The organism is Flavobacterium hankyongi (genome assembly GCF_036840915.1).
GTDB classification, from domain to species: Bacteria; Bacteroidota; Bacteroidia; order Flavobacteriales; family Flavobacteriaceae; genus Flavobacterium; species Flavobacterium hankyongi.
In genome coordinates this window covers 2,883,241-2,940,911 of record NZ_CP085725.1, presented here as the reverse complement: position 1 = coordinate 2,940,911, position 57,671 = coordinate 2,883,241, and the positions used below count along the sequence as shown (strand labels likewise).

General features: G+C 33.3%; 47 protein-coding genes, 1 tRNA gene and 1 pseudogene (2 of these 49 only partly in view). 15 read left to right on the top strand and 34 right to left on the bottom strand.

The annotated features are described in order from the left end of the window. Nucleotides 1-1,919 carry the 5' portion of a cation:proton antiporter gene (locus tag LJY17_RS13415; protein WP_264544325.1) on the bottom strand. The gene continues 355 nt to the left of window position 1, outside the view, so 1,919 of the gene's 2,274 nt are visible here — the first part of the coding sequence; it begins with the start codon at nucleotides 1,917-1,919; the stop codon falls past the left edge of the window. A 173-nt stretch (nucleotides 1,920-2,092) separates the two neighbouring features. Between LJY17_RS13415 and LJY17_RS13410 the strand changes: the two genes are divergently transcribed. From LJY17_RS13410 to LJY17_RS13395, 4 genes are all read left to right on the top strand, one after another. Beyond that, nucleotides 2,093-4,510 (top strand): efflux RND transporter permease subunit, encoded by a 2,418-nt coding sequence (locus LJY17_RS13410; protein ID WP_264544324.1) that lies wholly within the window; start codon nucleotides 2,093-2,095, stop codon nucleotides 4,508-4,510. Between the two features lie 56 nt (nucleotides 4,511-4,566). Continuing rightward, nucleotides 4,567-5,160 carry a hypothetical protein gene (locus tag LJY17_RS13405; protein WP_264544323.1) on the top strand — a complete coding sequence of 198 codons (594 nt, stop codon included), beginning with the start codon at nucleotides 4,567-4,569 and terminating at the stop codon, nucleotides 5,158-5,160. Further along, entirely contained in the window at nucleotides 5,147-5,695 is a 549-nt protein-coding gene (locus LJY17_RS13400; protein ID WP_264544322.1) for a hypothetical protein, read from the top strand. The genes LJY17_RS13405 and LJY17_RS13400 overlap by 14 nt, the downstream gene beginning before the upstream one ends. 338 nt (nucleotides 5,696-6,033) lie before the next feature. Further along, entirely contained in the window at nucleotides 6,034-6,315 is a 282-nt protein-coding gene (locus LJY17_RS13395) for a hypothetical protein (RefSeq protein ID WP_264544321.1), read from the top strand. A 79-nt stretch (nucleotides 6,316-6,394) separates the two neighbouring features. Here LJY17_RS13395 and LJY17_RS13390 read toward each other — a convergent pair whose 3' ends face one another. Next, nucleotides 6,395-6,997, bottom strand: coding sequence for a hypothetical protein (locus LJY17_RS13390; protein WP_264544320.1), 603 nt, complete (start codon nucleotides 6,995-6,997; stop codon nucleotides 6,395-6,397). Nucleotides 6,998-7,469: 472 nt separating this feature from the next. Between LJY17_RS13390 and asnS the strand changes: the two genes are divergently transcribed. The 3 genes from asnS to LJY17_RS13375 all read left to right on the top strand — a co-directional run bounded on the left by asnS (nucleotide 7,470) and on the right by LJY17_RS13375 (nucleotide 11,069). After that, the gene (gene asnS / locus LJY17_RS13385; protein ID WP_264544319.1) at nucleotides 7,470-8,918 is read left to right on the top strand and encodes an asparagine--tRNA ligase; all 1,449 of its coding nucleotides are present in this window, start codon (nucleotides 7,470-7,472) and stop codon (nucleotides 8,916-8,918) included. A 71-nt stretch (nucleotides 8,919-8,989) separates the two neighbouring features. After that, nucleotides 8,990-10,462: an RNA polymerase factor sigma-54 gene (rpoN, locus tag LJY17_RS13380; RefSeq protein WP_264544318.1), complete on the top strand. Its 1,473-nt coding sequence runs from the start codon at nucleotides 8,990-8,992 to the stop codon at nucleotides 10,460-10,462. Nucleotide 10,463: 1 nt separating this feature from the next. After that, the gene (locus LJY17_RS13375; protein ID WP_264544317.1) at nucleotides 10,464-11,069 is read left to right on the top strand and encodes a hypothetical protein; all 606 of its coding nucleotides are present in this window, start codon (nucleotides 10,464-10,466) and stop codon (nucleotides 11,067-11,069) included. Here the strand turns inward: LJY17_RS13375 and LJY17_RS13370 are convergent. The 9 genes from LJY17_RS13370 to LJY17_RS13330 form a co-directional block, all read right to left on the bottom strand. Next, on the bottom strand, nucleotides 11,064-11,753 hold the full coding sequence (locus LJY17_RS13370) for a porin family protein (RefSeq protein ID WP_264544316.1): 690 nt from the start codon (nucleotides 11,751-11,753) through the stop codon (nucleotides 11,064-11,066). The genes LJY17_RS13375 and LJY17_RS13370 overlap by 6 nt on opposite strands. A gap of 76 nt (nucleotides 11,754-11,829) precedes the next feature. Next, nucleotides 11,830-13,635, bottom strand: coding sequence for a cytochrome c oxidase subunit I (locus LJY17_RS13365; protein ID WP_264544315.1), 1,806 nt, complete (start codon nucleotides 13,633-13,635; stop codon nucleotides 11,830-11,832). Nucleotides 13,636-13,664: 29 nt separating this feature from the next. After that, nucleotides 13,665-14,843: a cytochrome c oxidase subunit II gene (locus LJY17_RS13360; protein ID WP_264544314.1), complete on the bottom strand. Its 1,179-nt coding sequence runs from the start codon at nucleotides 14,841-14,843 to the stop codon at nucleotides 13,665-13,667. 19 nt (nucleotides 14,844-14,862) lie between these two features. Further along, the gene (locus tag LJY17_RS13355; protein ID WP_264544313.1) at nucleotides 14,863-16,359 is read right to left on the bottom strand and encodes a quinol:cytochrome C oxidoreductase; all 1,497 of its coding nucleotides are present in this window, start codon (nucleotides 16,357-16,359) and stop codon (nucleotides 14,863-14,865) included. A 21-nt stretch (nucleotides 16,360-16,380) separates the two neighbouring features. Then, on the bottom strand, nucleotides 16,381-16,926 hold the full coding sequence (locus LJY17_RS13350; protein WP_264544312.1) for a c-type cytochrome: 546 nt from the start codon (nucleotides 16,924-16,926) through the stop codon (nucleotides 16,381-16,383). 8 nt (nucleotides 16,927-16,934) lie between these two features. Then, nucleotides 16,935-17,459 (bottom strand): DUF3341 domain-containing protein, encoded by a 525-nt coding sequence (locus tag LJY17_RS13345; protein WP_264544311.1) that lies wholly within the window; start codon nucleotides 17,457-17,459, stop codon nucleotides 16,935-16,937. A 6-nt stretch (nucleotides 17,460-17,465) separates the two neighbouring features. Further along, on the bottom strand, nucleotides 17,466-18,872 hold the full coding sequence (gene nrfD, locus LJY17_RS13340; RefSeq protein ID WP_264544310.1) for an NrfD/PsrC family molybdoenzyme membrane anchor subunit: 1,407 nt from the start codon (nucleotides 18,870-18,872) through the stop codon (nucleotides 17,466-17,468). Nucleotides 18,873-18,899: 27 nt separating this feature from the next. Continuing rightward, on the bottom strand, nucleotides 18,900-21,926 hold the full coding sequence (locus tag LJY17_RS13335; RefSeq protein WP_264544309.1) for a TAT-variant-translocated molybdopterin oxidoreductase: 3,027 nt from the start codon (nucleotides 21,924-21,926) through the stop codon (nucleotides 18,900-18,902). 33 nt (nucleotides 21,927-21,959) lie between these two features. Further along, on the bottom strand, nucleotides 21,960-23,297 hold the full coding sequence (locus LJY17_RS13330; protein WP_264544308.1) for a c-type cytochrome: 1,338 nt from the start codon (nucleotides 23,295-23,297) through the stop codon (nucleotides 21,960-21,962). A 217-nt stretch (nucleotides 23,298-23,514) separates the two neighbouring features. On the opposite strand from LJY17_RS13330, the gene LJY17_RS13325 reads away from it, so the two are divergent. After that, nucleotides 23,515-23,904: an SPOR domain-containing protein gene (locus LJY17_RS13325; RefSeq protein WP_264544307.1), complete on the top strand. Its 390-nt coding sequence runs from the start codon at nucleotides 23,515-23,517 to the stop codon at nucleotides 23,902-23,904. A gap of 80 nt (nucleotides 23,905-23,984) precedes the next feature. Next, entirely contained in the window at nucleotides 23,985-24,671 is a 687-nt protein-coding gene (locus LJY17_RS13320) for a hypothetical protein (RefSeq protein ID WP_264544306.1), read from the top strand. Between the two features lie 35 nt (nucleotides 24,672-24,706). On the opposite strand, the gene LJY17_RS13315 is transcribed toward LJY17_RS13320, so the two are convergent. The 7 genes and pseudogenes from LJY17_RS13315 to LJY17_RS13285 form a co-directional block, all read right to left on the bottom strand. Continuing rightward, complete coding sequence (locus tag LJY17_RS13315) at nucleotides 24,707-24,877, bottom strand: hypothetical protein (protein ID WP_264544305.1); 171 nt, start codon at nucleotides 24,875-24,877, stop codon at nucleotides 24,707-24,709. A 109-nt stretch (nucleotides 24,878-24,986) separates the two neighbouring features. Next, nucleotides 24,987-25,073: transfer RNA gene (locus LJY17_RS13310), tRNA-Ser, on the bottom strand. A 2-nt stretch (nucleotides 25,074-25,075) separates the two neighbouring features. Next, nucleotides 25,076-26,101: an asparaginase gene (locus LJY17_RS13305; RefSeq protein WP_264544304.1), complete on the bottom strand. Its 1,026-nt coding sequence runs from the start codon at nucleotides 26,099-26,101 to the stop codon at nucleotides 25,076-25,078. Further along, nucleotides 26,091-27,223, bottom strand: a pseudogene (locus LJY17_RS13300) (1-acyl-sn-glycerol-3-phosphate acyltransferase). Before LJY17_RS13300 ends, LJY17_RS13305 begins: the two are co-directional and overlap by 11 nt. Before the next feature lie 60 nt (nucleotides 27,224-27,283). Then, nucleotides 27,284-28,051 (bottom strand): TatD family hydrolase, encoded by a 768-nt coding sequence (locus LJY17_RS13295; RefSeq protein ID WP_264544303.1) that lies wholly within the window; start codon nucleotides 28,049-28,051, stop codon nucleotides 27,284-27,286. 105 nt (nucleotides 28,052-28,156) lie between these two features. After that, nucleotides 28,157-30,208 carry an insulinase family protein gene (locus LJY17_RS13290; protein ID WP_264544302.1) on the bottom strand — a complete coding sequence of 684 codons (2,052 nt, stop codon included), beginning with the start codon at nucleotides 30,206-30,208 and terminating at the stop codon, nucleotides 28,157-28,159. 4 nt (nucleotides 30,209-30,212) lie between these two features. Beyond that, nucleotides 30,213-31,538: a M16 family metallopeptidase gene (locus tag LJY17_RS13285; protein ID WP_264544301.1), complete on the bottom strand. Its 1,326-nt coding sequence runs from the start codon at nucleotides 31,536-31,538 to the stop codon at nucleotides 30,213-30,215. A 182-nt stretch (nucleotides 31,539-31,720) separates the two neighbouring features. On the opposite strand from LJY17_RS13285, the gene rplU reads away from it, so the two are divergent. From rplU to LJY17_RS13270, 3 genes are all read left to right on the top strand, one after another. Continuing rightward, complete coding sequence (gene rplU, locus LJY17_RS13280; RefSeq protein ID WP_264544300.1) at nucleotides 31,721-32,149, top strand: 50S ribosomal protein L21; 429 nt, start codon at nucleotides 31,721-31,723, stop codon at nucleotides 32,147-32,149. 25 nt (nucleotides 32,150-32,174) lie between these two features. Beyond that, on the top strand, nucleotides 32,175-32,435 hold the full coding sequence (rpmA, locus tag LJY17_RS13275; protein WP_073308627.1) for a 50S ribosomal protein L27: 261 nt from the start codon (nucleotides 32,175-32,177) through the stop codon (nucleotides 32,433-32,435). Nucleotides 32,436-32,515: 80 nt separating this feature from the next. Next, nucleotides 32,516-32,968: a 6-pyruvoyl trahydropterin synthase family protein gene (locus tag LJY17_RS13270; RefSeq protein WP_264544299.1), complete on the top strand. Its 453-nt coding sequence runs from the start codon at nucleotides 32,516-32,518 to the stop codon at nucleotides 32,966-32,968. Nucleotides 32,969-33,019: 51 nt separating this feature from the next. On the opposite strand, the gene LJY17_RS13265 is transcribed toward LJY17_RS13270, so the two are convergent. The 14 genes from LJY17_RS13265 to LJY17_RS13200 all read right to left on the bottom strand — a co-directional run bounded on the left by LJY17_RS13265 (nucleotide 33,020) and on the right by LJY17_RS13200 (nucleotide 45,940). Next, on the bottom strand, nucleotides 33,020-34,393 hold the full coding sequence (locus LJY17_RS13265) for an NADH-quinone oxidoreductase subunit N (RefSeq protein WP_264544298.1): 1,374 nt from the start codon (nucleotides 34,391-34,393) through the stop codon (nucleotides 33,020-33,022). A gap of 37 nt (nucleotides 34,394-34,430) precedes the next feature. Next, the gene (locus LJY17_RS13260) at nucleotides 34,431-35,870 is read right to left on the bottom strand and encodes a complex I subunit 4 family protein (RefSeq protein WP_264544297.1); all 1,440 of its coding nucleotides are present in this window, start codon (nucleotides 35,868-35,870) and stop codon (nucleotides 34,431-34,433) included. Between the two features lie 12 nt (nucleotides 35,871-35,882). Then, nucleotides 35,883-37,769, bottom strand: coding sequence for an NADH-quinone oxidoreductase subunit L (nuoL, locus tag LJY17_RS13255; protein WP_264544296.1), 1,887 nt, complete (start codon nucleotides 37,767-37,769; stop codon nucleotides 35,883-35,885). A gap of 6 nt (nucleotides 37,770-37,775) precedes the next feature. Further along, nucleotides 37,776-38,096 carry an NADH-quinone oxidoreductase subunit NuoK gene (nuoK, locus tag LJY17_RS13250; RefSeq protein ID WP_073308617.1) on the bottom strand — a complete coding sequence of 107 codons (321 nt, stop codon included), beginning with the start codon at nucleotides 38,094-38,096 and terminating at the stop codon, nucleotides 37,776-37,778. A gap of 1 nt (nucleotide 38,097) precedes the next feature. Beyond that, nucleotides 38,098-38,607: an NADH-quinone oxidoreductase subunit J gene (locus LJY17_RS13245; protein WP_264544295.1), complete on the bottom strand. Its 510-nt coding sequence runs from the start codon at nucleotides 38,605-38,607 to the stop codon at nucleotides 38,098-38,100. 2 nt (nucleotides 38,608-38,609) lie between these two features. Continuing rightward, nucleotides 38,610-39,155, bottom strand: a complete 546-nt coding sequence (locus LJY17_RS13240) for a NuoI/complex I 23 kDa subunit family protein (protein ID WP_264544294.1) — start codon at nucleotides 39,153-39,155, stop codon at nucleotides 38,610-38,612. A gap of 6 nt (nucleotides 39,156-39,161) precedes the next feature. Beyond that, nucleotides 39,162-40,196, bottom strand: a complete 1,035-nt coding sequence (gene nuoH, locus LJY17_RS13235; protein WP_264544293.1) for an NADH-quinone oxidoreductase subunit NuoH — start codon at nucleotides 40,194-40,196, stop codon at nucleotides 39,162-39,164. Between the two features lie 2 nt (nucleotides 40,197-40,198). After that, nucleotides 40,199-41,224 (bottom strand): 2Fe-2S iron-sulfur cluster-binding protein, encoded by a 1,026-nt coding sequence (locus LJY17_RS13230; protein WP_264544292.1) that lies wholly within the window; start codon nucleotides 41,222-41,224, stop codon nucleotides 40,199-40,201. 72 nt (nucleotides 41,225-41,296) lie between these two features. Beyond that, nucleotides 41,297-42,664, bottom strand: a complete 1,368-nt coding sequence (nuoF, locus tag LJY17_RS13225; RefSeq protein ID WP_264544291.1) for an NADH-quinone oxidoreductase subunit NuoF — start codon at nucleotides 42,662-42,664, stop codon at nucleotides 41,297-41,299. Nucleotides 42,665-42,668: 4 nt separating this feature from the next. Then, a complete protein-coding gene (gene nuoE / locus LJY17_RS13220) occupies nucleotides 42,669-43,202 on the bottom strand; it encodes a complex I 24 kDa subunit family protein (protein WP_264544290.1) in 534 nt (177 codons plus the stop codon). 5 nt (nucleotides 43,203-43,207) lie between these two features. Then, the gene (locus tag LJY17_RS13215) at nucleotides 43,208-44,443 is read right to left on the bottom strand and encodes an NADH-quinone oxidoreductase subunit D (RefSeq protein WP_264544289.1); all 1,236 of its coding nucleotides are present in this window, start codon (nucleotides 44,441-44,443) and stop codon (nucleotides 43,208-43,210) included. Nucleotides 44,444-44,466: 23 nt separating this feature from the next. Further along, the gene (locus LJY17_RS13210; protein ID WP_264544288.1) at nucleotides 44,467-44,988 is read right to left on the bottom strand and encodes an NADH-quinone oxidoreductase subunit C; all 522 of its coding nucleotides are present in this window, start codon (nucleotides 44,986-44,988) and stop codon (nucleotides 44,467-44,469) included. A 4-nt stretch (nucleotides 44,989-44,992) separates the two neighbouring features. After that, nucleotides 44,993-45,541: an NADH-quinone oxidoreductase subunit B gene (locus tag LJY17_RS13205; RefSeq protein ID WP_073308599.1), complete on the bottom strand. Its 549-nt coding sequence runs from the start codon at nucleotides 45,539-45,541 to the stop codon at nucleotides 44,993-44,995. Between the two features lie 33 nt (nucleotides 45,542-45,574). After that, nucleotides 45,575-45,940: an NADH-quinone oxidoreductase subunit A gene (locus tag LJY17_RS13200; RefSeq protein ID WP_264544287.1), complete on the bottom strand. Its 366-nt coding sequence runs from the start codon at nucleotides 45,938-45,940 to the stop codon at nucleotides 45,575-45,577. A 297-nt stretch (nucleotides 45,941-46,237) separates the two neighbouring features. Here LJY17_RS13200 and LJY17_RS13195 point away from each other — a divergent pair, with 297 nt between their 5' ends. Together LJY17_RS13195 and pbpC are read left to right on the top strand one after the other, a co-directional pair. After that, nucleotides 46,238-51,946 (top strand): alpha-2-macroglobulin family protein, encoded by a 5,709-nt coding sequence (locus LJY17_RS13195; protein ID WP_264544286.1) that lies wholly within the window; start codon nucleotides 46,238-46,240, stop codon nucleotides 51,944-51,946. 134 nt (nucleotides 51,947-52,080) lie between these two features. Further along, the gene (gene pbpC, locus LJY17_RS13190; RefSeq protein ID WP_264544285.1) at nucleotides 52,081-54,456 is read left to right on the top strand and encodes a penicillin-binding protein 1C; all 2,376 of its coding nucleotides are present in this window, start codon (nucleotides 52,081-52,083) and stop codon (nucleotides 54,454-54,456) included. Nucleotides 54,457-54,492: 36 nt separating this feature from the next. Here pbpC and LJY17_RS13185 read toward each other — a convergent pair whose 3' ends face one another. Further along, nucleotides 54,493-56,037, bottom strand: coding sequence for an Rne/Rng family ribonuclease (locus LJY17_RS13185; protein ID WP_264544284.1), 1,545 nt, complete (start codon nucleotides 56,035-56,037; stop codon nucleotides 54,493-54,495). A 341-nt stretch (nucleotides 56,038-56,378) separates the two neighbouring features. Continuing rightward, complete coding sequence (locus LJY17_RS13180) at nucleotides 56,379-56,693, bottom strand: HU family DNA-binding protein (protein ID WP_264544848.1); 315 nt, start codon at nucleotides 56,691-56,693, stop codon at nucleotides 56,379-56,381. 108 nt (nucleotides 56,694-56,801) lie between these two features. Between LJY17_RS13180 and mutY the strand changes: the two genes are divergently transcribed. Next, on the top strand, nucleotides 56,802-57,671 hold the 5' portion of the coding sequence (gene mutY / locus LJY17_RS13175) for an A/G-specific adenine glycosylase (protein WP_264544283.1). It continues 162 nt past the right edge of the window; the window shows 870 of its 1,032 coding nt (coding positions 1-870); it begins with the start codon at nucleotides 56,802-56,804; the stop codon falls past the right edge of the window.

Here is a 57,671-nt window from a genome sequence, read left to right as displayed (position 1 = left end):
ATCCCAATTGGTAGTTTATTTTTAGCAATTATCTGACGTGTTCTTTCATCAAAAATCGAATTTTCAAACAACCCTTCTTTTCCAGTAATCTTGTCTAACAATCTATCCGGATTAATAATTCTCGTAGTAAAGCCAAGAACTTTTCCTAATAAGGTTCCTTCAAAAATCGATTTCCCAAGTCCAACGAGCAATAAGTCATAATCACCCTGCGAAGCAATATCGGCAATGTCATTTTCAATATCGACAGTAGCTTTAAAAATAGTACTTATCTCCTGCCCCATGTCTTTAGATTGCTCTAATATGGGTGTAAAGGTTTCCTTTTCGTATTCTTCAATGTTAAAACCGTGCATTTCGTCACTAACCGTTAAATGCATTGCGGTAATAGACGAAGTATCTTTTTGCTTTTTTGTAAGGTTATTGGCTAATCTAAGTAGCGACTTCCCTTTCTCTAAATTACCAAATGAGATAAGTATTTTAAATTTATTTACTGTTTTGGCTTCTTCAAGAACTGAAACTTCTTCTTTCGACTTAAACATATGATTTATTAAATCTAGAGCAGGTCCTGTCATAAACGTTGTAACCAGAGCCATGATTACCATCATAGTAAAAACTTCTGAAGTAAGAACACCTAAATCAAAACCTATATTTAAAACCACAAGCTCCATTAATCCTCTAGTATTCATTAATGCCCCAATCGTTAAACTCTCTTTCCAGTTTTGTCCAACGAATTTTGCAGCAATTGCGCTTCCAACAAATTTTCCAACAACAGCTACCAAAATTATAAATCCTGTGACTTTCAATAAATAAGGATCATTAATAAGTCCTATTTGAGTTCTTAATCCTGTAAATACAAAAAACAGAGGAAGTAAAAGTAAAACCGAAACATCTTCTACTTTTTCTATAAATATATTTCTGAATTTAGAAATATCAGGCATAATTGCACCCATCATAAAAGCGCCAAATAAAGCATGGATACCTATTACTTCAGTAGCATAAGACGAAATTATTAATGTTAGAAAAAAGATGGCAACAACTGGTTTACTGAGGTTTCCGTTATTTGAATACAAATCTCCTACACGTTTTAAAAATGGTTTTACTAAAAACAACATTGTTAAAACATAAAGTAATGCCAGACCAATAACATATAAAGAACTCACAAAAGAGCCCGCCTTTACAATAGCGATTACAGCTGCAAGCAAGCACCAAGCTGTAATATCATCGGCCGCAGCACATGTAATTACTATTGACCCTAAGCGTGTTTTATGCATTCCTCTTTCCTGAACTATTCGGGCTAAGACAGGAAAAGCAGTTATACTCATGGCAATTCCCATGAATAAGCTAAAAGATAAAAATTCAACTCCTTCTGGAGCAAATTTATTGTATATAAAATAGGCAAGACTTATACCTAATGCAAAAGGAAACACTATACTTGCATGACTAATAACTACAGCCTCATTGGCTTTGTTTTTAAGTACTTTTAAATCTAATTCCATTCCAATGACAAACATGAAAAGAATAAGACCTATTTGACTTAAAAACTGAAGATTACCTAGTGATTCTTTTGGAAATAAAACAAGTGAAAACTCTGGGAAGTACATACCCAAAAGAGAGGGTCCAAGAAAAATACCTGCGATTATTTCACCAATTACTGATGGTTGACCAATTTTCTTAAATATCCAACCAAAAAAGCGAGCCACAACAATAATGGTAATGATTTGTGCCAATAAAATAGCTAATGGATGCTGTAAATTATGAAATAAACCTTCTAAAAATTGATCCCATTGTGTGTGTTTTGAAATTGGACTAATAACATTACGACCAATTTCTAGACTTTTACCTTGACCAACAACCCAATACATTAATGAAATAAAACCTCCTGTAATCGTAAAATAAAAAATGGCGTTTTTTAGTTTTTTCATTGTCTTTCAAGTAAAATATATCGACAAATATGGTAAAATAACCCCTGATATAAAAGCGATAATTTAATTAATCACACAAATTTAATAGCTCATCTTTATAATAGTTAAAAGTTTCTACATAAAAACATCTAGTTTGCTCGTTTTGCTTAACTTTGCACCTCTTTTTATTTTCTATGAAAAAACTTTTAAGTATTGGTTTTTGGGAATTAATTGCCCGTTTAATTTTAAGAAACAGAATTGCAATTTTAATTGGCGTACTTTTAATCACCGTTTTATTTGCGTTACAGTGGAATAAAATTAAATTCACTCATACCGAAGCCAATTTAATTCCTGCTGATGACAAGGTAAATGTAGATTACAACAATTTCCTAGACAAATTTGGCGAAGAAGGAAATTTAATCATCATTGCCACAAAAGATAAAAAGTTATTTACTCCTCAGGCCTTTAAAGCTTGGGAAGAAATGATGACTAAAATTCAATCTGACAAAGAGGTTGATTTAGTTATTTCTATAGACAACTTAAAAAAGCTATCTAAAAACGATTCTATTGAATCATTCGAATTAAAAAATCTGGTAGATAATTCAAAAATAAATAACCCAAAATATCTTTTATCTCTTAGAGAAGATTTACTTAATAATTTACCATTCTATGAAGGTTTACTATTTAATAAAAAATCTGGAGCAATCAGATCTGCCATTTATCTAGACAAAAAAATTGTCAATACAAAAATCCGCAGAGACTATGTGTTATTCAAGTTAATACCAGAAATCGAAAAATTTGAAAACAAAACTGGAATAGATTTAAGAGCTTCTGGAATGCCATACATCAGAACTTTAAATGCAAAAACCATAATTGATGAAATTGGTTTATTTATTGGCGCTGCTTTATTGATAACTGGTCTGATTTTCTTCTTTTTCTTTAGATCATTTAGAGCTACTTTGATTTCATTAATTATTGTAATTATTGGGGTAATGTGGTCTTTTGGATTACTTGGTTTGTTAGGTTATGAAATAACTGTCCTTACAGCATTGGTACCAACACTTGTAATTGTAATAGGAATACCAAATTGTATATTCTTAATTAATAAATACCATCAAGAATACGCAAAGCATTCAAACAAAGCTAAAGCGTTACAACGTGTTATTACAAAAACAGGGACTGCGACTTTAATGACCAACATAACAACAGCTTTAGGATTTGCTACTTTTATAGCTACTAACAACACACTACTTGTTGAGTTTGGTGTTATTACATCCATCAATATTTTAGCGATTTATTTGCTTTGTTTGCTTATACTCCCAATCTTTTTTAGTTACACACCTGCTCCAATTCCAAGACATTTAGGACATTTAGAAAGAGAATACCTAACAGCATTTTTCAGATGGATAGTAAACACTGTAAAATACAATCGTGTTAGTGTTTATGGTGTTGCACTTTCGTTGTTAATAATTGGAATGATTGGAATCCACCGAATTAAAATTTCAGGAAGTATTATTGAAGACATGCCTAAAAAGACTGCGTTTTTTGATGATATCCGCTTTTTTGAAAAAGAATTCGATGGGGTAATGCCACTGGAAATAATGATTGACACCAAACGCAAAAAAGGTGTTATGAAGTTATCTACTCTAAAAAGAATGGAAGAACTTCAGGAAACAATTGGCGAAATTCCGGAACTTTCTAAACCGTTATCTGTAGTTAATTTAGTTAAATATTCGAAGCAAGCATATTATAACGGCAATCCAGAATATTACGAACTACCAACATCTCAAGAACAATCTTTCATACTTTCTTATGCTAAGAATGCTACTAAGAATTCGAAAGAAAATTTAATGAAGAGTTATGTAGATTCTACAGGTCAATATGCGCGAATTACAGCTTTTATTAAAGATGAAAATGGTGAAAAAATGGATGCCATCGAAGCCCAAATTAGAGCTAAAGCAGATAAACTTTTCCCACCTTCTAAATACGAAGTAATTATTACAGGAAAACCATCAGTATTTCAAAAAGGAACAAAATATTTGCTAGACAATTTACTCTCTTCATTGCTAATGGCATTTGGTTTAACAGCTGGTTTAGTAGCAATAATGTTCCGTTCAATTAAAATGGTATTGGTTTCTATTATACCTAATTTATTACCTCTATTAATGACTGCGGGTTTAATGGGATTCTTAGACATTCCTTTAAAACCATCAACAATATTAGTTTTCGGAATTGCTTTCGGAATGTCGGTCGACGATACTCTTCGTTTTCTAGCACAATACAGAATGGAATTATCTCGAAATGACTGGAAAATTAAAAAATCTGTCTTCGCAACGTTTGATGATGCTGGAATAAGCATGTTCTATACTTCAATTGTATTATTCTTTGGTTTTTCGGTGTTTATGTTATCAAGTTTTGGAGGAACAGTTGCCCTTGGAGGATTAGTTGCCCTGACACTAAGTTTCGGAATGCTTTCAAATTTAGTATTACTACCATCATTAGTTCTTTCTTTAAATAGAACACTAGCTAATGAACAAGAGTTTATCAAGCCAACAATCGATATTTTAGAACCTACTGATGAAGAAGTAGATGCTGTAGAGAAAAAAGATTAATCTTAAAATTACATTTTTGTATTATATTTCTTACTTTAGTAAAAATTTAATACACAATGAATAGTATCTTAATTACTGTAACTGGAATCGAAACTGGCGATATTTACTACTCTCGATCTTATCCAGATGACGATTATAATGATAACGGTAAGATTGAATTATACAGCACTCCTGTTTACAAAGTAACAATTGAAGGCACTTTAAATAGTTCAAAGAAAAAGGAATGGAAAGCATTACGTTTTATGCCTTTTTGGAACGACCCTTCTTCTCCATCATCTTCATACAAAACTAAAGGCTGGGTAAATTCTGGGCTAACAAGTGTGGCAAAAAAGAAAGTTCCAATGTATGATAAAAACTACGCTACTCACAATAGATTTTCTCCTTTTGGTGGTGCGTTTCAAATACAAGGAAACTTTTTAATCCATGCTGGACCATCAGACATAAGCGAATCTGGTTGGGGTGCCGCTGGTTGCGTAGAGATTATAGGTAGTTTCGATGATTTTAAAAAAGATATTGCAAACTTGGCTGGAATAAGTTCCAAAAACCTTCACGAAGCAATGAATGATTTAGTAAAAGCTGGTAAACTTTTTGTAGAAGTACAATATGCTTTACGCCCTAATTTAAAATCGAAATTCCATGCTGAATATTAAACACATTTCAAAAACCTTTCAGATAGCGATAGCATTATTTTTATTAATAATTAACAGCGCCAGTTGTCAAGATATAAAAAAGACAAATGATAATTATATTGTTATTGATAGACAAACCAATGTCATATCTACAGATATAAAAAAGACAAAATCAAAAACTCAAAAAGAAGACTTACACTTTTCTAAAGAATTAGCCTCTAAAATATCTGAAAATTTATTTGAAAAAATTGACAAGATTGTTATTAGCAATGAAAATAGACTTTCTCCAAAAAAAGATACACTTAACTACTTCATCTATGATTTCATACTCAAAGATGTAGCTGATATAAAAAAAACAGAAACAGAATCAATTTTTGGCTTAAAACATATTGGCATTTATGAAATGCCTATAACATGCAATACATTTTTAAACGGCGATAAAATATCATGTGTTTGCAGAAGACTTTACAAAAGTGATTTTCTAAAAGACGAAGAGTTCATTAATACAATTAAAGCAGATACAGATACACGATTAAAAGAATTCAATTCAAAATAAATCAAAGGTTTCTTTAGTTAAAGCTAGAAAGCTTTTTGTCGAGGTAAAATATGCTCTAAGACCAAATTTGAAAAATAATTTTTATTTGGAGAATTAATACCTTTCAATCATGAAAAATATCATCACAATTACTTTTCTCTTAATTTTCAACTACGGAAATTGCCAGACTAGCTCAAATTATGAAATATTAAACAGAACTGATTCTTGAAAAATTAAAACAAATAAAATACTAAAAAAACATTCTAGATCTGAACAGTATCATTTACGCTTTTCAAAATCAGTAGCAACAACAATTTTCAAAGATTTTTTTAAAAATATTGACAAAATAAACCATACATATGAACCCTCTTCCTTTAAAAAAAAAGGATACAATAAATTATGTAGTCTATGATTATATTCTAAAAAAGGAAATAGATATAAATCAATTAAAAAATAAATTAACTTTAGGAATAAAAGATATAAGTGGCTACAAAGCACCAACCACTTGCAATACTTTTTTAAATGGTGACAAAATAACTTGTATCTGTAGATTCAATTTGGAACCAGGGTATTTGAGTGATGAAGAATTTATCAACACTGTAAAAGAAAGTACTAAGATTAGAATTAAATCTGCAAAGTAAAAAAAGATTAAATAAATCTAAAAAATAAAAAAAGAGCACTTAAATAAGTGCTCTTTTTGGTATGATTTGAGGCAAGATTTTAATTAAAAAACGGAGCGTCTAATTTGTATTTAAAAGCACCATTGTTTAGAGCGTAAGATCCTTCATAAACAGATCCATTTCTACGTTGATACGTAAAATTAAAAGTACCTTTAATAGTTTTTGTAGAAAGATTAAACTCTGTAATTGTAATACTTCCAGAAGTCAACCTAGTTTTTGTTTCACCACCGATTTCTATTAAACGAGCAATACAATCTAAACCATTTATTCCTGTTGTCAAATCATCAGTTAAACTATATGTTCCTACAGCCCATTTTGATTCAGGAATTCTAATATCAATTAATATTGAAGAAGATTGTGGCAAATCTGAAAGAGTGATATCTGATCCCTGAAGCAATAAATAATTGTAATGTGTTGTTGGATTTACATGAAATATCTCAACTTCAGTTTGCAAAGAAGAAGTATTAATATAAGTCTGTGGCTTTAAGTTTGTATAAGAAATAGTATTTACATCACCAGACATAAATGTAGGTTCAACTACATTTTGGTTTTGAAGTCTTTCTGAAGAAGGATCAATTGAATCTACAGTACAAGAAGCAACAAGTAAAGAAATTGAGCTTAAAATCAGGGCTATTTTTTTCATTTTTAGGGCTTTATATTTTTTTGACAAAATTAAATTCAAAACCCAGATTCATCATTTTTTTATTGTTAAAAAAGTGTTAACTAATGAATAATTATCAAAAATACAATCTATTTCAATGTTCATGTTAACAAATATTTACTTTTATTTTATTTTTAATGAATTTTATTCATAAAAATCAATGTTTCGAATATGGTTTAAATAATTATTGATTTTACATATTATTTCTTAAATTTTTAAAGCATTTTTAAAAAAAACAAAATCAATCTACAGACATGTCTCTTTGTAGATATTTTTAGAAAAACACAACATATTTACAACTTAAAAAAGATTGATTAAGAATACATAACACTTCAACTTATGATACAATTTCCTGTCTTTTAGTTTTCAAGCAAAAGAACTATATTTGCAGTTAATTCTAATATCGGATTCTAACAAGAGCGCAATGTTATAGCGCAGCAATTCTAAATTTAAGATGAAACATACAAAAGTTAAAGACTTACTAAACAGCACGAAGACATTACAAGAAGTAACCGCAAAAGGATGGGTAAGAACTTTTAGAAATAATCAATTCATTGCGTTGAACGATGGTTCGACAATTCATAATATTCAGTGTGTAGTAGATTTTGAAAATACACCTGAAAGCACATTAAAAAGAATAACAACAAGTGCTGCTATTGTAGTAACTGGAGAATTAGTAGAAAGCCAAGGAGCAGGTCAGAAATATGAAATTCAGGTAAAAAAACTTGAAATTTTAGGAGATTCTGATGCAGAGAAATACCCAATTCAACTAAGAAATAAACCAAGTCTCGATTTCTTAAGAGAACAAGCTCACTTACGCGTACGTACAAATGCTTTTGGAGCAATTATGCGTGTTCGTTCGGTTTTATCATTTGCTGTTCATCAATATTTCCAACAAAAAGGGTTTGTATATGTTAACACACCAATCATTACAGGTTCAGATGCTGAAGGAGCTGGAGAAATGTTTCAAGTAAGCGCTTTACCATTTGATAATACACCAAGAACAGAAGAAGGAAAAGTAAATTATAAAGAAGATTTCTTTGGAAAACAAACCAACTTAACTGTTTCTGGACAATTAGAAGCCGAAACTTATGCAATGGCTCTAGGTCAAGTATATACTTTTGGACCAACCTTCCGTGCAGAAAACTCAAATACATCACGTCACTTGGCTGAATTCTGGATGATTGAACCAGAAGTAGCTTTCAACGATTTAGCTGACAATATGGACTTAGCTGAAGATTTCATCAAATATGTAATCAAATATGCGGTTGACAATTGTACTGATGATTTAAAATTCTTAGAAACTCGTTTAGCTGATGAAGAAAAACAAAAGCCACAAGCTGAGCGTAGCGAAATGTCTTTATTAGAAAAATTAAACTTTGTATTAGACAACAACTTTAAACGTGTTTCTTACACCGAAGCAATTGATATTTTAAAAGATTCAACTCCAAATAAAAAGAAAAAATTCCAATATCTTATAGAAGAATGGGGGGCAGACTTGCAAAGTGAACATGAACGCTTCTTAGTTGAAAAACATTTCAAATCTCCTGTTATCTTATTTGATTATCCCGCAAAAATCAAAGCATTCTATATGCGTTTGAATGACAATACAGAACCTGGAAAAGAAACAGTTCGAGCTATGGACATCCTATTCCCTGGTATTGGAGAAATCGTAGGTGGATCACAAAGAGAAGAGCGTCTAGATGTTTTAGTTGAAAAAATGAAAGCATTAGGTATCGATGAAGAAGAATTATGGTGGTATTTAGATACACGTCGTTTTGGAACTGCTGTGCACTCAGGCTTTGGTTTAGGTTTCGAACGCTTGGTATTATTCGTAACCGGTATGGGTAACATCCGTGATGTAATTCCATTCCCAAGAACACCACAAAATGCTGAATTCTAAAATAAGTTGATTAATGGATTTAGTTATTTGTAAGTTTATTTAATAACTAAATCCATAAACAAAACACGTAAATGCTTAAACAAAACTTACAATTTAAATTATCACAAAAACTTTCTCCTCAACAAATCCAGTTGATGAAACTTATTCAATTGCCAACACAGGCTTTTGAGCAACGTTTAATGGAAGAAATGAACGAAAATCCAGCATTGGAAGGTGGCAATTTAGAAGATGAGGATAAGTTTGAAAAAGATGAATTTGACAACAATGATGAATACGATGATTATGATGACAGTGACAGCATTGATGCCAATGAAATTAACATCGACGAATATTTAAGCAACGACGAAACGCCTGATTATAAAACACAAGCAAACAACTATAGTGATGATGACGAGGATAGAGATATTCCCTTTGTTGCCACTGTAAGCTTTCATCAGGACTTAATAAATCAACTTAACACTTTTGTTTTAAATGATGATCAACGCGATATTGCAGAATTTCTTGTAGGAAGTATAGATGATGACGGGTACTTAAGAAGAAGTATTCCCGACATTGTTGATGATATGGCTTTTACACAAGGTATTTATACTGATGAAGCAACAGTAAACAAAATTTTATGCATCATTATTCACGAGATGGAGCCTTCTGGTGTTGGCGCACGTGATTTACAAGAATGTTTACTGCTTCAGCTAAAACATAAAACACCAACAGAATCTGTTGATTTAGCAATTAAAATCATTGATGATCAATTTGATGCATTTACTAAAAAGCATTATGAAAAATTACTTCAAAAGTACAGTATTTCAAAAGATCAGCTAAAAAAAGCAATTGACGAAATAGAAAAATTAAATCCAAAACCTGGAGGATCTTTTACTGGAAATTCAAAAATAACCGAACATATTGTCCCTGATTTTGCCATAAAAATTATTGATGACGAATTAGAATTAACACTTAATGGACGTAATGCTCCTGAACTACATGTCTCTAAAGACTATCAGGACATGATGAAAACGTATAAAGATTCAAAGGATAAGTCAAATGCGCAACGTGATGCAGTTCAATTCATAAAGCAAAAGTTAGATTCTGCAAAATGGTTCATCGATGCAATTAAACAGCGTCAGGAAACTTTATTTATCACCATGAATGCTATTATGCATTTTCAACAAGAATATTTCCTTGACGGTGATGAAACCAAGCTAAAACCGATGATCTTAAAAGACATTGCCGATATGGTTGGATTAGACATATCAACAGTTTCACGTGTTGCTAATAGTAAATATGTTGATACTCCTTATGGAACCAAGCTATTAAAAGAATTCTTTAGTGAAGCTATGGTTAACGATCAAGGTGAAGAAGTTTCTACGATCGAGATAAAAAAGATTTTAGAACAAGTAATTGCCGAAGAAGACAAGCGAAAACCACTTCCTGATGATCAGTTAGCAGAAATACTTAAAGAACGTGGTTATCCGATTGCAAGGAGAACTGTTGCAAAATACAGAGAGCAATTAGACATTCCAGTAGCTAGAATGCGTAAAAAAATATAGTTTGAAAAAAGTATTGCCTTTTTTTTCATTTGCCTTTCACCCTATTTTTATATCGGTGTTTGCGGCTGCTTTTTACTTTTTCACTTCAGAAAAATATTTAGATTATGAGGCAGTTTATTTGTATTTGCTACAAGTATTAATCATAACGGTTTTTATTCCTCTAGCTTGTTTTTATTTACTTGTATCACTCAATAAAATAGATTCAATAATGGTAACGCAAGTTTCCCAGCGTAAAATTCCTTTGTTTCTCCAATCATTACTCTTAATAGTATTGATTACGAAAAGTATCACAAGAGAAGAATTACCTGAATTGTTTTATTTTTATTTAGGAAGTATTGTAAGTAGTTGTTTGGCATTAGTTTTGGCCTTTTTTCACAAAAAAGCTAGCTTACACATGCTTGGTATTTCATCCCTAACTGTGTTTTGTACATTTTGCTCCATTAGTTTTCAATACAAACCTGTTATGCTTCTAACAGTATTATTATTGCTTAACGGACTAATTGCTTCATCGAGATTATATATGAAAGCACACACACCAAAAGAACTAATTTTAGGCTATGTTATTGGGGTACTACCACAATTATTTTTATCTATCTTCTGGTTATAAAATATAAAACATCAAACCTAAGTTCAAAGAATTCATTTTAAGAGGTTCTTCATTGTTAAAAGACCCCTTTTTAAATATATTTTGAAGACCGTAATAACCGTAAAGATTCCAAGTATTAAATCCTGTTGTTAGATAAACTCCATAAGTTATCTTGTTGAAATCAGGATTATTATTTATTTTAAAGCTTTCATTTGTATCAATATATCTTGACTGATTAAGAAAGTTATAACTAAGCTTTATACCAGAATATATTCTCCAAAATTTGTGTGAATTAAAAGTTGATGTTCTCCAGCGTATTTCGATAGGTATATCAACTGAATATATTGCAAATTTATTTTTCTTATAATCAATGGCTCCATCAATTACCGAATAATATCGCTGTCCGTCTTTTTCAGAAATAAGCAGGTTTTGTTTATAGTTATTGTAAGCAAATCCTATACCTGGTGCAATAGCAAAAGTTCTAGATTTATTAACAGGAAAGTCTCTCAAAAAGCCAATCCCAAGACCAGCCGAAAATGAGTTTTGCGAAATGGGTTTTGGTGCATTTTGAATAGCGTTATATGTAGTAACAAAATAGAACTGATCTTCTCTATACAAAGAATCTACAGCTTCAAAATTAGGCGCATCCTGAGAAAATGCACTATAGAAATTTAAAAATATGATAATTAAAAAAAATCTTTTCATCTAAAAAATTATTGCATAAAGATAGCAAAAATAAAAAAGCCTCTCTTTCGAAAGGCTTTTAATATTTTTCACTTAATTAAGCGTGATGTAACTCTTCTTCACCTTCTTTCATTGGTGTAGTTTGAGGCACAAAGTCATCGTCGTGACCAGGCTTGCTATAATCATACGGCCATCTATGTACAGTTGGTAATTCACCAGGCCAGTTTCCATGAATATGCTCAACTGGAGCTGTCCACTCAAGTGTATTAGATTTCCAAGGGTTTTGTACTGATCTCTTACCATAGAAAATACTATAGAAGAAGTTAAACATAAACACTAATTGGAAAGCTGCGCCTACTAAAGCAAAAGTTGTAATTAATACGTTAACATCTGCTAAATCATCAAATAATGGGAAGTTTGAGTTTGTATAGTAACGACGTGGTAAACCAGCCATACCAATAAAGTGCATTGGATAGAAAACTCCATAAGCACAAACAGCAGTTACCCAAAAGTGAATGTATCCTAAATTCTTGTTCATCATTCTACCAAACATTCTTGGGAACCAATGATATACCCCTGCAAAGAAACCATATAACGCAGAGATACCCATTACTAAGTGGAAGTGAGCCACTACGAAGTATGTATCGTGAACATTAATATCTAAAGTTGAATCTCCTAAGATGATACCAGTTAAACCTCCAGAAATAAAAGTAGATACTAATCCTATAGAGAATAACATTGCAGGATTTAACTGTAAATTACCTTTCCAAAGTGTTGTAATATAGTTGAATGCTTTTACCGCAGAAGGGATTGCAATCAACAATGTAGTAAATGTAAATACAGATCCTAAGAATGGGTTCATACCAGAGATGAACATGTGGTGACCCCATACAATAGTTGATAAGAAAGCAATTGCTAAAATTGAAGCAATCATCGCTCTATAACCAAAGATTGGCTTACGAGAATTTGTTGCAATAATCTCAGAAGTAATACCTAAAGCTGGTAATAATACAATATATACTTCAGGGTGACCTAAGAACCAGAATAAGTGCTCAAATAATACTGGAGAACCTCCTTGGTAATGTAAAACTTCACCAGAAATAAAGATATCAGATAAGAAGAATGAAGTACCAAAACTTCTATCCATGATTAACATTAATGCTGCTGATAATAAAACCGGAAACGAAACGATACCAATAACAGCAGTAATAAAGAATGCCCAAACTGTAAGTGGCAATCTTGTCATTGACATCCCTTTAGTCCTTAAATTGATAACTGTTACCACATAGTTTAATGATCCCATTAATGAAGAAGCAATGAAAATAGCCATTGAAACTAGCCATAATGTCATACCAGTTCCTGATCCAGGAATAGCTTGTGGTAAAGCTGATAATGGAGGATAGATTGTCCAACCTGCTGAAGCTGGTCCTGACTCAACGAATAATGAACAAATCATTACTACTGAAGAAGTAAAGAACAACCAGTAAGAAATCATATTCAAAAAACCTGATGCCATATCACGAGCACCAATTTGCAATGGAATTAACAAGTTACTGAAAGTACCACTCAAACCAGCAGTTAATACAAAAAATACCATGATAGTACCGTGAATAGTAACTAAAGCTAAGTAAATATCATTACGCATAACTCCACCTGGAGCCATTTTTTCACCTAATAAGAATTTGAAAATACCAAAAGATTCTTCTGGCCAAGCAATCTGCATTCTAAAAAGTAATGACATCACTACACCAACAATTCCCATAATAATACCTGTAATCAAGTATTGTTTAGCAATCATTTTGTGATCAATACTAAAAATATATTTAGTGATGAATGTATCTTTATGGTGGTGTGCGTGATCGTGATCGTGTGCGTGATCGTGGTCATGTGCTGCTGCTCCCATAGTTTTTCTATATTAATTTAAAATTCTTATTATTTCTTTTCCTCTAATTTGTCTTCTGCTGTAGCTACAACTGTAGAATCAACTACTTTAGCTTGAGCCGGTGCAGCAACAGCTGATTTTTCTTCAGCTTTTTTTGCAGCTTGGTCTTCTTTTACAGCATTAACAATAGTCTTTTTGTCTTTTAACCATGTTTGAAAATCTTGAGGAGTATCAACAACGATTTTCATTTGCATATTGTAGTGAGATGCACCACAAATTTTGTTACAAAGCAGTAAATAGTCAAAAGTATAAGGATCTAGAGCTGTTTTACCCTCTGCTACTAATTGAGCAGTTTTTTTAGCTCTAATCTTATTGATATTAGAAACTTTTTCAACAATTTCAGGTTGTTGACGCATTTCGTCTGTTGTCATAGTTGGTCTGAAAGCAAATTCAGTAACCATACCTGGCACACAGTTCATTTGAGCTCTAAAATGAGGCATATAAGCTGAGTGTAAGATATCTTGAGAACGTAATTTAAATAAAATCTTTTTCCCTTTTGGTATATGTAATTCTGTTACAGAAATATCGTCTTGTGCATTTGGATCATTTACATCGATACCCATTGTGTTAACACCTTCAATTAAACGAACATTAGCCTTACCCAGAACATTATCTTTTCCAGAATAACGAGCTTCCCAACTAAACTGTTTAGCATATAATTCAACTACCATAACATCTTCGTCTTCATCAACAAACATAATATTTGTCCAAGTATATAATCCATAAAGTATTAAACCTGCTAAAACGATTACTGGAATAATAGTCCAAATAAACTCTAACTTATCATTATCTGCATAGTACAAAGCTTTTTTATCTTTTGCACCTCTGTATTTGAAGGCAAAGTAATGCAATAAAACTTGAGTAATTGCTTGTACGAAGAAAATGATAGCAAAAGAAATATACATTAAGTTATCATAATCAGGCCCATGCTCAGAAGCCGGTTTTCCTAATACTAAGTGTCCCCATTTAAACATACCATATATCATGAAGATATAAAGGAATGCAAGAAAACCAAACATTAAATATCCCTGTACATTATTATCATTATCAGTGGCAATTTGAGAATCATTTTTCTTATTGCCAATCTGAGTTAAGTCGAAAATTTTAGTCATTTGCCAAATAGCAATTGATAATAAGACTAAAACTATAATAACCAACAAACTTGTCATCTGTTTTCTTGTTTAAATATTAATAATGGAAATGCTTACTTTCTTCGATTAGCGGATTACCTTTTGCTAATAATGGCGCTTTTGTTAAAGCTGAAAATACAACATAGATAAATAATCCTGCAAAGAATGCTACTGAACCTAATTCAGCTACACCAATAAACCATTGATCTCCAACAGTTGCTGGGTAAATCATATTATGGAAATCTAAATAGTGACCAGATAAGATAATAATACCTGCCATTGTAATAATCCAAGGCACACGTTTAAAATCGGTGTTTATAAGGATTAATATTGGGAATACGAAGTTCATAATTACCATACCGAAGAAAGGTAAGTTATAGTGCTCGATTCTCATTTTAAAATAAGTAACCTCTTCTGGTATATTAGAATACCACATTAACATAAATTGAGAGAACCATAAATAAGTCCAAAATACTGAAATACCAAACATAAATTTTGCTAAATCATGGAAGTGACTATTATTAATAAACTCTAAATATCCTTGAGATTTTAAGTACAATGTAATTAATGCTATAGTAGTAATACCACTTACAAAGAAACTTGCAAAAACATACCATCCAAATAAAGTACTATACCAGTGAGGATCTACAGACATTACCCAATCCCAAGACATAATAGACTCAGATACCAAGAAAAAAGCTAAGAAACCAGCAGAGGCTTTAAAGTTCTTTTTATAATATGATAAATCATGAGTTTCATCTAAAGCAATTGAATTTTTTCTAGTGTAAGTTCTATAAAGAATCCAACCACCTAAGAAAACTGCTGCTCTAATTAAATAAAAAGGAACATTTAAGAATCCTGATTTACCTTGAATTAAGTGATCTTCAGCTGCAACAGCAGGATCCATCCAGATAAACAAGTGGTTCATTTGCACTCCTGAAAGCACTAACAATACAAATATTATAATTCCTCCAGGTACTAGGTAAGCCGTGATAGCCTCCATAACTCTAAATAATGCTGGTGACCAACCTGCTTGTGCAGCCCATTGGATAGCATAAAAAGCCAAAACTCCAAGAGATATTAAGAATATAAATAAAGCCCCTACATATAACGCTGCCCAAGGCTTATTTTGTAATTGATGAAAAACGTGCTCTACATGTTCTTTATGTTCAGCGTGAGCATCGTGCTCTGCAACATCATGACCTTTAGCTTCAGAAGTTTCATGAGCAGACTTCTCAACAGAAGCGTGAGCTTCTTCAACGTGAGTCACAACAGAGTCTAAACCTTGAGCTACAACTGCAGTAGAATCTTTACCTGCTTCAACAGCATGAGATTCTTCTGCATGAGCAACAGGAGCTACTTCATGATGTTCTTCCGTAGCTTCGTTAGTAGCTGCTGTTTCATGATGACCACCACCGTGAGAATCAGCCGCTAATATTTTTTCTACGTCTTCTGTATTTTTTGGTGCACTGAAAAAACCATAAGCAATACCTAATAATCCTAAGACCATTAAAGTAAGCGCTATAGTCTTTATTTTGCTTGAAAGTGTATACATAACTTAATCGCGTATTTATTATTATAATTCAGACTTAAGTTTCATTACATACTCAGCCACTTGCCATCTTTCTTTTTTAGACAATTGGTTAGCATGAGATCCCATTGCGTTTAGACCATACGTTTCTACGTGGAAAACACTTCCTACAGTAATCGCTCTATCTTTATAACTAGGTACACCTAAGAATTTTTCTCTTTGAACTAACTTACCTTTACCATCACCTTTTTCTCCGTGGCAAGAAATACAGTAAATATTAAATAATTCTTTACCTTTTTCCATATTCACTACTGAAGAATCTAATGGAGAAGTCATTACTTTTGATGCTTCATATCCAGCAGGTGTGTTTGGCAAATCATAGATTTCAAAACCTCTTTTAATAGTTCCTTCAGCTGGTAACTGACCTTCTTTACCATTTTTGAAAGCTGTAGACTCAGAATATGTTTCATAAGCTACCGATTCATACATGTTCGGGAAGAACTGGTAATTCGGTTTATTATCACTTTTGCATGAAAACAGCAATGAAGATAATCCCATTACAGCTGTTAGTGTATATACTACTCTTTTCATAATTCTGATTAATGCTTTTCAACTACTTTAACTTCAACAGCACCAGTGCTTTGTAAAAATGAAGTTAATTCGCTTTCATTATTATTAACTGCTACTTCCATTAAGAAGTGATCGTCTGTTGTACGAACATCAGGATTTTCAGCTTTTTTGAATGGCCACAACTTACTTCTCATATAAAAAGTAATTACCATTAAGTGAGCCGCAAAGAATACAGTTTCTTCAAACATTACTGGTACAAATGCTGGCATGTTTTGGATATAACTGAAACTTGGTTTACCACCAATATCCTGTGGCCAATCGCTAATCATGATATTATTTAATAACCATGTTGCAAAAGATAAACCTGTTAGACCATATAAGAAAGCACAAATTGCAATTCTTGTTGGTGCTAATCCCATTGCTTTATCTAAACCGTGCACTGGGAACGGTGTGTAAACTTCTTCGATATGGTGATGTGCTTTTCTAGTTGCTTTAACCGCATCCATTAAAACATCATCATCATTATATAGTGCATGTATTACTTTATTACTCATGACTTATTAGTGATTATCGTGATTATGACCGTTTTTTTCTCTTTCTCTCTTATAGTTATCACCAGAAGTTTTTAAGATAGTCTTAACCTCTGCTTGTGCAACTACTGGGAATGTTCTAGCATACAATAAGAACAATACAAAGAAGAATCCGATAGTACCTACAAAGATTCCTATATCAACAAATGTAGGTTGGAACATTGTCCATGAAGATGGTAAGTAATCACGGTGTAATGATGTTACGATGATTACGAAACGCTCAAACCACATTCCTATGTTTACAACAATTGAGATAATGAATGAGAACATGATACTTGTTCTTAATTTTTTAAACCACATAAACTGCGGAGAAAACACGTTACAAGTCATCATCGCCCAGTAAGACCACCAGTAAGGACCTGTTGCACGGTTTAAGAATGCATATTGCTCATACTCAACTCCTGAATACCAAGCTACAAATAACTCAGTAATATAAGCACATCCAACGATTGAACCTGTAATCATGATTACAATATTCATTAACTCAATATGCTGAATTGTAATATAATCTTCTAGATTAGAAACTTTTCTCATGATGATAAGTAATGTATTTACCATCGCGAATCCAGAGAAAATCGCACCAGCAACGAAGTAAGGAGGAAGGATTGTAGTATGCCATCCTGGAATTACTGAAGTTGCGAAGTCAAATGATACGATTGTGTGTACAGAAAGTACAAGTGGTGTTGCTAAACCAGCTAATACAAGAGAAACCTCTTCGAAACGTTGCCAGTCTTTTGCTCTACCTGTCCATCCAAAAGAAAGGATAGAATATACTCTTTTATTAAAAGGTGTTACTGCTCTATCACGAATCATTGCAAAGTCAGGTAATAAACCAGTCCACCAGAACACTAATGATACTGATAAATACGTAGAGATCGCAAATACGTCCCAAAGTAATGGTGAGTTAAAGTTAACCCATAATGAACCAAATTGGTTCGGGATTGGTAATACCCAGTATCCTAACCATGGACGACCCATGTGAATGATTGGGAATAAACCTGCTTGAACTACCGAGAAGATTGTCATTGCTTCTGCAGAACGGTTAATAGCCATTCTCCATTTTTGACGGAATAACAATAATACTGCAGAGATTAGGGTTCCTGCGTGACCGATACCTACCCACCAAACAAAGTTAGTGATATCCCAAGCCCAACCTACTGTTTTATTTAATCCCCATGTTCCAATACCTTCGGTAATTGTGTATAACATACAGCTAACTCCCCACAAAAAGCAAGCAAGTGCTATGTAAAATACAGTCCACCATTGTTTATTGGCTTTACCTTCAACTGGAGCAGCTACATCAATTGTTACATCGTGGTAGCTTTTATTTCCAAGTACTAAAGGTTTTCTAATGGGTGCTTCGTAATGAGACGACATAATCCTTTATCTTATTTCTTATTAATATTAATTTCTAACTTTTACGTGATATACAACATTTGGTTTTGTTCCAATATGCTCTAATAAATGGTAAGCTCTCTTATCTTCAGCTAATTTAGCCACTTGAGATTCTTTGTCATTTACATCACCAAATACCATAGCTCCAGAAGTACATGCATTTGAACATGCTGTTTGGAATTCACCATCTTTCACTAAACGACCTTCGTTTTTAGCTTTCAAGATAGTTGCTTGTGTCATTTGGATACACATTGAACATTTTTCCATAACCCCACGAGAACGAACATTCACATCAGGATTTATAACCATACGACCTAAATCATCGTTCATATGATAGTTAAATTCTTCGTTTTTGTTGTATAAGAACCAGTTGAAACGACGTACTTTATATGGACAGTTGTTTGCACAGTAACGAGTACCTACACAACGGTTATAAGCCATTTGGTTTTGACCTTGACGACCGTGAGAAGTAGCAGCAACCGGACAAACAGTCTCACATGGAGCATGGTTACAGTGCTGACACATTACTGGCTGGAATGCAATTTGTGGATTTTCAGATGGATCTTCCATACCTCTTAAAGTAGAGATAGAGTCCATTAAACCTGAACTAGCAGCTTTAGTTTTGTTATCACCTTCAAAAGTAGTTTCAGAAGAATAGTATCTATCGATACGTAACCAGTGCATATCACGGCTTCTTCTTACTTCAGATTTACCTACTACTGGTACATTGTTTTCTGCATGACAAGCGATAACACAAGCTCCACATCCAGTACAAGCATTCAAATCGATAGATAAGTTGAAGTGGTGACCTATTGATCTATCAAAAGATTCCCATAAGTCTACAGAAGTTGCTGCAACTTCTTTATGATCTAAAGATACAACTGGCATAATATTCCATTCTGCAGCATCTTTAGTATTGAAAACTTCTAATGAAGTTTCTTTAATGATGTCTCCACGACCCATTAATGTTTTCTGTAACTGAACACATGCAAATTCATGCTCTCCATCTTCTTTAGCGATAGAAACATTTTGCACATTGTTGAAGTTACTATATAAAGCGTAAGCGTTAACACCTACTTGCATTTCTTCTTTTAATGAAGCTTTACGACCATAACCTAAAGCTAAACCTACAGTTCCTTTAGCTTGACCTGGCTGAATCATTACTGGAACTTTTTCTAACTTCACTCCGTTTGCAGATAAAGTTACATAGCTACCATTAAGACCGCCGTTAGCAACATTCCAGTTTTCTAACCCCCACGCTTCAGCATCTGATTTAGAAACTGTTACATAGTTATCCCAAGAAGCTCTTGTAATTGGATCTGGGAACTCTTGTAACCAAGGATTATTTGCTTGCTGACCATCACCCATCCCTGTTTTAGTATACAATACTAATTCCGTTTGAGTTCCTTTAGCTTTAGCTAAAACACCGGCAGCAGCATTAAAATCTGCACCAACTCCAGAACCAGCAACTGCTTCTGAAATAGCTACACCATCATGTACTAATTGATTCCATGATTTAGCACCTGACCAAGAAGTGCGGATATAATCATAATATGTTTGAGCGTTCCCAGTCCATGATAATAATGCATCTTGGAATTGAACAGTATCAAACAATGGTCTGATTGTAGGTTGTGTTATAGCATATTGTCCTTTAACAATACTAACATCACCCCAAGATTCTAAATAATGTGGAGTTGCCACAGCAATTGAAGAAGCTAAAGCTGTTTCGTCTTCTTTCATAGTGAAAGTAGCAGCCAATTTAACTTTTTTCAATGCAGTTGCAAATTCAGCACCATTTGACAAAGTGTAAACTGGATTAACACCATTCATAATTAATGTATGAACAGCACCTGAATTCATATCAGCGATTAATTGCTTAACTTCTGAATTATTTCCTTTACGGATTTGACGAGTATTAACTGGATTGAAAGCCTCACTTGATAAAGCACGGTTGATTGCCAATACTAACAATTGAGCATTTTTATCATCAATACCAGAAACCAAAACACCTTTGCTTCCTGCAGCTTTTAACTGTTGAGCAGCCTTAGCCACTTCTGGGTTATTAGCAGCACTTACTGAAGCACCTGTGATTACATTATAAATTTGAACTAATGCTTGTTTTTGATTAGCAACAGTCATCGGCACACGCTTATCAGCAGCAGCACCAGACAAAGTCATGTTAGCTTCAAACTGAAAATGTTTAGACATTTTACCGTTTTGAGGAATACGTCCTTGAGCATAACCTGCATCAAATCCGCCTCCTTGCCAATCTCCTAAGAAATCTGCACCAACTGAAACAATTGTATTTGCTTTTGAAAAATCATAATCTGCTAAAGCTCTTTCTCCATAAACCATTTGGAAAGCATCCAAGGCATCTGAAGAAGATACTGCATCATATACAACATGCTTAGCATTAGGATTAGCAGCTAAAAATTGACCAATCAATCTATCTGTTGAAGGTGAAGCAGAAGTATTTGTTAACAAAACAACTTTTCCTCCTTTTGCTTTAGCATCAGCAACACTAGCTTTAATTTTAGCGTTAGCCTCATCCCAAGACGCATCTTTACCAGCAATTTTCGATGTTTTTAAACGTAAGTTATCGTATAATGATAAAACTGACGCATGAACACGAGCATTAGCATGGAAATTAGCTCCTTCAATCTTGTTATTTTCTATTTTAATAGGACGACCTTCACGAGTTTTTACTAAAATATTAGCAAAATCGAAACCATCCGAAAATGACGTAGCATAATAATCTGCTAAACCAGGAATGATTTCTTCAGGTTGAACTACATAAGGAATTGACTTATGCACTGGACCTTCACACGCAGCTAAAGTAGCTGCAGCTGTACTAAATCCAACGTACTTAAGAAAATCACGACGTGTTGTTGAAGAAGATGCAAGCGATGCTGCATCACCTAAAAACTCATCAGTTGGAATTTCTTCAACAAACTCGTTATTTCTAAGCGTCTCAACAATAGAGCTATTTTCGTTTAGCTCCTCAACACTTTTCCAGTATTTTTTGTTAGATGACATATTGTATATAAAAATTAGCTTCTTAATAAATAATTAGTAGTGACATTTACCACATTCAAGACCTCCCATTTGTGCAGCAGTTAATTTGTCTACACCATATTTTTTAGAAAGTTCAGCATGAATTTTGTCGTAGTAAGCATTTCCTTCTACCTTAACATTTGTTTCACGGTGACAATTAACACACCATCCCATTGTTAATGGAGAATGTTGTTTCATGATCTCGAAAGTCTGAACTGGACCGTGACAAGTTTGACACTCAACACCAGCAACTGAAACGTGCTGAGAGTGATTGAAGTAAACAAAATCTTGTAAATTATGGATTCTAACCCATTTTACAGGCTTTTGTTTTCCAGTATATTTCTGCGTGTTTTTATCCCATCCTACTGCATCATATAATTTTTGAATTTCAGCAGTATAGAATTCTTTAGTGTATTCAACATAAGTTGAATCTTTATCACCTTGGAATTCAGAAATGTTTTTATGACAATTCATACAAACATTTAATGAAGGGATACCAGCATTTTTACTCACACGAGCAGCTGAGTGACAGTATTTACAATCAATACCATTATCACCTGCGTGAATTTTATGAGAATAGTGAATAGGTTGAATAGGTGCATAATCTTGATCAACACCAACTTGCATTAAATATCCGTAGATAAAATAAGCACTTGTAAGCATTAACAAAATCACGGAAACCAACACTAAAAATTGATTTTTAGCAAACGCTCTCCATAAAGGCATCAAAGAAGGATTCCTTAAAGGAACATCAACACCATTTGCTTTTGAAATTTTACCTAAAGCATTGTTAACCATAAACAACATTCCAACTAAAACAGCCAAGATTCCCGCCAATAAACCTAAAATAAGGTTATTAGACAATCCTCCACCACTAGCTCCAGCTTCAGCAGTTTCTTTGCCAGTCGCAGGTTTTTCAGCCACAGGAGCAGGCTCAGATGTATACGCTAAAATATTATCAATATCAGCATCTGACAACTGAGGAAACGCAGTCATAGGAACTTTGTTGAACTCCCCGAAAATTTTAACCGCATCTGCATCTCCAGAAGCAATTAATCCTTTTGAATCTCTAATCCATTTACCCAACCATGCTCTATCACGACGTTCAGTCACACCTCGCAAGGCAGGACCTGTCATTTTTGCATCCAATTTGTGACAAGCAGCACAATTTGCATTAAACAAAGCTTTTCCAGCAGCAGCATCACCACTAGCAGCAGGCACTGCAGTAGCATCAGCAACAGGTGCCGTAGCAGCCGCATCTTGAGCAAAAGAACTAAAAGAAACAGATAATAATAACGAAAGACTTAACGTTACTACTTTAAAAATCGATTTATGGTTTCCCACTTTTTTCATATATTAAATGATTAACATCTAAGTTTGGCACAGTATTTTCGATACTTTTTCAGCAAAGAACACAATATGCCATTTAAAAACTCCGACAAAAATACGACTTATGAACTATTCTCAAAACCTTAAATATATCTTAATTATTAATTTATATTTATTCTAAATAATATTTTTTAACTGAATAAACACTTATAATGTACTTTTGCTTCAAATTATATTCGTTATGAAAACCTTAACAGTAAAGAACCTATTTTATATCAGCATTTTAGCAACTCTTCAATCGTTTAGTCTTTATGCACAAGATGAAAAAATTACAGTTACTCAAGACCAAAGATTCGAACAATTATTAAACGAAAAAAGAAAAATTAACAATTCAATTACTATTAATGATCGCTTTAAAATTCAAATTTTTACTGGAAATGCTGAATTGAGTAAAAAAACTTTATTGGATTTTAGAAAAACGAACAAGAAGACAGATGCGACTATCGTTTTCCATACTCCAATTTATAAAGTATGGGTAGGAAATTACAAAACACGCATAGAAGCTGAAAGAAAACTAGTTGACATTAAGAAAAGATATCCTAATGCTTTTTTAGTTAAACCCAACAAATAGAAAGTGGTTTTGGATTTTTAACAAAAAGTTATTCCTGTGACTTTTTAAAACTACTATATTTGATTTCCAAATTAATAAAAATGAAAACAAAAATATCATTAGGGTTATTGATCATATCGACTTCAGTTATTGTTTCATGCAAAAAAGAGCTTATACCTCAAGAAAGTTCTACTGCTGTTAGAGCAACTGAAACCCCTAATACTGCTAAAACAGCAAGCGCAACACCACTAAAGCAAAGTAATACACAAACATCTTCAAACAATAGTGCACAAAGCAATACAAGTGGAATAAACCCAGCTCATGGTCAACCAGGCCACAGGTGTGATGTTGCTGTTGGAGCTCCTTTAAACTCTAAACCAACACCTCAAACAACACAGGTAAATCCAACGGGACAACCTATACAAATTCAAAATCAAGCAGTAACAACTACTCAACCTGTTAAAACTCTAAAAGGAATGAATCCTCCACATGGACAACCAGGACATAGATGCGATATTGCCGTTGGAGCTCCTATAAATTCGAAACCCAACACAACCACAAGTAAAGATAACGGCTTAGGAATGACAGTTACGCCAGCAAATGTTTCAAAAGATGGTGCAATTACACCACAAAACAATAGCACACCATCCTTACTTTCAACAGGTAGTACCACTACAGCAGCTCCAGGCATGAATCCTGCTCATGGACAGCCAGGTCATCGATGTGATATCGCAGTAGGATCACCTCTATCACAAGAAAAGAAAACGGAAGAAAAAAAATCAGAATAAAAAAGAGAGCTTAAAAGCTCTCTTTTTTGTAAAGACTAATTTGTCATGTCTTTATCATTAATTTCAATTTCCTGAATTTTCTTGTAATCATTATTCAAATTATCCTCAAGCTCTTTTTTATCCTTTTCATTTCTAAGGTACAAGAAACGAATAAGTAAAAAACCTAGCAACACTGCAATTCCTATATAAAAATAATACGTTTTCATAACTAAACATTTTTGGTTAATTAAAGTTAAAAAAATATAAAAAAGCGAAGGTTATGAAATAGTTAAATATAAAAAGCCAAAACTTTCGTTTTGGCTTTACTTTTTTTTGCAGAGAGAAAGGGATTCGAACCCTCGATGCAGTTACCCACATACAAACTTTCCAGGCTTGCTCCTTCAACCACTCGGACACCTCTCTTTTTAATTCATTTCTCCTCTTAAAGAAGTCTCGAAAATCGTTTTAAAAACATTAGAAGCAACATTTTGCCCTAATAAATACATAAGCTTAGTAATAGCAGCTTCTGTAGTAATATCTTTTCCTGAAATAACACCAATTTCTTTTAGTTGAGAGCTAGTTTCATAATGTCCCATATTTACGCTGCCTCCAGAACATTGCGTCACATTTACAATTTGAATTCCTTTTTTAATGGCATCGGAAAGTAAATTTATAAACCAATCTTCTGTTGGAGCATTACCCGATCCATAAGTTTCTAAAACAATTCCTTTTAAATTATCTGCAGAAAGAATTGCTCTCATTACATTCTCATTGATACCAGGAAATATTTTAACCACTGCTACATTATCATCAAATTGCGTGTGAACCACAAGCTTTTTAACCGAAGGTTTAACCAACAGTTCTTCATTTACTTTCAGAAAAACCCCTGATTCTGCCAATGAAGGAAAATTAGGAGAAGCAAAAGCATTGAAATGTTCTGCACTTATTTTTGTACTTCTATTACCTCTATACAATTTGTATTCGAAATACAAACAAACTTCTGCTATAACAGATTTATCTTTTTCTTGTAAAGAAGCTACTTGAATGGCAGTAATTAAATTCTCCTTAGCATCTGTTCTTAAATCACCAATAGGCAACTGAGAACCTGTAAAAACAACAGGTTTAGATAAATTTTCAAGCATAAAGCTCAAAGCTGATGCTGAATATGACATTGTATCAGACCCATGAAGTACTACAAAACCATCATAGCTATCGTAATTATCTTTAATTATATTAGCCAACTTTACCCATTCACCAATGTTCATATTTGAAGAATCAATTGGTATTTCAAAGGAGATAGTAGCAATGTTACAATCCAACAATTTTAATTCTGGAATGTTTTTTAACAACTTACTAAAGTTAAATGCTTTAAGAACACCGGTATCAAAATCTTTGACCATCCCGATAGTTCCACCAGTATAAATTAAAAGAATATTAGGCTTAGATTGCATTATACTTCATTTTGTTAACTACAGGATTAGCATACATAGCTAAAAAACCCTCTTTCATTTGTTCATTTTTAGCATCTATTCGCATTTCTAACCTTCTTAAAAAATTGATTTTTCTTGCTCTGTATATCTGCCCGAAAATTTATTCGTTTCGTGCAAAACATCATACGCAATAAAGTTTGTAGGCCACAATTTGTAAAACTTCAAAATAGACTCATCAACAACTTGTGCTAAAGCTTGAACTTGTTTTGCAGTATTACTATTTTCCTGTTTAATTATATCTAGTTCATCTTCTAAAATATCGCCAACATGAATATGAATTCCTTTTTTCTGACCAATAATTCCACTAATTATGTTATTAAAATCTTCATTAGATCCTTTTACATAAGTTTCCTGATTAGCTTCGGCCATAAGCTGAGGCATCTTTAAAGCATCTGTAGGATCATATTCGTATGAAATAGAAATAGGAACAATTTTAATTTGTTTAAAATAATCGATAACATCTCTTTTTCCAGATGCCATAGCTAGCATTTTTAGCACTCCAGTATGCGTCGCATCATTACCATCCTTTGTTCTACCCTCTTTCTGTGCTATCCATACTGATCTATTTTCACGAAGTAATAACTGTTCAATATATTCAGACATCAAATGTGAACTTTGTAGCAATTCTCTTGGTGGTAATCCTCTTTGAACTATAAAATTTCTATTTAACCTAGAAAGCGAACGCAAGAAATCTTTTTTTACCAAGTTATCTCCAATTGCAGATGCTGTCATTACTAAACCATGATCAAACAAAGCAATATTAAGTAATGATGTGTCTAAAATAATATCTCTATGATTGGATATAAAGAGATATGAAGTATTAGGCTCTAATTTTTCAAAACCAGAAGTACTCAATCCATCAGAGCTTTTTTGTAAAACTTTTTGAATTGCTTCATAAATAAAGTTACATTGAAAATCTCTTATGGAATGTGTTTTTCTTAATTGATTTTGCCATACTTCTTCTTCAACATCTGGAAAAGTAAAATTCATCATCGCTTTCATAATAGGATGATTAACGGCATTTTGCAAAGCCTGATTTACTTCGGCATCATAATAAGGTCGAATGGCATCGAATTTTTGCATTTTGGTGGTTTTATACTTACAAATGAACAATTTTTTTTTGAAATTTAGGTTATGAAAACCTTATATTCCAAACACTTCTTTTGAGTTTTGTGTAGTAATCCTTGCGATTTCTTCTACAGGAAGACCATAAAGTTCGGATAGTTTTTGTGCAACTAGAGTTACATATCTGCTTTCATTTCGCTTTCCTCTATGTGGAGCTGGTGCTAAATAAGGCGCATCCGTCTCAAGAACAATATGCTTTAAATCAATTTGATTAATGAACTGATCTATTTTACCATTTTTAAAAGTAACAACCCCTCCTATTCCCAGTTTCATTCCATAAGAAATAGCTTTTTTCGCTTGTTCTAAATCCCCTGAAAAACAATGAAAAATCCCAAACAAATCATCAGACTTTTCCATCTCTAACACTTCAAAAATTTCGTCAAAAGCATCTCGGCAATGAATATTAATTGGCAACTTATACTTCTTAGCTAATTGAATTTGTCTTTGAAATGCAATCTTTTGTATTTCAAGTGTTGTTTTGTCCCAATACAAATCTATTCCTATTTCACCTACCGCAAAAAACTTTCTTTTTGAAAATTGATGCTCTACAAATAGAAGCTCTTCCTCATAATTCTCTTTCACATAACAAGGATGCAAACCCATCATTAAAAAAACATTATCAGGATATTGCTCTTCTAAATCAAACATTCGCTCTGCATAAGAAGAGTCAATTGCTGGAATAAAAAAACGAGTTACTCCTTTATCAATTGCATTTTGAATCATTTCGTTACGATCATCAGCAAATTGAGATGAGTATAAATGTGTATGTGTATCAGTTAAAATCATTGGTGAAATTTGAATTGCAAAGTTAATCAGAATTTGAAAAGAGCACATAAAAAAACCGCCATGTTTAATAAACACAGCGGCTTTTAGAAACTATTTTAATAATTTTTACTGAAAATCAGCATCAGTTACTCCTTCATTAACTTTAACCTCTGAAACAGTAAGCTCAATAGGCATTCCTGCTTCAAGAGTTATTTTAAAAGGATATTTCACACCTTTCACATCTTTATAGTCTGCATAATAAAGCATAGATTTTGCTACTTTTTCTCCTTGCTTTTGTTCTTTCTCAACAGCAATTTTTAATCCTGTTTTCATATCATAAAAGAATCTTGCCTTAGGAGTTTTAATAACATAAGCATCTACATCATTAATTTTTTCGATTCCTGTAAATGTGATTGCAGGATTATCTATAAAATACATTTCTGCGAAAGGATGTAATTGAGATTTCATCAATTTATAATCTTCACCTTCAATTACTTTTTTATTTCCTTGTTGCTCAATATAAGCAGTTTTATCATTTACTCTTTGTTTAACTAAAGTCATTCCCATTGCTGGTAAAGCCATATCTAATGCAAATCCGCCTTTTGTTGCCGCTTTTGTATTAAAATCTATCACTTGACCTTGAACACTTCCTTTAGCAAAAGTAGCCACAGTTTTTACTTCAGAAACTGCTTTAATTCCACCAATTGCATTGATATAGTTATCTACAATTGTTTGCACAGTAACTTTAGCATCGGCTTTTTTAGTTACAGGTTTTTCAACTGGATTTCCATACTTATCAAAGAAAAACATTGGAATTTTAGTTTTCTCTAATGCAGGAACTACTTCACTACCTTTTCCAACAACTACAATTCTTGCGTTGTCTGCCATGAAATATTTTTTAGCCGCAGCCATTACTTCATCAACAGTAACAGCATTTATGCTTTTAATGTAGTTTTCGTAGAAATCTGCCGGTAATTTTTGAGTTTCTGTTTGAAGCGCATAACGAGCTACAGTTTCTGGCTTTTCAATTTGCATCACAAAGTTTCCAATATATGCTGCTTTCACATCTTTAAGTACTTTATCAGTAACTTTCTCAGTTCTAATTCTCTTAACTTCTTTCATTAATTCAACCACTGCACTATCAGTAACTGCATTACGAACTTGAGCAGAAGCTGTAAATTTAGTAATATACTTATTCCCTTTTATTGTTGATCTTGCACCATAAGTCCATCCGTGTTTTTCACGAAGGTTCATATTTAAGTAACTATTAAAATCACCTCCAAAAATTTGGTTTGCTAATATTGCAGCAAAGAAATCTTTATCCATCATTTTTAAGCTAACTGTGTTCACAAATGAAATGTTAGATTGAACAGCATTTGGCATGTCAACAAAATTGATTTGTGTATACTGTACATTTTTAGGATCATTGTAACTCAAGTTAGGAGCTAATGCTTTATCCCAAGTTTCGAATGCTTTTTCAACTTTTGCTTTTACATCAGCAAACTTAACGTCACCAATAACAACTAAATATGCATTTTCAGGAACGAAATATGTGTTATAATGTTGAACTACATCGTTTAAAGAAACATTATTAATTGATTGCTCTGTTAAAAATTCTCCTGCTGGGTGATTTTTTCCGAAAGCCAAAACGTTCTCTACTCTCGAAGCAACATTTTGAACACTCTTTTCTCCAGATTTTAGCCCTTCGATAAGTTTAGCTTTTTCTTTATCTAATTCTGCTTGAGTGAAATTTGGTTCTAACGCTCCTTGAGCTAAAAGTTCCAAAACTCTTCCTGCGTATTTGGATAATCCTGAAGCATATCCTCCATTAGCAGAGAAGTTAATATTTGCTCCCATAAAATCTACCTCTTCATTAAATGCCTCTTTAGAGATAGTTTTAGTTCCGTTTCCTATTAATGCACCAGTCAAATCATCTACACCTTTTTTTGCCCCTTCGGCAAATGGTGCATTGTCTATACTTAAGTTAAAAGAAACTCTTGGTAATTTATGATTTTCAACCACCATCACTTTTAATCCATTTGGCAAAGTGAATTTTTGAGGTTTACCTACATTTACTGTTGGAGAAGGTCCTGGTTTTGGTTGCGGTCTGTCGTTTTGTGCTTGCATAGTTGTAAAAGTAAAAAACAAGCTTGAAAGTACTATAATTGAATTCTTCATGTTCTTAGTTTTGAGCTTTATCTTTAGCAGGGATATAATCTAAAATTAATCTTTGGTTTGAGTTTAGATATTTTTTTGCAACATCACGGATTTCCTCACGTGTGATTGAGCGGTACATATCAGCTTCTGTATTAATTAAGTTAACATCTCCATATAATAAGTAAAATGAAGCAAGATTTTCAGCAATCCCTTCAACATTAGCTACACTACTTACAAATTGATTTTCGTATTTGTTTTGTAATTTTTGGAAGTCTTTTTCAGAAATTAATTCTGTTTGAATTTTCACAATCTCTTCGTCAATTTCTTTCAACAATCCTTCTGTTGTATTAGCTCCCATTGGCAATCCATATAATATATAGGTACCATAATCTTCTTGCGAAAAACTTAAAGCACCAATTTGCAATGCCATTTTCTTGTCGTCAACAATTTTTTTGTACAACTTAGAACTTTTTCCATCACTTAAATAAGTTGAAATCATATCCAATACTCTAGCATCACGAGTTTTCATTGATGGTGTTCTATACGAAGCAACCAACATAGGGATTTGGATATTTGGATCTTGGTACGTAGCTTTGATTGTTTCAGTAATTGGATCTTCTGTAAAAGTTTCTCTTTTAATATCAGCTCCTTTTTTAATTGGTCCAAAATATTGATTAATCCATTTTGAAGCATTTGCAAATTCAAAATCACCTGCCACTACAAGCACCGCATTGTTTGGCACATAATACTTAGCATTAAAATCTTGAAATTCTTTTAAAGTTGCTGCATCTAAATGTTCCATAGAACCAATAGTTGCCCAACGATAAGGATGCTTTTTAAAAATATTCTTTTTAACTTCAGCTAAGATATTTCCATAAGGCTGGTTGTCTACACGAAGCCTTTTTTCTTCTTTAACCACTTCATTTTGAGTATCAACGCCAACTTGATTAATCACAGGATGCATTAATCTTTCAGATTCCATCCATAAACCAAGTTCTAAATTATTTGAAGGAAAAACTTCATAATAATATGTTCTATCATCAGTCGTATTGGCATTGTTTGTTCCTCCATTAGACGAAACCATTTTCATCCATTCTCCTCTACCAATATTTTTTGTTCCTTCAAACAACAAATGCTCAAAGAAATGGGCAAATCCAGTACGATTAGGATTTTCATCTTTTGCTCCAACATGATACATTACAGATGTAATTACCACTGGTGCCGATTTATCCTGATGCAAAATTACATGCAATCCGTTGTCAAGTGTGTACTCTTGAAACTCTACTTTTTGCGCTGTTGCTGTACCTCCTAAAAGAAATAGTGATCCTAACGCCATTAATGATCTTTTCATAAAAATTAATAAATAGTTTATTTTTTAGTCTATTACATTCTAAAAATGTTACATCAAAAATAACTTTTTTAATGCCTATTCCTTATAAATTTAACAAAAGTCTATTTTTTTAAAAGCTAACTTGTTGGTTTCATAAATAGTTGTATATTTGCACACTTAAATTTTAATTAAACATCATTGTTATGTACGCAATCGTAGAGATAGCAGGGCAACAATTTAAAGTAAGCAAAGACCAAAAAGTCTATGTTCACCGTTTAGCTAATGAAGAAGGATCAAAAGTTTCTTTTGACAAAGTTCTTTTATTAGACGATAACGGAAACGTAACTTTAGGCGCCCCAGCTATAGAAGGTGCTTCAGTAGAAGCTAAAGTGTTACAACACTTAAAAGGTGATAAAGTAATTGTTTTCAAAAAGAAAAGAAGAAAAGGTTACAAAAAGAGAAACGGTCATAGACAGTATCTTACACAAATTTTAGTTGAAGGAATTTCTGCAACAGGTGCAAAAAAAGCTGCTCCTAAAAAAGAAGCTGCCCCTAAAGCTGAAGTAGCTACAGAAGAAGCTGCTCCAAAAAAGAAAGCTACTAAAGCTAAAAAAGAAGATACTAACGAATAATATTAACTTATAAAACCAATACATCATGGCTCACAAGAAAGGTGTCGGTAGTTCGAAGAATGGTAGAGAATCAGAATCGAAACGTTTAGGCGTTAAGATTTTTGGTGGCCAAGCTGCAATGGCTGGTAATATCATCGTAAGACAAAGAGGTTCTAAACACAATCCAGGTGAAAATGTTTACATGGGTAAAGATCACACTTTACATGCTAAAGTTGACGGTGTAGTGAAATTCCAGAAAAAAGGTGAAAACAAATCTTTTGTTTCTGTAGTTCCATTTGAAGCTTAGTCTTTAAGAAACTTAAAGTATAAAGCGTTCGCATTGCGAGCGCTTTCTTTTTTTATACCTTTACAACAAGTATTTATATCATGAGTAAAATTCGAATTACAAAGCAATTTAATTTTGAAACCGGGCATGCTTTATTTGGTTATGACGGTAAATGCAAAAATGTTCACGGACATAGTTACAAACTTTCGGTTACAGTAATTGGCACACCAATAACCGATAGGAGCAATGTAAAATATGGCATGGTAATCGATTTTTCTGATTTAAAGAAAATAGTAAAAGAAGACATTGTAGACATTTTTGACCACGCAACCGTATTCAATGCAACAACCCCACACATAGAGCTTGCAAACGAGCTTAAAGATCGTGGACATCATGTTATTTTAGTAGACTACCAACCTACGAGTGAAAACATGGTAATTGATTTTGCAGCGAAAATAAAAAGTCGTCTACCAGAAACTGTTCAACTCCACTCTTTACGACTACAAGAAACAGAAACTTCATTTGCCGAATGGTATGCTGAGGATAATAGATAAAAAAAGCCAGTTGTTTAACAACTGGCTTTTTTTATCTATCTTGAAAGATTTTTACCCTAACAAATTATATACTGCACTTGGAAACAAACCTAAAGCAACATTGATAACTAATGCTAATATAGCAACAATTTGATACACATAAGGAACTTTAGGCAATTCATTAGTTGAACTTTCCTTTGTATACATCGCTAAAATTATTTTGAAATAGTATCCAACACTAATTATAGAACTCACAATTGCAACAACAACTAAAACTATCCAACCTGTTTGCATCACTTGGTTTAAAAGGAAGAATTTAGCAAAGAAACCTGATAGAATTGGAATTCCAGCCATTGATAACAATGAAGCTGTTAAAACCGCAGCTAAAACAGGATGAGATTTACCAAAACCGTTGAACAAATCAATAGTCTCATTATCTTTTCCTTTTGTAACATATAATACAACTGCAAAAAATGCAATTCCAGCTACTGCATAAGCAGCTGCGTAATATAACAATACTCCAGCAGAATTATTAAGTATTAATAACACCATCAGCATAAAACCTGCATGAGATATACCTGAGAAGGCGAACATTCTTTTTACATTATTTTGACGTAACGCCATAATGTTTCCTACGACCATTGAAGCAATCGAAACACAAACAATAATCATTTGAAATGAATACGTTTGAGCAGGAACCATCAAAACCACAATTTTATACAAAGCTGCCATAGCAACAATTTTTGCCAGCGTACTCATTGTAGCAGTTGTTAAAGCTGGAGAACCTTCATAAACATCTGGTGCCCAAAAATGGAAAGGCACAGTCGCTATTTTAAAGAGCATTCCAATCACCAAAAGTGTGATACCAATAAAATACCATTGAGGATAATTCATAGTATGTGTAATTTGGTACATAGTCATCAAATCGAAACTACCAGTTGCACCATATAACAAACATATTCCAAAAAGTATAATTCCAGAAGCAAATGAACCCATCAAAAAGTACTTCATACCTGCTTCATTACTTCTTAAATTTAAGCGATTACTAGCCGCTAATACATATAACGAAATTGATAAAACCTCTATTCCTAAGAAAAACATAGACATATTCCCAAAAGAAACCATCGCTACTGCACCAGCTAGTAAAAATACTTTTATTGCAACATAATCTGAAATTTTAGTAGCATGCTCTTTATAGAACTCATGACCTAAGGCGATTAAAAATATAGTCACCACAATAAATAAACTTGTAAATGCAACAGAAAACTTATCTACAAACATCATATTGTTATAGAATGCTCCTAAGTGATTATATGGTGAAATATTATATCCTAAAATAGCCAAAAGTCCAATTATAGTAACTGGCACAATTGCTTTTCTACCATTAAAAATTTCGGCAAGAAGACTTAAAATCCCTAATCCTGATATTGCTATTAATGTATTCATCTTATATTGTTTTGAAGTTTGAGTTTTCTCTTACTTCTTATAATTTATTAATTTTCGTTACTATTTCTTGTAAAGCTGGAGTAATCAAATCATTGATTGGTTTTGGATATAATCCAAAAAACAACAATACAGCTATTATAATTACAAAAACTACAGATTCCTGAACTGTTATCCCTTTGAAAACTTTATCAGTTTTTTCACCTAACATTACGTGTTGAAACATTTTAAGCATGTATACAGCTCCTAAAATGATTGTAGTACCTGCGATAATTGCGAACCAAATATTCACATTATACAAACTATACAACAAAGTAAATTCTCCAATAAAATTAAAAGTTGAAGGCAACGCTACTGATGCAAGCATCACAATCATGAACATTGAGGCAAACTTATTGTCTTGGATTCTAATTCCTCCCATTTCAGAAATTTCTTGTGTTTGTAAACGTCTTTCGATAATTTCAACAGCAAAGAACAAACCTACAACAACAAATCCGTGAGCTATCATTTGTAAAACTGCTCCTCTTAATCCATCTAGAGTTAAGGTATAAGCTCCTGCAGCAATTAAACCAACGTGTGCTAATGACGAATAAGCCAATAATTTTTTAAGGTTACGCTGTTTCAAAGCTACAATAGAACCATACACAACACCTATTACTGATAAAAGTATCAAAATATCCATATACGTTTTGGCAGCTAAAGGCGCAATTGGTAATTGCCAACGAATAACACTATATAATCCCATTTTAAGCATAATACCAGATAATAACATTGTACCAACTGAAGGTGACATTTGATAGGTATTTGCCTGCCAAGTATGGAAAGGAAAAATTGGAATTTTAATCGCATATGCCAAGAAGAAAGCAGTAAAAATCCAAAATTGTTCATTTTCAGTTAATCTAATCATGTACAAATCACCAATCATTAAACTACCTGCTCTATTGAACAAATAAATGAAAGCCATCAACATAAATAATGAACCTGCTAAAGTGTAAATAAAGAATTTCACGATAGCTCTTTTACGCTCATCTGCATCTCCATTGCCCCAAATTAAAGCAATGAAATAAATTGGAATTAAAGCTAACTCCCAAAAAATATAATATAAAAATGCATCGGCACTTAAAAATGTTCCCACCATTGCAAATGACATGAACAATACTAATGCATAAAAACTTTTACTGTTATTGTAATTGTTTCCAAATGATGAAAACAAAATGATAGACGTAAGCACAGTAGTTAATAATAACATAGCTAACGACAATCCATCAACTTTTAATGCTATATAAATATTTGGATTAGAAATCCAGCTAGTCATAAAACTAGTATCGATTCCTGCACTATGCTGATTCAGAATAAAAATTGAACCTGCAACAGACGCTAAACTAAAAATTATAGCTACTGTCTTTGCTAACTTATCGCCCGCAAGGTAAGTTGCAAAAGTTCCAAATAATAAAAGAATAAGTATAAATGATACGTTCATTATATGTAATTATTAAACTAAAAATAAATAAATCAAAATCGAAGAAACTCCTAAAACAAAAGCAAAAAGATATAATCCTACACTTCCATTTTGTATCGATTTTCCTTGCACTGCAACAGCATTGGCAATTTTTCCAAAAGCAAAAACAACTTCCGAGAAAAATACTTCAAAATAATTTCTAAAGAAATGTGACAACTTATAAATTGGATTTACAAATAAAGTCTCGTAAGCTTCGTCTACATAATATTTATTATATAACGTTTTTGCAATTCCTTTGATTTGAGAATCTTGAGGAGGCACTTCTCCCTTCTTAATGTATTTAGAGTATGCTAACCCAATTCCTAATAAAGCTCCTACAGTTGCAATTCCCATCAAACCATATTCTGTAGTACCTAAATGATGTGCAGCATGCTCGCTTTTGCTTAATAATGGTGCTAAATAATGATTTAACCAACTGTTTCCTGGCAAACTTATTAAACCTCCAACAGTAGCTAGAATAGCTAAAATTATTAATGGAATAGTTATTAAAGAAGGACTCTCATGTAAATGATGCTTTTGTTCTTCTGTACCTCTAAACTCTCCAAAGAAAGTCAAATACATTAATCTGAACATATAGAAAGCAGTCATTATTGAAGCTATTGATCCTACAACCCATAAAACAATATTTCCATGGAAAGCTGTCATTAAAATTTCATCCTTTGACCAGAAACCTGATAATGGAAAAATTCCAGAAATAGCCAATGTAGAAATCATCATTGTCCAAAACGTGATAGGCATTGCTTTACGTAAGCCACCCATATTTCTCATGTCTTGTTCGCCATGTAAACCATGAATTACTGAACCCGAACCTAAGAAAAGACAAGCTTTAAAGAAGGCGTGAGTTATAACGTGGAAAACAGCAACTTCATAGGCTCCTAAACCAAGGGCTAAAAACATTAGACCTAATTGAGAAACTGTTGAATATGCTAATACTTTTTTAATATCGTTTTGAACTAATCCAATTGAAGCAGCTAAAATTGCAGTTCCAGCTCCAATCACAGCAATAATATCTTGAACATATGGTGCTAAATCGAAAACAAAATGCATTCTAGTTACCATAAAAATACCTGCAGTAACCATCGTAGCAGCGTGAATTAAAGCAGAAACCGGAGTAGGTCCCGCCATCGCGTCTGGTAACCAAGTGTATAAAGGAATTTGAGCCGATTTACCTGTTGCTCCAATGAATAAGCACAATGCCGCAATTCCAACTAAAGGATTTGATAAGATGTCACTATTACTTAATACAGTAGTTTTTAAAGTAGCATAATCAAGTGTGTTGAATAAGTATCCTAAAATGAATAATCCAATTAAAAGACCTAAATCTCCAACACGATTCATAATGAAAGCCTTCTTAGCAGCATCATTGTATTCTTGGTTTTTGTACCAAAATCCAATCAATAAATAAGAACATAATCCAACACCTTCCCAACCAATGAAAAGGATTAATAAATTACCACCCATAACCAAAATAATCATGAAGAATACGAAAAGGTTTAGGTAAGCAAAGAACTTATGCATGTTTTCATCATCGTGCATATAGCTAATCGAATACATATGAATTAGAGTCCCAATTCCTGTAACAAACATTAACCATAACACTGACAGTTGATCTAATAAAAAAGAGAAGTTTATATTGAATTTCTCTAATGAAATCCATTGAAACAAATTAATAACATCAATTGGTTTTCCTGTAGATTGAATTATAGAAAAGAAATAAGTAGTTGCAAAAAACGAAACTAAAACCGATAACGTTCCTACAGCTCCAACAACCCCTTTTCCTGCCTTCTTTCCTAAGAAAACATTAAAAATAAATGCACATAGTGGTGCTAACAATAATACTAAAGCTAAATTTTTCTCCATTAGTATTTATCCTTTTAAATTTTTTAAATTATCAATGTCGATTGAACTTAAGTTTCTAAAAATAGAAACCAAAATTGCCAAACCAACAGCTACTTCTGCAGCAGCTACAGCCATAGAGAAGAATACGAAAACCTGTCCTTGTGCATCTTGATGAAATGTTGAAAAAGCCACAAACAATAAGTTTACAGCATTTAACATAATTTCGATAGACATGAACATGATAATAGCATTTCTTCTATACAAAACTCCAAAAATCCCAATACAGAATAAAATTACAGATAGATAGATGTAATTTTCGATTCCTATTTGTTGTAATATATTTTGCATTTTACTGAATAGATTTTTCTTTTTTAGACAATAACACTGCTCCAATCATTGCTACAAGTAATAATACTGATGCAAATTCAAACGGAACCATATATTCGTTTAGCAATACTCTTCCTAGAACTTTTATCGATTGAAAGTCTTGACCTGTTTGCTTGTAATTATCAATAATTGGCATCGCTTTAATAAAAACAGCCAATAAAACAAAACAAACTAGTCCAAAGGAAACAGCAGCAGCTAATTTTGTGGCTAATTTTTTATGAGGTTCGTCTTCTTGATTGAGATTCATCAACATGATGGTGAATAAGAAGAGTACCATGATAGCTCCCGAATACACAATAATATGTACAAGTGCTAAAAACTGCGCATTAAACAACAAATAATGACCTGCCACTGTAAAGAAACAGATTACTAAGTAAATAGCACTATGAATTGGATTTTTACTAATGATAGTTAAAAACGCAGTCGCAATTGTAATTGCAGACAAAATATAGAATATAGTTAATAACGACATAGCTAGTTTACTGATTTAGAATTTGCAATAGCCATTTCAAGCGGCATAACTAATTTATCTTTCCCGAAGATGAAATCTTCTCTATCGTAATTTGCAGGAACTAATTCTTTAGAAACTGTTAGATAGATAGCGTCTTTTGGACAAGCTTCTTCACACAAACCACAAAAAATACAACGAAGCATATTGATTTCGTAAATCTCAGCATATTTTTCCTCACGGTATAAATGCTCTTCGCCTTTTTTACGCTCAGCAGCTTTCATTGTAATTGCTTCTGCAGGGCATGACAAAGCACACAATCCACAAGCCGTACAGTTTTCACGACCTTGCTCATCACGTTTTAACATGTGTCTCCCGCGATAAACAGGACTCATTTCACGTGTTTGCTCTGGGTAATGAATAGTTACTTTTTTTCTAAAAAAGTGTTTGATTGTAATCATCAAACCTTTTACAATAGCAACCAAATACAGGCTTTCCCAAAAAGTCATTTCTTTGTTAGAAACTTCTTTTTTTCTTCCTGATAAAGATATATTTTGAATAGACGTTGACATATTTTTTTATTTAAAAGCTAAAATGCAAACTCCAGTAATCATAATGTTTATAATAGCAAGCGGAATTAATATTCTCCACCCTAGATTCATTAATTGATCGTAACGGAATCTTGGTATTGTCCATCTTACCCACATATAGAAGAAAATGAAACAACATATTTTTACCAATAAAGCTATAATTCCAAGAACATTTGCTGCATTTACTCCAACATTTTCAGTCATCCATTGCATTCCAGGATAATTGTACCCTCCAAAGAATAAAATAGATAAAATTGCCGAAGAAATGAACATATTAGCATATTCTGCAAACAAATAGAATCCCATTTTCATTGAAGAATATTCTGTGTGATAACCTCCAATTAATTCCGATTCACACTCTGCTAAGTCGAAAGGTGTTCTGTTTGTTTCTGCGAAAGCACAAATTAAAAAGATTAAGAATGAAACTGGTTGGTATAATACATTCCATCTCCATTCTGATTGTTGCATTGAAATTTCTTTTAAGCTCAATGTTCCTGTCATCATCAATAAAGCGATGATTGATAATCCCATTGCAACTTCGTATGAAATCATTTGTGAAGATGCACGAACAGCTCCCATTAAAGAGAATTTATTGTTAGATGCCCATCCTCCAATCATAATTCCGTAAACTCCAACTGAGATAACTCCGAAAACATATAACAAAGCTACATCAATATCAGTAGCCTGCAATATAACTTCTTTTCCAAAAATCACTAATTTATCACCCCATGGCAATACAGCACTTGTCATTAATGCAGTACTCATAGCAATAGCTGGACCTACTATGAATAAAAATTTATTAGGAGTATTTGGAAAAAATTCTTCTTTTGAAAACAATTTAAGACCGTCTGCCAAAGGTTGTAGTAAACCTCCAAAACCAGCACGGTTAGGACCTACACGATCCTGAAGAAAAGCAGCAACTTTACGTTCTGCCCAAGTAGAATACATGGCAAAAATCATAGTTACTGCAAAAACCACTAAAATAATAATCCCTTTTTCTATAAAAAATGTACTGTCTAACATGCTTATATTTTTTTAGGATTAGAATCTAACGGAAAGTCTGGCATACTGATTTTTTTACGATCTTCTTCACGACCTAATAAAATATGTTCCTCTGTTTCAATAACAACTTGTTCGGTTTTACGAGTGTAATTGTTTTGATTGATAACAGAATCTTTTTCAAATTTACGAGGTCCTTCAATAACCCAGTCATTCACATCTTTTTTGTCAAAACGACAAGTATTACAAATGAATTCCTCTACTTCATGATACTCATCTTTACGACCTGTAACACGTTGAATTTCGTTACCAAACATCCAAACTGTAGCTTTTCCACAACATTTATCACAATCACGGTGAGCATTATATGGCTTGTTAAACCAAACTCTAGATTTGAAACGGAATGTTTTATCTGTTAAAGCTCCAACTGGACATACATCAATCATATTTCCAGAGAACTCATTATCGATAGCTTTAGAAATACATGTAGAAATATTAGCATGATCTCCACGATCCATAACACCGTGAACACGGTTGTCTGTTAATTGGTCTGCCACCTGAACACAACGCTGACATAAAATACAACGATTCATGTGCAATTGAATGTATGGACCAATATCTTCTGGTTCGAAAGTTCTTTTCTCTTCGATAAAACGAGTTTTTGATTTTCCATGTTCGAAACTTAAGTTTTGCAAATCACATTCCCCTGCCTGATCACAAACCGGACAATCTAATGGGTGATTGATTAACAAAAATTCTGTTACCGATTTTCGAGCTTCTTCCACTCTTTCAGAAGATTTACTGTTTACTTCCATTCCATCCATACAACCTGTCACACAAGAGGCAACAAGTTTAGGCATAGGACGAGGATCAGCATCGCTTCCTTTTGCAACTTCTACTAAACAGCAACGGCATTTACCACCGCTTCCTTTTAATTTTGAATAATAGCACATGGCTGGCGGAACTAGTTCTCCACCAATCATACGAGCAGCTTGCAGGATAGTTGTTCCTGGTTCCACTTCTATACTTTGACCGTCTATTGTTACTTTCATTTATTTTGGTCTTAATGTCGAAAGCCGAAAGAGATTAACTCCATTGACTTTGTGACTTTTAAACTTTTGACTTTATACAGTTTGTTTTGCTACTAAGTGTCTTACTTTTTCGAAAGGCTCAGCTACAAAATGCTCTCTATTTTTAATTTTTTCAGGGAAACGAATGTGGTACTCAAATTCTTCTTTAAAGTGACGAATAGCAGCGGCTACAGGCCAAGAAGCAGCATCACCTAAAGGACAAATTGTGTTTCCTTCAATTTTAGATTGAATACTCCATAATAATTCAATATCCTCTTCACGACCTTGACCATTTTCAATTCTCCAAAGAATTTTTTCTAACCAACCCGTTCCTTCACGACATGGTGTACATTGACCACAAGATTCATGGTGATAGAAACGTGAAAAGTTCCAAGTGTTTCTTACAATACAAGTAGTGTCATTATAAACTATAAATCCACCTGAACCTAACATTGATCCAGTTGCAAATCCACCATCAGATAATGACTCATATGTCATTAAACGATCTGTTCCTGCAGCAGTTTTATATATTAAATGTGCTGGTAAAATTGGCACCGATGAACCTCCAGGCACTAAAGCCTTTAATGGTCTATCATCAATCATACCTCCACAATACTCATCTGAATTAATAAATTCTTCAACCGAAACCCCTAATTCAATTTCATAAACTCCAGGATTTTTAATATGACCAGAAGCTGAAATTAATTTTGTTCCTGTTGAACGTTCAATACCTATTTTAGCATATTCTGCTCCTGTGTTCATTACAATCCAAGGCACAGCTGAAATAGACTCAACATTGTTTACCACCGTTGGATTTTGCCATAACCCTTTTACAGCTGGGAATGGCGGTTTTATACGAGGATTACCTCTTTTACCTTCTAATGATTCAATCAAAGCGGTTTCTTCCCCACAGATGTAAGCTCCACCTCCTATTTGAACATATAAATCCAAATCGTAACCAGAACCTAAGATATTTTTACCTAACCAACCAGCAGCTTTTGCTTCGGCAATGGCTCTTTCTAAAATTTTATACACCCACATGTATTCTCCACGAATGTAGATATACGATAGATTTGCTCCTAAAGCATATGAAGATGTAATCATACCCTCAATTAACAAGTGAGGAATGTATTCCATTAAATAACGGTCCTTGAAAGTTCCAGGTTCAGATTCGTCTGCATTACAAACCAAATGACGAGGATTACCTGATTTTTTATCAATAAAACTCCATTTCATTCCTACTGGGAAACCTGCCCCTCCACGACCTCTAATTCCAGATGTTTTTACCTCTTCAGTAACTTCATCTGGCGTCATTTGCTTTAAAGCTTTTTCCACTGAAGCATAACCACCATTTTGACGGTATACTTCATAGGTTTTGATACCCGGAATATTGATTTTATCTAATAATATTTTTCTTCCCATGGTATTATTTATCGTGTAAAGTTATTTTTCCAGCTTTACAATCTTCAACTAATTGATCGAACTTTTCTTTAGAAAGATTTTCATGGTAGAAATCGCCCAACTGTAACATTGGCGCATAACCACATGCTCCTAGACATTCTACACCACGTATTTCGAACATACCGTCAGCAGTAGTTTCACCAATTTTTACTCCTAGTTTATCACAAGCATAATCCATCAGATTTTCTACACCACGTGTAACACAACATGAAGTTTGGCAAAATTCAAACATATATTTTCCAATAGGTCTTCTGTTGAACATCGTGTAAAAAGAAACTACTTCGTAAACCTCAACTGGTTTAATGTGTAAAATTTCGGCAACTTTATCTTGCAATTCTATACTTAACCAGTTATCGTGAGCATCTTGTACTTCATGCAAAACCGGAAGTAGTGCTGATTTTCTTTTATCTTCGGGATAATGACTAATCAGTTCATTGATTCGAGCCATTAATGCTTCCGAAATATTTATGTTTTGTTTTATATTCGATATTTCTCCCATAATTATTAAGCGTCTAATTCGCCAGCAATTACATTAAGACTTGATAATATTACGATAGCATCTGATAATAATGCTCCTTTAATCATTTCTGGATATGCTTGATAGTAAATAAAGCATGGACGACGGAAATGTAATCTATATGGAGTTCTACTTCCATCGGTAATTAAGTAAAAACCTAATTCTCCGTTTCCACCTTCAACAGGATGATAAATTTCTGCCACTGGTACAGGCACTTCACCCATTACAATTTTAAAGTGGTAGATTAATGATTCCATGTTATTATAAACATCTTCTTTTGGAGGAAGATAATAATCAGGAACATCTGCATGGTAAGGACCTTCTGGTAATTTAGCCAATGCTTGACGGATAATACTTAAACTCTCCCAAACTTCTGCATTACGCACACAAAAACGATCGTAAGTATCTCCTGATTTTCCAACTGGAACTATAAATTCAAAATCTTCATAAGAAGAGTATGGTTGTGCGACACGAACATCATAATCAACTCCTGCAGCACGTAAATTTGGTCCTGTAAAACCATATTGCATTGCCCTCTCAGCAGATATAGGTCCAACATTTACCGTTCTATCAATAAAGATTCTGTTTCTTTCAAAAAGGTTTTCAAATTCTTTCCAAACTGGAGGGAATTCCTCAAGAAAAAGATTTAATTTTCTAAAAGCTTCGTCAGACCATTCTCTTTCGAAACCTCCAATTCTTCCCATGTTTGTCGTTAAACGAGCTCCACAAATTTCTTCATAAATCTCATAAATTTTTTCACGGAACTGGAATACATACAAAAAACCTGTATAAGCACCAGTATCTACCCCTAAAATCGAGTTACAAATAATATGGTCTGCTATACGAGCCAACTCCATAACAATAACTCTTAAATACTGAGCACGTTTTGGCACTTCAACATTTAAAAGTTTCTCTACTGTCATCCACCAAGCCATATTATTGATTGGTGACGAACAGTAGTTCATACGGTCTGTAAGCGGTGTGATTTGGTAAAAAGGTCTGTTTTCAGCAATTTTTTCGAAAGCTCTGTGAATGTAACCAATAGTAGGTTCTGCATCAAGGATACGCTCACCATCCATTAAAAGGATGTTTTGGAAAATCCCGTGAGTTGCCGGGTGTGTAGGCCCTAAGTTTAGGATAGAAAGCTCACTTCCGTCTTCATTACGTCTTTCGTTGATGACTTTTGCGTAGCGATGCTCTGGTGTTAATAATAGTTCTGACATTATTGAATCTGAAAAATTATATATTAACAGTTTGATGGAGTTCTTCCAAAAAACCTGTCGTCTTTATCTGTTCTTCCTGAATCTTCCATAGGGAATTCTTTTCTCATTGGAAATGAAACCATTTCGTCCATATTCAGGATTCTTTTTAATTGTGGATGACCAATAAAGTTGATTCCGTAAAAATCATACGTTTCACGTTCCATCCAATTGGCAGACAAGAAAATGTTTGAAATTGTTTTAATTTCAGGGTTTTCTCCGTTCAAAAAGGCTTTTATTCTGATACGCTTATTTTCTATCCAATTGTGCAAGTGATACACAACTGAAAACTGTTCGTTAACATCACTATCTGGATAGTGAATACCACAAACATCCGTTAGGAAGTGAAAATTAAGTGTTTCATCATTTTTAAGAAACAAAATCACTGCAGTAATTTTATCTGCAGCAACATCAAACGTAAACATATCTCCTTCTTGACGAAAATGCATTACGCTTTCTCCAAATGTTTCTGATAACTTATCTTGAATTTGAGTATTTTCTAAAGCCATGTTCTTATTTAATATTATAAGATGCTAATAGTTCTTGGTATTCTGGCGAACTACGACGACGAACCGATTCTGATTTTACCAATTCTTGTAAACGCATTACACCATCAACAATTTGTTCAGGTCTTGGAGGACAGCCAGGCACATAAACATCTACAGGAATTACTTTATCTATTCCTTGTAAAACAGAATATGTGTCAAATATACCACCAGAACATGCACAAGCCCCAACAGATATAACCCATCTTGGTTCAGACATTTGCTCATATACTTGACGTAATATGGGAGCCATTTTTTTCGAAATAGTACCCATAACCATTAACATATCTGCTTGTCTTGGCGAAAAACTTACTCTTTCTGAACCAAAACGTGCCAAATCATAGTGAGATGCCATAGTTGCCATGAACTCAATTCCGCAACATGATGTTGCAAAAGGAAGAGGCCACATTGAGTTAGCTCTCGCTAAACCAACCACATCACTTAATTTTGTTGCGAAAAACCCTTCTCCAGACAATCCTTCAGGAGCTTCCACCATATTTACTTTTGAATCGCTCATTGTAAAATTTATGAAAATACGTTCACAATATTATTATTCCCACTCAAGGGCTTTCTTCTTGATAATATAAAAGAAACCAACTAATAACAGCGACATAAAAATCACCATCTTAATCATTCCTTCTACTCCCAAATCTTTAAAATTTACCGCCCAAGGATATAAAAAAATAACCTCTACATCGAAAAGCACGAACAAAATTGCCACTAAGAAATACTTTACCGAAAAAGGAATACGGGCATTTCCCACCGACTCTATACCACACTCAAAATTTTTGTCTTTTGTTTGCGAATGTCTTTTAGGACCAAGCATTCCAGATATAATTATGGTCATAACCACAAATCCTACAGCTAGCCCCATTTGCATCAAAATAGGCAAATAATTAAATTGATTTGTTTGCATTATTATAAAATTTATCACTTACAAAGATACGTGGCTGGAATTAAATCGCAATTAAATTTGACAATTTAACCTAAAAAATGCTCCGTTAAGCAGTTATTTTTATTCTTTCTAAATAACTTTTATGAATTTGTAAAAATTAACAAACAAAATCTTATCCAATAACAAAAAGATTATACATTTGGTTAACAATGCAATTTTAAAATTTAACAACAAAATATTTATTAAAACTTGGCTCAATTATTGATATGATTTTAATAAAATTTTAACCAATCATTCACCTCTAATTTCTTCGAAAAAATGAAAATGAAAAATCTTGTTTGCCTAGTGCTTACAGTCCTTATTTTTCAAGCTTGCGGAAAAAAATCAGCCGCCGATTTCAATTCTGATTTTTCATTATTTAAAGGTATCATTACCAATTTCACAGGAGGGCTAGTCTCGGCAAAATCTGATATTAGGGTCGTCTTTGCATTCGATAAAAAAGAATGGAAAACCAATCAAGTCCTAGATTCAGATCTTTTCGACATTTCACCAAGTGTCGATGGTAAAGTTATTGCCTTATCAAGCAATACAATTGCATTTGTTCCCGAAAAAAAATTAGACCCAAACACTGAATATCAAGTCACACTGAAGTTGAAAGATATTATGGAGGTGAAAGAAGAATTGTCTGAATTTAATTTTACCGTAAAAACATTGAAACAAGATTTTGTTGTAAACACTGAAGACATCCAATCTTACAGCAAAGAATATCAATATCTTAATGGAACTTTAAAAACAGCCGATATCATCGACTTTGAAGATGCTCAAAAATTGATTTCAGCTGAACAAAAAGGTAATGATTTAAAAATAAAATTTATAAAAGGAGCCGACTCTGGAACAGAATTTAAATTTATCATAGACAGTATTCAACGTTTTGATGAAGAAAGCATTGTTGAAATAAATTATGACGGAAGTGATTTTGATATCGAGCAAGAAGGCAAGATTGAATACAATGTAACCGCTAAAAACGAGTTCAAAGTAGTTAAGGTTTCGAAAGAAGATGAAGAAAATAAAACCTTATTAATCAATTTTTCTGAACCATTACAAAAAGGTCAAGATTTTAAAGGGCTTGTAGGCATACAAAATGCCGACAATCTTAAATTTTCTACACAAGGAAATCTACTTAAAGTATACTTTGACAGTACACTAGCTCCAACTGTTGAAGAAGTAACTGAAATTACTCCAGCAGAAGAAGCTGTTGAATCTGCTTCAGTTGCAGAACCAGCAGAAGTAACTGCGCTAGTAGACAGCACTGCTGTGGCAGTTGATACCGCTGCAGCAATTGTTGAGTCTGAACCTGTAGAAATAGCTGCCGAATATGTTGAACCTGAAGAAGAAGCAACACCAGTTCAAACTATCACTGGAGAGGTTTTGGTAGAAATCTTTCAAGGTATTGAGAGCGAATATGGGAACAAAATGCAAAAGGATTATAAAACCACCTTTTCATTTGAACAAATTAAACCAAGCATTAAGTTTACTAAAAACGGAACTATTCTACCTAGCTCAAACAATTTAAAGCTAAACTTCCAAACTGTAAATCTAAGCGCAGTAGATGTAAAAGTATATAAAATTTACAAAAACAATATTTTACAGTTTTTACAATACAACGAATTAAACGGCGCTCAAAACCTCAAAAAGGTAGCACAACCTGTTGCAAAAACAACCATAAATCTAAAAGAGAACAAGCTAATTAAGTTTAGTGAATGGAATACTTTTGCTTTAGACCTTTCAAAAATCATTACTCCAGATCCGGGAGCGATTTACAGAGTCGAATTTTCATACAAGAAAAAATACTCATTGTACAAATGTGATTCATCAGATGCTGAAGAAGAAACTGAAGAGGAAGAAGTAGATGAAAACGATGTTAATTACAGTTACGACAATTACGATGATTATTACTATGACGATTACGAATGGAGAGAAAGTCAAGATCCTTGTTCGTCATCATACTTTTATAATGCAAAAATTGCAACCAATATTCTTGCGTCAGATTTAGGCGTTATTGCTAAAAGAGGCGAAAACAAATCGTATGTATTTGCTGTAACAAACATTGTAACTACTGAACCAGTTTCAAATGCAAAAGTTGAATTATACAGTTACCAACAACAAAAATTAGAAACACAATCTACAGACAGTAATGGATTAGCTAAATTCCAACTAAACAAGTTTGCTTATTTCGCAATTGTTAGTCAAGGAGATCAATCAACTTATGTGAAACTAGACGATGGAAATTCTTTGTCATTAAGTAATTTCGATGTATCGGGCGAAACACTTCAAAAAGGACTTAAAGGTTTCATTTATGGAGAACGTGGTGTTTGGCGCCCAGGCGACAATTTGTACCTTTCTTTTATCCTTAATGATGCTGCAAATAAAATTCCAGCTTCTCATCCAATAAAATTTAGATTAGCAGATCCAAATGGAAAAGTAGTTTATCAAACTGTTCAAAAATCAAACGAATTAAACCATTATAGCTTCACAGTACCAACAAATCCAGAAGACCCAACAGGAAATTGGGAAGCTATGGTAAGTGTTGGTGGAGCAAAATTCTATAAGAGCATAAAAATTGAAACTATCAAACCAAACCGTTTGAAAATTAAAAACACATTTCAACGCACTATGCTTTCTGGTTCACAACCAAACACAAGTTCATTACAAGTTAACTGGTTGCATGGTGCTGTTGCCAAAAATTTAAGAGCCGAAATGCAGGCTAAGTTTTCGCAGCAAACAACAACCTTCAAAGGATATGAAAAATATGTATTTGATGATTTAGTGCGCCAATTCAGTTCCGAAGAAATAAATGTGTTTTCAGGAAAAGTAGACGAAAACGGAAAAGCATCTGTAAAGATTGATCCTAAACTTTCAGGACAAGCACCAGGTATGCTTAAAGCGGCTTTTATGACAAAGGTCTATGAAGAAGGTGGTGATTTTAGTGCCGATGTTATGTCGACTACGTATTCACCATATAAAACATATGTAGGTTTAAAACTTCCAGCATTAACCAAATACGAAATGCTTGAAACAAGAGCTAACAACAAGTTTGACGTAATCACTGTTGATGAAAACGGTCGTCCAAAACCGGTTAAAAATCTTGAAGTAAAAGTATTTAAAGTAGAATGGCGCTGGTGGTGGGATGCATCAAATGATAATTTATCTAATTACAATTCATCTGACGCAACAACATCTTATAAGACTTTCAGAATTAATACTGATGCACAAGGAAAAGGAAGTTTTTCATTTGCACTTCGTGATGAAGAATGGGGACGCTATTTAATACGTATCACAGATCCTAATGACGGACATGCTACTGCGCAAACTGTAAATATAGACTGGCCAGCATGGTCAGGTAAAACAAGAAACACTGACGCTTCAACAGCAAACATGTTGGTTTTTTCTACAGATAAAAAAGAATATGCTGTGGGTGAAAAAGCTCAAATCTCTTTCCCTTCGAGTGAAGGTGGTAGAGCTTTAATTTCTATAGAAAACGGAGCAAAAGTAGTGGAAACTATTTGGGCTAAAACTAAAAAAGGAGAAACAAAAGTTGATATTCCTATTACAGGCGAAATGGCTCCAAATGTGTATTTCAACATTACATTATTACAACCTCATGCTAATACTAAAAATGATTCTCCAATAAGAATGTATGGTGTTGTTCCTATTGAAGTTGTAGATAAAAGTACAATTCTTGAGCCACAACTTAGCATGCCTGAAGTACTAAAACCAGAACAAACAGTAAATGTGAAAGTAAGTGAAAAATCAGGAAGAGCAATGACGTATACTATTGCTGTTGTTGATGACGGATTATTAGACTTAACAGGCTTTAAAACTCCAAATGCTTGGGAAAGTTTCTATGTTCGTGAAGCTCTTGGTGTAAAAACTTGGGATATTTACGATGATGTAATAGGTGCTTATGGCGGAAAAGTAAATCAAATATTCAGTATTGGTGGTGACCAGGATTTAGGTGGTGGAAAAGCCAAAAAAGCAAATCGTTTCAAACCAGTAGTGATTTATTTAGGCCCTTTCAAATTAGAAAAAGGAGACACTAAAACACATCAAATAAAGTTACCTAAATACATAGGTTCAGTGAGAACAATGGTAGTTGCAGCAAACGCATCATCAAGTGCTTATGGAAGTGTAGAAAAAACAACTCCAGTTCGCAGTCCATTGATGACATTAGCATCATTGCCTCGTAAAATTTCTCCATCCGAAAAAGTAACAATACCTGTTACCGTTTTTGCTATGGAAAATCATGTGAAAAATGTATTAGTACAACTAAAAACAAGTCCAGGATTAAGAGTAATAGGAAGTAGCACACAAAGTCTAACTTTTGCTAAACCAGACGAAAAAATGGCTTACTTCAATTTAGAGGTAGGAGCTAAAACCGGAATAGGAAAAGTAACTGTTGTGGCAACATCAGGAAGTGAAAAATCATCATATGATGTCGAAATTGACATGACCAATCCAAATCCTGTTACCAACACCTATACAGATATTGTATTAGAACCTAATAGTACTAAAAAGATTAACTGGAAAACATTTGGTGTAGCTGGAAGCAACAAAGCAAGAATAGAAATATCATCAATGCCAACAATTAATTTTAACGGAAGATTGCAATATTTGATTCAATATCCTCACGGATGTGTGGAGCAAACAACATCTTCTGTTTTTCCTCAATTGTTCATTAATGATATTGCAGATGTTGATGCAAGCCGTAAATCTCTAATTCAACAAAATATTGGAGCTGGCATTCAAAGATTAGGAGGCTTCCAACTTGCTAACGGTGGTTTATCATATTGGCAAGAAGACGGTACTGCAGATGATTGGGGAACATCTTATGCTGGTCATTTTATGATGGAAGCAGAGAAAAAAGGTTATTTATTACCCATCAATTTCAAATCAAAATGGATTTCTTATCAGCAAAAAGAAGCTAAAAAATGGCGATTCGAATCAAAATATGGTAATGATTTAGCACAAGCATACAGATTATACACCTTGGCTCTTGCTGGTTCACCAGACTTATCATCTATGAACAGATTACGCGAAACCAAAAACATTTCTAACGAAAGTAAATTACGATTGGCGGCAGCATATGCTCTTGCTGGTCAAAAACAAGCTGGAATGTCTTTATTATTGAAAAGTAGCATCGACGAATCTGATAATAGATACAACTACTATTATTATGGTTCAGGAGACAGAAACAGAGCGATGGTTCTAGAAACATTAATCTTATTAGGTCAAAAACAAAAAGCGTTTACCACAGCAAATAAATTAGCAAAAAGTATGTCTTCTGACATGTGGATGAGTACACAGACCACAGCATACTGTTTATATTCTATGTCAAAATTTGCACAATTTAATGGTGGTAAAGGCATCGATGTTCAATTTAGCAATGCAGGAAAAACATTTGCTGCAAAAACAAACAAATCATTACTTGAAAGAAACTTAGTAGTCCAAGCTGGAGCAAATGGAGTTTCCATTACAAATAACAGAAAGAATACTCTGTATGTTCGTGTACTGAATTCAGGTATTTTACCAGTTGGCAAAGAACAAGCTGTTGAAAATGATGTAAATGCTAAAATTGTCTTCAAAAACAGAAAAGGGCAAGTAATCAATGTTTCTAAAATAAACCAAGGAACCGAGTTTATTGCCGAAGTAACTGTGAGAAATCTTAAAAACGAGAGTGTACAAAACATTGCACTTTCGCAAATTCTTCCATCAGGATTTGAAATTGTAAATACTCGCTTTACAGATTTTGGAGATGCAACCAATAATGTAGCCGATTATATTGACATTCGTGACGACAGAACTAATTTTTATTTCCCATTAGGTTCTGGCGAGACAAAAACTTTCCGAATTTTGCTTAACGCTTCTTATTTGGGAACATATTATTTACCAGGCTTACAATGTGAGGCCATGTACGACAATACTTTTCTTGCAAGAACAAAAGGGCAATGGGTGCAAGTTGTAAAATAATATTTTGTAGCGAAACTTCAGGGAATATCAGCAATGGTATTTCCTGCTCTCGCTGCAATCTTTACAATTAAAATTGTAAAGGATTTACACTCCATCAGGGCTATTTAGTATACTTTTTCGAATTTTTGCCAACTGTGAAAGCAAAGCTTATATCTTTATTACATTCTCTTCGGCTTTGGATACAAAACAACAAGAAAAAATCTGTTGTAATTTTTGTATTGCTAGTTACCTATTATTTTTCATTGCCTCGAACGTTATTTAAAGAACCTTATTCTACCGTAATAGAAAGTAAAGAAGGTGAACTATTAGGTGCAAAAATTGCTCGTGATGGTCAATGGCGATTTCCCGCACAAGATAGTGTTCCGGATAAATTCAAAAAATGCATTGTCTATTTTGAAGACGAACATTTTAAATATCATCCTGGTTTTAATCCTGCTGCAATGTACAATGCCTTTAAACAAAACAGACAAGCAGGAAAAATTGTTCGAGGAGGAAGTACCTTAACACAACAAGTCATTCGTTTATCTAGAAAAGGGCAAAAAAGAACCTACTTTGAAAAAATAATCGAAATCATTCTGGCAACTCGTTTAGAATTTAGACATTCTAAAAACACTATTCTCGAATTGTATGCAGCGCATGCGCCTTTTGGCGGCAATGTTGTTGGACTCGAAATGGCTTCTTGGCGTTATTTTGGTGTACAATCACATCAGTTATCTTGGGCCGAAAGCGCAACTCTAGCTGTACTTCCAAATGCTCCAAGTTTAATTTATCCTGGTAAAAACCAAGAAAAGTTATTGAGAAAAAGAAACAACTTACTGCTTAAATTAAAAAATGAAAAGATTATTGACGAGCAAACATACGAGTTGGCTATAGAGGAACCGTTACCTCAAAAACCGTATGATTTACCTCAAATTGCACCACATCTTTTACAAAGAGTTGCAAAAAATCAAGAAGGAACAAGATTAAAAACAACAGTTAACATTGCTTTACAAAACAGGGTTAATCAAATTGCGAAATATTATTATAGTCAGTACAAACAAAACGAAATAAACAATTTAGCAATTATTGTCATAGATATTCAAAATAGAAATGTAATAAGCTATGTAGGTAACTCACCATCTGACGAAGATCATCAAAAAGACGTTGACATCATAGGAGCTCCAAGAAGTACAGGAAGTATATTAAAACCCCTGCTTTATGCTGCGATGATAGATGAAGGTGAAATTTTACCAAATACCTTAGTTCCTGATATTCCCACACAAATATCTGGTTACACACCTCAAAACTTCAATTTAACTTTTGACGGCGCAGTTCCCGCCCATAGAGCATTGGCTCGCTCATTAAACATTCCATCAGTATTAATGTTACAAAGCTATGGTGTAAACAAATTTTATGAAGAATTACAGAAATTCAAATTGAGAGATATTTCCAAGCAACCTGATCACTATGGTTTATCTTTAATATTAGGTGGTGCCGAAAGTAACCTTTGGGACTTATGCAGAACATACGCCGGAATGTCATCAACGGTAAATCACTTTAATTCATCTAACGGAAAATATAGAACAAAAGAGTTTTCTGAACTAAATTATGATAATTCATTTGTTCAGGATTTTGGATCTGAAAGTAATCAAAAAACCATTTTAGGAGCAGGAGCCATTTGGCAAACTTACAATGCTATGGAAGAAGTGAATCGTCCTGAGGGTGATGAAGCTTGGAAATTTTACGATAGTTCTCTTAAAATTGCTTGGAAAACAGGAACTAGTTTTGGTAACCGAGATGCTTGGGCTATCGGCACAAATTCAAGATATGTTGTTGGTGTTTGGGTAGGAAATGCTTCGGGGGAAGGCAGACCATCATTAACTGGGGTTTCGAGTGCAGCTCCAATATTATTCGATGTTTTTAATTTATTACCAAGAACACATTGGTTCAAACAACCTTCATTGGATTTAACACAAGTTGATGTTTGTAAACTAAGCGGTCATTTAGCACAAGACGATTGTCCTAAGATAAAACAATTTGTACCATTAAAAGGAAAATCAACATCAGTTTGTCCTTATCACAAAACCGTTCATTTAGACCCAACAGGTAAATTTAGAGTGAATAGTAGTTGTGCAAGTGTAGACAATATGATTACTAAAAAATGGTTTGTACTGCCTCCGGTTATGGAATGGTATTATAAAAACCAGCATATCGAATATTTACCACTCCCACCTTTTTTAGAGGGTTGCCAAGGTGCTCAACAAGGCGCAATGGATTTTATCTATCCTAAAGACAATAGAAAAATATATTTAACTAAAAATTTCAATAGTGTTATTCAGCCAGTAATCATAAAAGTAGCCCATTCTCAAAGAGAAAAAGAACTGTATTGGTATCTTGACAATAAATATGTAGGTTCTACAAAAACATTCCATGAAATGCCAATTAATACTTCAACAGGGTTTCATTACATAACAGTAGTAGATGAAACAGGTTTTGAAATTAGGAAAAAGATAGAAATTGTGAGTGAATAAAACAAAAAACGCCAACTAAAATTAGTTGGCGTTTTTTTAATCTTCAATAGAATTTCCGTTTTCATCTAAAAACTTATATTCTAAATACGTGTAAGCGTCACGAGGTATGATTTTCACCCATTTTTTATGTTCAAAAAACCATTTTGAACGTATTGATGGAAAACCTTTTGTAAGGTATGCAGCAATAAAAGGATGCACGTTTAAACGTACTTTCTTATGTTGCTTGATAATTCTTTCTAAGTCAGAAGCTATTTTTTCGATAATAAGAATAGGTGCATCTATTTCGCCCTTTTCATTATTAGGATCTTCTTCCTTCGTTTTAATATTCACCTCTGGTCTAACTCTTTGTCTGGTAATTTGTACCAATCCAAATTTACTAGGAGGCAATATTTTGTGTTTTGCTTTATCGTCACTCATTTCTTCTTTCAAGAAATCGTACAATACTTTGCGATTATCAGGGTTTTGCATGTCGATAAAATCAACTACAATAATTCCGCCCATATCACGAAGTCTTAATTGACGTGCTACTTCTGCAGCAGCAATCATATTTACTTCTAGAGCTGTTTCTTCCTGATTTGTTGCTTTATTTGATCTGTTGCCGCTATTAACATCTATGACATGCATAGCTTCGGTATGTTCTATAATAAGGTAAGCTCCTTTACTCATAGAAACTGTTTTCCCGAATGAAGTCTTTATTTGGCGCTCTATACTGTACTTTTCGAAAAGCGGTACATCTTTAGATTGATAGAGTTTAACGATTGACTCTTTACCTGGAGCAATTTCTTGTAAATACTCCGTAGTCTCGTTATAAAGTTCCTTATCATCTATTAAAATAGCACTGAAAGTGTCATTAAAAACATCTCTTAAAATAGAAGATGCTCTATTTAACTCACCTAGTACTTTTGAAGGATGATGTGCGGTAGGAATGCGCTTGCACATTGCTGTCCATTTGTCCAACAAGTTTTGCAAGTCTTTGTCAATTTCTGCGACTTTTTTGCCTTCGGCTACTGTGCGAACAATAACCCCAAATCCTTTTGGCTTGATAGATTGAACCAGACGTTTTAAGCGGTCTTTCTCTTCTCTAGAGTCAATTTTTTGCGAAATTGAAACTCGGTCAGAGAACGGAACCAATACAATATACCTTCCGGCAAGTGAAAGCTCTGAGCTTATTCTTGGACCTTTGGTAGAAATTGGTTCTTTAACCACTTGTACTAAGATTGATTGGTTTGCACTTAGCACATCTCCAATCGCTCCGTCTTTGTCAATTTCTGCTTCAAAAGGAAAAGTTTTAAGGGAGAAATCTTTTATTTTACCTGCGCTTACAAGTTTGATGAATTTCAACTGAGAAGCAAGATTAGGACCTAAATCATGATAATGTAAAAAGGCATCTTTTTCGAAACCTACATTTACAAAAGCAGCATTTAAACCGGCAACTGGTTTTCTGATTTTGGCGATAAAAATATCACCAACCTGAAAGTTACTTTTTTCTTCTTCTTTGTGTAATTCAATTAGTTTTCCATCTTTTAATAAGGCAAAATCTACAGCGTCAGAACTTGTTCGAATAATTAATTCTTTATTCATGTGTAAATTTTTATCCTGACACTAGTTTACAGTTTACAGTTTACAGTTTATTAAAAACTCATAACTCATAATTCATAACTGAACTGAAAGGATGGATTAAACATTTTTTACAGGAAAATACCCGTAGGATTTATGATTTAAAATGTGATTTTTAAAATATCTTCAAAAATCATAAATCTCAATTTCAATGAACGTTTAAAAAGAAAAAAGTAGTTTAAGAACTACTTTTTCTTTTTATGACGATTAGCTCTCGCTCTTTTTTTACGTTTGTGAGTAGCTACCTTATGTCTTTTTCTTTTTTTACCACTTGGCATAACTTTGTAGTTTTATAGATTAGTAAATTATTTTGCTTCGTTGTTTGTTTTAACCCCTTCTACGAAAACTTTAGCAGGCTTGAATGCTGGAATGTTGTGAGCAGGAATTTTGATTGTTGTGTTTTTAGAAATGTTTCTTCCAGTTTTTTCAGCTCTAGTTTTAACGATAAAACTTCCAAAACCTCTTAAGTAAACATTATCTCCTGTTTCCAATGAAGTTTTCACTTCATCCATAAAAGATTCAACTGTAGCTTGTACATCTCCTTTTTCCAACCCTAATTTGTCAGCAATTTTAGCTACGATATCTGCTTTTGTCATTGTATTATATAAATTTAAGTTTATGTAATTTTTTGAGTGTGCAAATATATAAATTAAAAAAACAATATTTCAACTATAACCGATTAAAATTTAATAACATAAAGATTTATTTTTGCAAACCAATTTATAACAATGAGTTTTAGTAAGACATTAATTACGTGGTATTTAGACAATAAACGGGATTTACCATGGCGGAAAACGAACGATCCTTATCTAATTTGGCTATCAGAAATTATGCTTCAGCAAACACGTGTAGCACAAGGTTTGCCTTATTTTTTAGCTTTTACAGAGGTTTTTCCGTCCGTTTTTGATTTGGCTAAAGCCGAAGAAGAAAAAGTACTAAAATTATGGCAAGGGTTAGGCTATTACTCGAGAGCAAGAAATTTACATACTACTGCAAAACATATTTCTGAAGAATTACACGGAAAATTCCCCAACAATTACAAAGATCTATTAAAATTAAAAGGAATTGGGGAGTATACAGCCGCTGCAATAGCTTCTTTTTCATTTCAAGAATGTGTTCCTGTGGTAGATGGAAACGTTTACAGAGTGTTGTCAAGATATTTTGATATCGAGACTGATATTGCTTCAAGCGGAGCGAAAAAAGAATTCACCCAATTAGCATCTGAATTGATTGACAGTAAAAATCCAGCCCTGTTTAACCAAGCTATAATGGAATTTGGCGCTTTACAATGTGTTCCTAAAAGTCCAAACTGCAATTTATGCCCACTAAATAATTCATGCTTGGCACTAGCAAAAAAGAAAGTCAATCAACTTCCAGTAAAACTTAAAAAGCAAAAAATCACAAACCGATTCTTTAATTATATTTTAGCAATAGACAATCGAAACCAAGCAATTGTCAACAAAAGAACTCAAAAAGGGATTTGGCATAACTTATATGAATTCCCTTTAATCGAAACTGAAGAAAAAGAGAAAGAAGAAATCATAGAACAAAAAATAAACTTACTTTTTGACGACATAAACTCTATAACCTTATTAAAG

Bases quoted from the DNA above. Each gene is read 5' to 3' on its own strand.
- LJY17_RS13410 (WP_264544324.1), top strand. From the start codon at position 2,093: ATGAAAAAACTTTTAAGTATTGGTTTTTGGGAATTAATTGCCCGTTTA.
- LJY17_RS13405 (WP_264544323.1), top strand. From the start codon at position 4,567: ATGAATAGTATCTTAATTACTGTAACTGGAATCGAAACTGGCGATATT.
- LJY17_RS13400 (WP_264544322.1), top strand. From the start codon at position 5,147: ATGCTGAATATTAAACACATTTCAAAAACCTTTCAGATAGCGATAGCA.
- LJY17_RS13395 (WP_264544321.1), top strand. From the start codon at position 6,034: ATGAACCCTCTTCCTTTAAAAAAAAAGGATACAATAAATTATGTAGTC.
- LJY17_RS13390 (WP_264544320.1), bottom strand. From the start codon at position 6,997: ATGAAAAAAATAGCCCTGATTTTAAGCTCAATTTCTTTACTTGTTGCT.
- asnS (WP_264544319.1), top strand. From the start codon at position 7,470: ATGAAACATACAAAAGTTAAAGACTTACTAAACAGCACGAAGACATTA.
- rpoN (WP_264544318.1), top strand. From the start codon at position 8,990: ATGCTTAAACAAAACTTACAATTTAAATTATCACAAAAACTTTCTCCT.
- LJY17_RS13370 (WP_264544316.1), bottom strand. From the start codon at position 11,753: ATGAAAAGATTTTTTTTAATTATCATATTTTTAAATTTCTATAGTGCA.
- LJY17_RS13365 (WP_264544315.1), bottom strand. From the start codon at position 13,635: ATGGGAGCAGCAGCACATGACCACGATCACGCACACGATCACGATCAC.
- LJY17_RS13360 (WP_264544314.1), bottom strand. From the start codon at position 14,843: ATGACAAGTTTGTTGGTTATTATAGTTTTAGTCTTATTATCAATTGCT.
- LJY17_RS13355 (WP_264544313.1), bottom strand. From the start codon at position 16,359: ATGTATACACTTTCAAGCAAAATAAAGACTATAGCGCTTACTTTAATG.
- LJY17_RS13350 (WP_264544312.1), bottom strand. From the start codon at position 16,926: ATGAAAAGAGTAGTATATACACTAACAGCTGTAATGGGATTATCTTCA.
- LJY17_RS13345 (WP_264544311.1), bottom strand. From the start codon at position 17,459: ATGAGTAATAAAGTAATACATGCACTATATAATGATGATGATGTTTTA.
- nrfD (WP_264544310.1), bottom strand. From the start codon at position 18,872: ATGTCGTCTCATTACGAAGCACCCATTAGAAAACCTTTAGTACTTGGA.
- LJY17_RS13335 (WP_264544309.1), bottom strand. From the start codon at position 21,926: ATGTCATCTAACAAAAAATACTGGAAAAGTGTTGAGGAGCTAAACGAA.
- LJY17_RS13330 (WP_264544308.1), bottom strand. From the start codon at position 23,297: ATGAAAAAAGTGGGAAACCATAAATCGATTTTTAAAGTAGTAACGTTA.
- LJY17_RS13325 (WP_264544307.1), top strand. From the start codon at position 23,515: ATGAAAACCTTAACAGTAAAGAACCTATTTTATATCAGCATTTTAGCA.
- LJY17_RS13320 (WP_264544306.1), top strand. From the start codon at position 23,985: ATGAAAACAAAAATATCATTAGGGTTATTGATCATATCGACTTCAGTT.
- LJY17_RS13315 (WP_264544305.1), bottom strand. From the start codon at position 24,877: ATGAAAACGTATTATTTTTATATAGGAATTGCAGTGTTGCTAGGTTTT.
- LJY17_RS13305 (WP_264544304.1), bottom strand. From the start codon at position 26,101: ATGCAATCTAAGCCTAATATTCTTTTAATTTATACTGGTGGAACTATC.
- LJY17_RS13295 (WP_264544303.1), bottom strand. From the start codon at position 28,051: ATGATTTTAACTGATACACATACACATTTATACTCATCTCAATTTGCT.
- LJY17_RS13290 (WP_264544302.1), bottom strand. From the start codon at position 30,208: ATGAAGAATTCAATTATAGTACTTTCAAGCTTGTTTTTTACTTTTACA.
- LJY17_RS13285 (WP_264544301.1), bottom strand. From the start codon at position 31,538: ATGAAAAGATCATTAATGGCGTTAGGATCACTATTTCTTTTAGGAGGT.
- rplU (WP_264544300.1), top strand. From the start codon at position 31,721: ATGTACGCAATCGTAGAGATAGCAGGGCAACAATTTAAAGTAAGCAAA.
- rpmA (WP_073308627.1), top strand. From the start codon at position 32,175: ATGGCTCACAAGAAAGGTGTCGGTAGTTCGAAGAATGGTAGAGAATCA.
- LJY17_RS13270 (WP_264544299.1), top strand. From the start codon at position 32,516: ATGAGTAAAATTCGAATTACAAAGCAATTTAATTTTGAAACCGGGCAT.
- LJY17_RS13265 (WP_264544298.1), bottom strand. From the start codon at position 34,393: ATGAATACATTAATAGCAATATCAGGATTAGGGATTTTAAGTCTTCTT.
- LJY17_RS13260 (WP_264544297.1), bottom strand. From the start codon at position 35,870: ATGAACGTATCATTTATACTTATTCTTTTATTATTTGGAACTTTTGCA.
- nuoL (WP_264544296.1), bottom strand. From the start codon at position 37,769: ATGGAGAAAAATTTAGCTTTAGTATTATTGTTAGCACCACTATGTGCA.
- nuoK (WP_073308617.1), bottom strand. From the start codon at position 38,096: ATGCAAAATATATTACAACAAATAGGAATCGAAAATTACATCTATCTA.
- LJY17_RS13245 (WP_264544295.1), bottom strand. From the start codon at position 38,607: ATGTCGTTATTAACTATATTCTATATTTTGTCTGCAATTACAATTGCG.
- LJY17_RS13240 (WP_264544294.1), bottom strand. From the start codon at position 39,155: ATGTCAACGTCTATTCAAAATATATCTTTATCAGGAAGAAAAAAAGAA.
- nuoH (WP_264544293.1), bottom strand. From the start codon at position 40,196: ATGTTAGACAGTACATTTTTTATAGAAAAAGGGATTATTATTTTAGTG.
- LJY17_RS13230 (WP_264544292.1), bottom strand. From the start codon at position 41,224: ATGAAAGTAACAATAGACGGTCAAAGTATAGAAGTGGAACCAGGAACA.
- nuoF (WP_264544291.1), bottom strand. From the start codon at position 42,664: ATGGGAAGAAAAATATTATTAGATAAAATCAATATTCCGGGTATCAAA.
- nuoE (WP_264544290.1), bottom strand. From the start codon at position 43,202: ATGGGAGAAATATCGAATATAAAACAAAACATAAATATTTCGGAAGCA.
- LJY17_RS13215 (WP_264544289.1), bottom strand. From the start codon at position 44,443: ATGTCAGAACTATTATTAACACCAGAGCATCGCTACGCAAAAGTCATC.
- LJY17_RS13210 (WP_264544288.1), bottom strand. From the start codon at position 44,988: ATGGCTTTAGAAAATACTCAAATTCAAGATAAGTTATCAGAAACATTT.
- LJY17_RS13205 (WP_073308599.1), bottom strand. From the start codon at position 45,541: ATGAGCGATTCAAAAGTAAATATGGTGGAAGCTCCTGAAGGATTGTCT.
- LJY17_RS13200 (WP_264544287.1), bottom strand. From the start codon at position 45,940: ATGCAAACAAATCAATTTAATTATTTGCCTATTTTGATGCAAATGGGG.
- LJY17_RS13195 (WP_264544286.1), top strand. From the start codon at position 46,238: ATGAAAATGAAAAATCTTGTTTGCCTAGTGCTTACAGTCCTTATTTTT.
- LJY17_RS13185 (WP_264544284.1), bottom strand. From the start codon at position 56,037: ATGAATAAAGAATTAATTATTCGAACAAGTTCTGACGCTGTAGATTTT.